Below are 54,002 nucleotides of genomic sequence, written 5' to 3' on the forward strand. Positions count from 1 at the left end.
GGTCACGGAGTCGTTCGTGGGGGCGATGCTGCGGTGCATGGCTTATTTCTAGAGCAGAAGTAATAGGGGTGTCAAGAGCGGCAGGAGTGGCCGGATCCGTTCCTGGTTCGGCGCAGTGCCGGTAGCTTTCTACCAGGCCGGAAAGAAGGAGCCCCGTGACCGACACCATCGTCGCCGAGGACGCCTCCGGGAGCTCCTCCGAGCTCCTGGCGCGCGAGGTCCTGATCCACGGTCCCGTCTCGCGGGCCGAGCTCGGCCGCCGCCTCGGCCTCTCGCCCGCCAGCCTGACCCGGCTCGCGCGCCCGTTCCTCGACGGCGGCCTGGTCGTCGAGGGCCCCGAGCAGAGCACCGGAGTCGGCCGCCCCGCCCGACCGCTCGACATCCGCGCCGACGCGCTGAGCTTCGCGGGCGTGAAGATCACCGGCACCGAGGTCCTCGCCGTCCGCACCGACCTGCGCGCGCGGACCGAGCGGGAGCTGGTCCGCCCGCTGCCGGGCACGGAGCCCGCCGACGTGATCGCCGCGATCGTCTCGGTCGTCGACGAGCTCGGCGGCCCCTCCGCCTTCGCCGGCCTGGGCGTGACGCTCGGCGGGAGCATCGCCGCCGACGGCCGGGTGAGCCGCGCGCCGTTCCTCGGCTGGCGCGACGTCGACCTCGCCGCTCCGCTCTCCGCCGCCCTCGGGCTGCCGGTCGCCCTCGAGAACGACGTGGTCGCGCTCACGGGAGCCGAGCACTGGTTCGGACGCGGCCGCGGCATCCCGCACTTCGCGGTGCTCACCGTCGGCGCGGGCGTGGGCTACGGACTGGTGGTGCACGACCGGGTGGTCGCGCCCCCGGAGGCGGGGCTCGGCCTGGGCGGCCACTACCCGCTGGATCCCACCGGCCCCGTCTGCGAGGCTGGCCACCGCGGCTGCTCGACCGCGATGCTCAGCCTGCCCTCGCTCCTCCGCCAGCTCTTCGTCGCCACCGGCCGCGAGCTGACCCTGGCCGAGGGCTTCGCCGCCGCTCGCGCGGGCGACCCCGGTGCCGAGCGCATCCTCGCCGACTCCGGCAACGCGCTCGGGACGATGATCGCCGCGATCGGCAACCTCTCGATGTCCGGCACGGTGATCCTGGCCGGGGAGGGCGTCGCCCTCTACACGGAGCAGGCCGCGGTGGTGGACGCCGCGATCGCGGCCACGCGCGACCCGGACGCTCCGCCCCTGGCGCTGCTCGTCGACGACGGCGGGCTCGTGGAGTGGGCGCGCGGCGCGGCGGCCGTCGCGATCCAGCGGCTGCTGCCGCGGATCGCGCTCGGGACGCTGGGGTAGCGGGGCTCCGCGGCGCGCGGGTGCTCGGGGTGCCGGGTCTCCGCGCCCAGTGGGCCGTCGGCACGCTCGCCCGGCGGATCTCAGCGCCGCGCGGAGGCTCGGGATGTCGGCCCGGCGGGTGTCCGCTCCGGGCGGGTACCGGGACGCCGGCCTCGCGGGCTAGACGCCGAGCGCCGAGCCGGGCAGGTCGCTCTGCAGGCCGTCGACGATCCGGCCGAACGCCGCGATCGCCTGGTCGTCGCCGAGACGACCGGAGTCGACTCCTCCGGCGATGCGCAGGACCTCGGCCCGGCGCTCCGCCCTCTCCACCGCGTCGAGCCCGGAGGCCCCGATCGCTGCGGATGCGCGCACTCGCGCGACGATCGTGCCGACGTGCCATCTGCCGCGTGCCATCTGTCTCCTCCTGAACTCCCCGACCTTCTTCGGAGGGGACGCACACCCGGATGGGTGCGCGTCCCCCGTCCTCACCCCCTGTCGCTCCGGCGATGCGTCACGAACGGTCGTCATCCGGCCGCCGTGGCGACCGTTCGTGACGCATCGATCGAGCTGGGGAGGCGGAGCGCCCGCTCGCGGAGAGGGGGCCGGGGCGCCAGACTGACGGCGAGCGGAGGGAGGCACGATGCGACGCCTCCGCGCCCTCGCCGCCGCGCTGCTCCTCCTGCCCGCCCTCGCGGCCTGCGCGCCGGGAGGCGCGACGGGCGCCCCGAGCGGCACCGCGGCGGCCACCGTGGCTCCGACCACCGCCACCCCGGCTCAGGCCACCCCCGACCCGGCCCGCTCCTCCGCCCCGTCCGCCCCGGCTCCCGGGGTCACCGTCTCTGTCCAGCAGAACCGCTCCGACATCGCCGGCGGCACCATGGTCTTCGAGGTCCACAACGGCAGCGGCGCCCCGATCGAGGTCACCGCGGCCCGCCTCGTGGACCCGCGCCTCGCCGTCCCGCTCACCTGGACCGGCGGCACGGGCGTCCCCGACGGGACCTCGCGCGACCTCCGCGTCGACGTGCCCGAGCCCGCCTGCCCGGCCGCGGAGGCGCCCGCTGCGCTCGAGGTCGTCCTCGCCATCGACGGCCACGGCGAGCACGCGTACCCCGCCGACGACCCGTTCTCGTTCGTCGACGCTCTCGCCCGGTCCGGCTGCTTCGCCCGCACCGTCGACGCCGACCTCGCCCTGCGGATCGACACGTCCGGAGGCGCCGCCCACGAGCCGGCGCGCCTCACCATCACCGCTGACGTCCGGGGCACCCCCGTCGTGCTCCGCAGCGTCGACGCCACGATCCTCCTGCAGCCGCCCGACGCCGCCGACGCCTGGACCCTCGACCGCTCCGTGCCCGCCGGGACCCTCGGCTCCGTGGTCCTGGACGCCGTCCCCACCCGCTGCGACACCCACGCGCTCGCCGAGGACAAGGTCGGCACGCGCCTGCCGGTCACCGTCGAGACCGCGGGCCGGCAGGGCACCGTCGTCGTCGCCGCGACCCCCGAGCAGAAGGGCGAGCTCTACGCGTTCATCACCGCGTACTGCGCGTCCTGAGCGGGGAGGCGGGGGTCCGGGGGCGCGGACGCCGGCGCCGCGGACGCGTCTCGCCGTCCACCTCGGCCGTCACTCGCCACCGCTCGCCCGCGTCGGCAGGTTGCGCCGTCGGCCGCGCCGAGTCCTGCCCGCCGTGGGACGAGCCCGGCCTGCCCCGCCCCGCTCGGCTCGGCTCAGCCCGCTCGACTCAGCTCAGCCCGGTTCAGCCAGCGCCCCGCCCCGCTGTGCGCGCCCCAGCCGCGCCCGTCCGCTTCACGCCGGCGCCGTGCTCAGCGCCTGCAGCCCCGTCACCCGCAGCAGGTCGAGCCGCGCCTCGTCCTCGCTGCCCGGCGCCACCGTGTAGACGACGATCCGCAGGTCGGTGCCCGGAGCCGTGAGCACGTCGCAGTCGATCATGATCGGTCCGACGGGCGTCCGCGTCACCGTCTTCCGGCTCGCGCGGTGCTCGGCGATGCGCGCCTCCGCCCAGCGCCGCTCGAACTCGGGCGACTCCTCGCGCAGCCGGGCGACGAGGGCGGCGAGCGCCGGATCGCGCGGGTAGCGCCCGGTCGCCGCGCGCAGGTCGGCCGCGAGGTCGCTCGCGAAGTCCTCCTCGTGCTGCGCGTCGAACTCGGTGCCCGCGTGTCCGGAGGTGAAGTGCCGCCAGACGAGGTTCCGCTCCAGCCCGGTGAACACCGAGGGGTCGCCGTTGAGGGCGGCCCAGAGCGGGTTCCACAGCAGGATGTCGTGGGCCGCCGTGAACACCGCGAGCGGCACGTCGCCCAGGCGGTCGACGATCCGCTGCACGCCCGGGCTCACGTGCTGCGGCACGACGCCCGGCGAGGGGACGGCGACGCCGGCGACCCGGTAGAGGTGGTCGCGCTCGCTGTCCGTGAGCCGGAGCGCCACCGCGAGAGAGCGGAGCATCGACGGCGACGGGTTCCGTGCGCGTCCCTGCTCGAGCCGCACCAGGTAGTCGACGCTCACTCCCGAGAGCGCCGCCAGCTCCTCGCGCCGCAGGCCCGTGGCGCGGCGGCCCGAGCCCGCGGGCAGGCCGACGTCGGCGGGACGGATGCGGTCGCGCCACGAGCGCAGCACCGTGGCGAACTCCTCCATGCCGCCCATCCTCCTCCGCCCGCCGTCGCCGAGCCAGGTACTGCCGGTCCCCCCGTCGAGCGCGGCCTGGTCGAGGCCCGACCACCCGCGCAGGATGGGCGCATGACCACGACACTCATCACCGGAGCGAACCGCTCCCTCGGCCTCGAGACCGCCCGCCGACTCCTCGAGGCGGGCCACACCGTCTACGCCGGCATGCGCGACACCGCCGACGGCGACGCCGCCCGCGCGCTCGGCGCCCACCCCGTCCGCCTCGACGTCACCGATCAGGCGAGCGTCGACTCCGCGATCGCCTCCCTGCCTGGGCTCGACGTGCTCGTCAACAACGCCGGCGTGCTCGGCACCTCGTTCGGCGTCGACGACCTCACCCCGGAGGCGATGGCGGGCGTCCTCGAGACGAACGTCGTAGGCATCGTCCGCGTCACACAGGCCGCGCTCCCGCTGCTGCAGGCCTCCGCGGCCCCGGTCGTCGTGAACGTGGCGTCCGGAGTCGGCTGGCCGCGCTGGCTGAGCACCGAGGGCCACGACGAGTTCCCCGTCACCGCGATCCCCTACGCGGCGTCGAAGGCGGCGGTCGTCGCGCTCACCGTGCAGTACGCGAAGAACCTGCCGGCGATGCGGATCAACGCGAGCGACCCCGGATACACCGCGACCGACTTCAACGGACACGGCGGGCACCAGACCGTCACCGAGGGCACGGACGCGACCGTCGCGCTCGCCCTGCTCGGCTCCGACGGGCCGACGGGCGAGTTCCACGACCGGCGCGGGCGCATCGAGTACTGAGCGGCGGGGAGGGCGGGCGCGGCCGGGCGGGGGCGGCCGGACACCGGCCCGGACCCGGCAGGCGTCCACGTGCCCGTTCGAGGAGCCGCTGCCCCGAGCCCGGCGTGCGTCAACGCGCCCGTTCGAGAAGATCCCGGCCCGACCCGACGTGCGTCCGCGTGCGCCCGAGACGCGGTGAGGTCCCCGAACCCGCCCTCGGCGCACCGGCCAGCACATGGTGATGAGGTGTCCTGTCTGCGCGGTCACCGGTCCTCGGTGCTGGGCTGTGAGTGACGGCCGGAGCCGGGACGCTGCCCACCGCGTGACAGAGGGCCGGATGAACCGCCGGCCCGACGGTGCGTGCTCGCTCCGGTGCGCCTACCGACTCACCGCGTCTCGTGTCAGCTCTGCAGCTCGACCCCCCAGTTCGTCCTCTGGACGTCGGCGTCGAGCCCGCGCAGCTCGCGCGCCACGGCGTCCGCCTGCTCGCGCAGCTCCCGCACCGGCAGCGCGGGCAGGCGGCGCAGCTCGCTCCGGAGCTGGCGGTAGCCGCGCTCGCCGGCGGCCGCGTCGGCCGCGCGGGTCAGGAGGCTGTGCCGGGCGCGCAGGGCCTCGCGCCGGGCGAGCGCCGCGGTCAGCACCTCTCCGGTGGTAGTGGTCGCCGTCGCGTTGGTGAGGTTGATCGCCGTGACCAGCCGCTCGAGCTCGCCCAGTGCGCGCGTGCAGTCGGCGAGCAGCTCGGCCGGGTCCTCGGTCGGCTCCTCCCCCTCCTGGTAGGAGGCGTTCGCGACGATCCGCGACTGGAGGGCCTCGATCCGCTTCTGCAGGTCGGCCCGCTCGAGGAGTGCTTCGGCGAGAGTCATGCGACCAGGCAAGCACACATCGACGGGACCCGCCCCCCTAGGCTGCGACCGTGCCGCTGCAGAACCATCCCGGAGACGTCGAGTTCCCCGTCCGACCCCGGCTGCGCTACGCGCGGGCGGCCGATGCGCACCGCCGCGGTCAGGGCGCCGGACGCCGCGCCCTCCTGGTGACCGCTTTCGCGGCTCCGGTGGGCCTGGTCGGCTTCGCGTGGGGGCTCGCGCTCGGCGGCGGCGAGAGCGTCGTCGCGTTCACGGCGTTCGCGTTCGCTCTGGCCTTCGGGCTGCTCGCCGCCACGGTCGGCTTCCAGCAGTGGGATGCGCGCGCGCCGCGCCGCGAGCAGCTCGCGTACCTCGGCGCGGCCGGCTCGCCGACCCCGTCCCTCCGCCAGCAGCAGCTGCTCGCGCTCGACGCGGTCAGCGACTTCTCGTTCGCCGGCTGGAACTCCTCCCTCGCGTTCCAGCCCTCCTGGGCCGAGCTCCCGGAGGAGCTGCGGCGCCGCTACGCCGACGGAGCGAAGGGAGCGCCGTGGCAGCAGCTGCCGCTGCATCCGCTCGTCGAGCACCGGGTCGCGCTCGACCGCGACTTCCGCATCGCCTCGGCCGACGACGTCGAGCTGCTGGTCGCCGACGTGCTCACCCGCGGGCCGCTCTCGACCCGCTTCGCCGAGGTCTCGGCCTCCGCCGACGCCGAGCGGATGCGCTCCCGGGTCGCCGCGCTCACGGGCGGCAGCGAGTTCCACCTCCTCGAGCTCGCCCAGGCGGTCGACGGGCGTCCGCCGCTCCTCCTGCTCGCGGGCGACGCCGAGCGCACGATCGGCGCGATCCGCTACGCCTACGTCGCCGGCTACCTCCCGGCGGCACGGGCCTGGGAGCTGCTGGCCGCCGTCGGCGACCGCGTCTTCGAGCGCTACTCCGGCTGGGACGCCTACTGGGCCGACGCGGCCCTCGCGATAGCCTTCCGCACCGACTCGCTCGGCGCCGTGCAGCACCACCATCGTCTGCGCGCGGAGCTCGCGGCCTCGGGGTGGCCGGCGGCGTCGGTGCCGTACCCGGGCTGAGCGCGGGGCGGCTGCGGAGACGGTGCCTCCGAGCCGGAGCGTCCGGACCGGAGGCGTGCGCCCGCGCATTTGTCGCCGGCCGCCGACAGGGCTGTCGACCCGGAGAGCTTCGCCCTCGGCGTCAGCCCAGCTTCGAGGCGGGCACCGTCTCGAGGTGGAGCAGGTCGCGGCGCAGGCGCTGCGAGCGGACGTAGCTGCTCAGCACGTGCTCGGGCGAGGGCGGGGAGTCGCTCCCGCCGAGGAGGGCGCGCGCGGTCGTGAGGCGTGCGCGGCGGATCTCGTCGAACACGGTGGTGCCGTTCCGCGCGAAGGTGCGCTGCAGCGTCCGCTTCGGGACGCCGAGGCGCTCGCAGATCTCCTGGACCGAGAGGCGGGGGTCGGTGGACATCGCGGCGATCAGGGCGAGGGCGCGCGTGTAGACGTCCTCGCTGCTCTCGCGCGGCAGCGAGGTCGCCAGCACAGCGCCCGCCAGCTGCTCGACGGCGGCCCGCACCAGGGGGAAGGCGGGGGAGTCGGCGTCGAGGGTGGAGCCGAAGGTCGCGTTGACGGTCGAGAGCAGGATGCCGCGGCTGGCCGCGTCGGCCTCGGTGACGACGGCTCCGCGGTCGGCCGAGTCGACCAGGCCCAGCAGCGGGCGGTCGAGGGCGATCTCGGTGCGGGCGCTCGGGGTGTCGGTCACGATCGTGAACGGGGAGTCGCAGTGGAGGAAGGCGATGTCGCCCGGCGCGACGCGGACCTCGAGTGCCGCCGGATCGTCCGGCTGGATCACGATCGCGCCCTCGAGCGGGATGATCAGGCGGACGCCCGGGCCGATGGCGGAGGTGCGGTGCAGGCGGGCCGGCGAGTGCCAGATCCGGAGCACGTCGACGCCGTCGCTGCAGAGGGTGTCGGCCACGATGCGGAACGCGCCGTTCGCGCGGACGTCGACGCCGCTCTGGGCCAGCCACGCGGCCGCCGCGGTGTCCCGGCGGGACACCCCGCGATCGACGATCGGTCGGCTGCCTTCTGCGATTCCCCTCACGGCGGAGTCCTTTCCTCTGGCGCGTCCTCCGTACGACGCGATCCCTCTACCCTGGCCGATCCGGGCCGGTGGTGAGAAGTCTTCATGCGATCGCATCGTCGCTCACCTCCACCGCAAGGTGTCGGATCCCGCCATCGGGGGGCGGAACCGCACCTCCGGGGTGCGCCTCGGATCGACGTGGACCTCGAGCGCGGCGACGTCGGTGAAGGGCCGGTCGTCGCTCGTGCGGCCCCGCAGCACGATGGAGTGGCGGAGCGTCCGCGGTGCCCGCAGGGGCGCGATCGTGTAGTGCGCGACGGCCACGAATCCCGCTCCCGGGGCGACCCGCTCGGGCCGGCCGACAACGGTGACCGGGGCCTCGTCGTAGTCGAGCTCGACGCCCGAGCCGTCGGTGAAGGAGCCGCAGAACAGGGCGAGGTCGTGCAGGGCGGCGGTGCCGGAGTTGTGGAACTGCATCCAGAAGGTGATCACGGCGACGGAGCCGCGGGCGGGCGCGAGCCGCACCGCGCTGCCGTCGAGGACGAGGTGCGGGGGCGCATCGAGCGTCGGAGCTCCGAGCATCAGCCGCGCCGCCTGACGCCCGCCGCCGGTGCGGCCACCGGTTGCGCTGCGCGTCCCGCCAGCTGCAGGAGGCCGCACGCGGCGACCACTCCGACGAGGGCGGCCGCCCAGCTCAGGTCCTGCTGGTCGAACTCCCGGAGGTGCGCCGGGACGCCCGTGTATCCGAGGATCCCCTGGGCCGCGACGACGGTGGCGAAGGCGAGCATCGCGGCCGTGGCGGCGACCGCGGCCGGGGTGGGCGGGTCGCCCTCCGAGTCCTGGGCGAAGCGGCGGACGGCGTGCGCGAGGGCGAGTGCGCAGAGGGCTGCGGCGACGAGGGCGGCCGCGGTGTAGGCCGGGCCGGCGGCCAGCAGGAGGAGGGCGCCGACGACGACCCGCAGGCAGGCCGGGAGGACGCCGGGAGCGCTGCATCCGCGCGCGCCCGGGCCTCCGCCGAGGGCCGCGGCGCGGGCGCGGGACTCCTCGAGGCGCCTCCGGACGCCATGAGGACCAGCGGCGCGGAGCAGGGCGGTCGCGCCCGAGGCGAGCAGCGCGACGCCGACGAGCAGGGGGAAGACGAGGGCGGCGGCGGGCAGGGCGGGGGCGGCGTCGGCAGGGGTCATCGGGTCTCCTTCGGGGCGGGGACGGGGCGCGGCACCTCGATGATCCGTCCTCGCGGAGCGCCTCGGGAGGCCGGGCGCGAACGCTCACGAGGCAGGCGCGCCAGAACGTCAGAACGCGCCAGTGGACCGTGCCGCCGAGCTGTGCCAACGGCACCGCGGAACGTGCCACGCGCCTCCGAGTGCCCGCTGCGCCCCGTTTGGTGACGGCCTACGCTCACCGGATGGACGAGGTGCGGGACGCGTACGGCGCGCGGGCGGAGGAGTACGCGGCGCTGCTCGGATCGGTCGACGCGGGGCCCGCGGCCGACCGCGAGCTGATCGGGTCGTGGGCCGACGGGCTGGAGGGCACGGTCGCCGACGTGGGCTGCGGGCCCGGGCACTGGACGGAGTTCCTCCAGCGCCGCGGAGCCGCCGCGATCGGCGTCGATCCGGTGCCTGAGTTCGTCGCTCTGGCGCGGGCGCGGTTCCCGGACGTCCCGTTCCGGCTCGGCTCGGCGCTCGAGCTCGACGTCGACGGCCTCGGGGGCGTTCTCGCGTGGTACTCGCTCATCCACCTGCCACCGGCGGAGCTGCCCGGCGCGGTCGCGGCGCTCGCCGCGCACCTCCGACCGGGCGGAAGCCTGCTGATCGGCTTCTTCGAAGGGCCGCGCTCGGAGGCGTTCGCGCACGCCGTCGCACCGGCGTGGTTCCATCCGCTCGCCGAGATGCGCGCGCTCGCCGAGCAGGCCGGCCTCGAGGTGACCCACTCCCTCCGCCGCAGCGCCCCCGGCGTCCGCGACCACGGCGAGCTGATCGCTGTCCGCCCCCGCTGACGCCGAGCTGATCGCCGGCCTGTGATCCGGACGCCGCCGACGCCGCGCTGGTTCCGCGCTGACGGCACCCGCTCCTGCTGGTCACCGGCGGCCGACGTCCCGGCCGACCGCATCCCGCCGAGACACCACCGCCCCGCCGAGACGCCGCCGTCTCAGCGGTGCTGCGGCGGTCCCGGCGGTGTCCCGGCGGACGAGGGCCCCCGCGCCTAGAGGCGATCGGCGCGCCACTCCGTGGGGATCTCCTCGCCGCGGCGGAACGCCTCCTCCTCGCGCTCGCGCAGCTCGACGCGGCGGATCTTGCCCGAGATCGTCTTGGGCAGGGGGTGGAACTCGAGGCGCCGCACCCGCTCGAAGGAGGAGAGCAGCTCGCGGGTGTGGGCGAAGATCGCGCTCGCCGTCTCGGCGGTCGGCTCCCAGCCCTCGGCGAGGGTGACGTACGCCTTCACCACGCTGTGGCGCACCTCGTCCGGAGCCGGCACCACCGCGGACTCGGCGACGGCGGGGTGCTGCAGCAGCACGCTCTCGACCTCGAACGGCGAGATCTTGAAGTCGGAGGACTTGAAGATGTCGTCGGTGCGGCCCACGAAGGTGATCGTGCCGTCGACCGCGCGGACCGCCACGTCGCCGGTGTGGAAGTAGCCGTCGGCGCGGGCGCGCTCGGTGCGGTCCTCGTCGCCGAGGTAGCCGGACATCAGGTTGACGGGCTCGACGGAGAGGTCGAGGCAGATCTCACCGGTGGAGGCGGGCTCGCCGGTCAGCGGATCGACGAGGGCGATGGCGACGCCGGGCAGCGCGCGGCCCATCGCTCCGGGGACCACGGGGGCGCCGGGCGGGTTCGCGATGATCGCGGTGGTCTCGGTCTGGCCGTAGCCGTCGCGGATCGTGAGGCCCCACTCCCGCTCGACGGTCGCGATGACCTCGGGGTTGAGCGGCTCGCCCGCCGAGAGGATCTCTGTCAGCGCGCGCGGCTTCGCTCCCAGCGCCGACTGGATCAGCATCCGCCACACGGTCGGCGGCGCGCAGAACGTGGTGACCTCGGCCCGGTCGAGCTGCTGGTGCAGAGCGGTGGGGGAGAAGCGGCTGTAGTTGTAGACGAACACCGTCGCCTCGGCGTTCCACGGCGCGAAGAAGCAGCTCCACGCGTGCTTGCCCCAGCCCGGCGAGCTGATCGCCATGTGCACGTCGCCCGGCTGCACGCCGAGCCAGTACATCGTGCTGAGGTGCCCCACGGGGTACGACTCGTGCGTGTGCACGACCATCTTGGGCTTCGAGGTGGTGCCGGAGGTGAAGTAGATCAGGCACGGATCGGAGCTCTCGACGACCACCGTCGGGCTGATGCCGAAGGGCTCGAGCGAGTCGGCGTAGTCGAGCCAGCCCTCGACGGCGCCGCCGACCGCGATGCGGCCGAAGCCGCCCTCCATCTCGTCGAACTTGGCTGTCTCGGAGGCGTCCGCGATGACGTGCGCGACCTCGCCGCGCTCGAGACGATCGGCCAGGTCGGCGGGTGAGAGCAGGGTCGTCGTGGGGAGGATGACCGCGCCGAGCTTCATGATCGCGAGCATCGACTCCCACAGCTCGAGGCGGTTGCCGAGCATGAGCATCACGTGATCGCCCTGCTCGACGCCGACCGAGTGGAGCCAGGCGGCGACCTCGTCGGAGCGCCAGCGCATCCGGTCGAAGGAGTACTTCTCCTCGGAGCCGTCCTCCTCCACGATCCAGAGGGCGGGGCGCTCGTTGCCGATGGCGATCGCGTCGAACCAGTCCACCGCCCAGTTGAAGCGGGGCCCGACGTCCGGCCACTGGAAGGCCTCGTTCGCGGCGACCGCATCGGTGCGGTGCTGCAGGAGGGTGTCGCGGGCGGCGCGGAAGCTCCCGGTGGGGTTCATGCATGTCTCCGTAGCGGTCGAGGTCCGGCCGCTGGCGGGACCGACCCCCATTCTGCTCCCGCCGCGGTGCCGGGTGCTGCGCGACGGAGGCCCGGTGGGGACGCACGTCGGAGGGAGCACCTGTGGAGGAGCGGCCGAGTCCGTCCCGCGAACGGCACGGCGTCGGCGGGAGAGCGGAGGGCTCGCCCGCCGCAGCAGGCGCTCCCTCCGCTCCCTCCGCGGGACCTCAGTACTTGATGGACTGACCGCCGTCGATCGGGAGGACTGTCGCGTTCACGTAGGAGGCGTCGTCCGAGAGGAGGAAGGCGACGACCGAGGCGATCTCGTCGGCCTCGCCGTAGCGCTTGGTCGGGTTGACCTGGATGAACTCCTCGGCCGCCTTGCGCGGGTTCTGCGGGTCGAGCTGCTTCATCGAGTTCTCGACCATCGGGGTCCAGATGGCCCCGGGCGCGATCGCGTTGATGCGGATGCCGAACTCGCCGTACTCGATCGCGGAGTTGCGGGTGAGGCCGACGACGCCGTGCTTGGCGGCCGCGTAGCCCGACTGGTTGCCGATCGCGGTGATGCCGCCGACGCTCGCGGTGTTGACGACCATGCCCGAGCCCTGCTCGCGCATCACCTTCAGCACCTTCTCGAGGCCGAGGAACACGCCGCGGAGGTTGATCGCGACGACCTTGTCGAACTCGTCGGCCGTGAAGTCCTCGGTGAGGTTCTGGCGGCCCTCGATGCCGGCGTTGTTGAAGAAGCCGTCGATGCGGCCGAACGCTTCGAGGGTGCGCGCGACGTAGGCGTCGACGTCCGCCTCCTTCGACACGTCGGCGAGGACGGTGATCGACTCGGTGCCCTCGGGCAGGACGTCGACCGTGGCGGCGAGGCCCTGCTCCGAGATGTCGACGAGGGCGAGCTTCGCGCCCTCCTGGGCGAGGCGGACGGCGGCAGCGCGACCCAGGCCGGATCCACCTCCGGTGATGAGGACGACGCGGTCGGTGAATCGGGTGCTGGTGGTGGTCATGACGACTCCTGCTCGAAGAGGGATGGGCTCGGAGGCCGTGCGGTCGGCGAGTCCGCATCCATGCGTCTGCATGCAATTGACTCCACGATACGCCACAGGTGTCGGTTGAGTCTGAGTGCGCGGTCAGGGATGGAGTGATCCGGGCTGCGGGCGCCCGCAGTCGAGCCCGGTGGACCCTCGCGAGCGGGGCCGCAGGATCCGACGCGAGCACTCGGGTTCTGGGCAGAGCCCCCGCCCCCCCCCCGACCCCGATCCGCCGCACGCCCGCCTACAGGTGCGGCTGCCCCGTCGAGGCGCTCGTTCCGCCGTCCACGGCGAGGATCGCGCCGGTGATGTACGCCGCGTCCGCGCTGGCGAGGAACAGCACCGGCGGGGCGATGTCGTCCGGCTGCCCGGGGCGTCCGAGGGCGATGCGGTCGATGAAGGGCGCGAGCTCCTCGGGGGTCGAGGCCATCGACTCGGTCAGCGGCGTCTGCGTGAAGGCGGGCGCGACGGCGTTGACCCGCACCCCGTGCGCGCCGAAGTCGAGGGCCAGCGACTGCACGAAGGTCGTGATCGCGCCCTTGGTCGCGTTGTAGGCGGCCTGGCCCCAGTCGCCGCGGATGCCCGACACGGAGGAGACGACGACGATGTTGCCGTGGCTCGCCTTGAGGTGCGGGAGCGCCGCCTTCACCGCGTAGAAGAGGGCGTCGACGTTCGTGGCGAAGAGCGAGCGCCAGGCGTCGTCCTCGACCTCCTCGATCGGGCCGCCGAGGTGGCCGGCCGCGTTGTTCACGAGGACGTCGATCCCGCCGAACCTCGCGACAGTGCCCTCGACGAGCGCGTCGACCTCGGCTCGGACCGAGACGTCGGTGGGGACGACCAGGACGCGCTCGGCCGGGAAGCCGGCGACGGTCTCCTCGAGCGTGGCGGGGGTGCGCCCGGCGACCGCGACGCTCGCGCCCTGCTCGAGGAAGGCGCGTGCGATGGAGCGGCCGATGCCGGAGCCGGCTCCGGTGATCAGGACGGTGCGTCCGGCGAAGGGGTAGGTGTTCGAGGCGATCAAGGCGGTGCCTTCCGGGTGCAGAGGGGCGGCTCGGCGGGGTGCGCCGGGTGCAGAGGGGCGGCTCGGCGGGGTGCGCCGGGTGCGGCGGGCGTCGGATCCGCCCGGTGCCGATCATCCGCGGCACCCGAGCGGATCGACGAGCCGCCGCGCCGGTACGGAGGAGCTCCCCATCGATCCGCAGCACGGCTCCCGACCCTGGCAACCGCCGCAGAGTGCGGTCCGCGGCCGCGCGGGCTCGGGTAGACCGGAGGGACGCCAGTGGACAGGGGGAACCACCATGGACGCCACGAGAACGACCGCTCCGCGCCGGGCGACGGGGCTCCGGGCCGGACGGCACGCGACCGTGCTGGGCGCCTCGGCACTGCTCGCGGCGCTCGCTCTGAGCGGCTGCACGAGCGGCGCCGACCAGGCGGAGGAGGCGACACCCGCCGTTCCCGGCACCGCTCCTCCGACGACCGCCGCTCCGACCGCGACGCCCACCGAGGCTCCGCTCGGGCCCGTGACGCTGCCCGAGGGCGCGACCGCCGCCGTGCGGTGGACCGACCAGGTCGGCCCCGTCGATCCGCAGACCGTGTACCTCAGCGGCGATCCGCTGCACATCACCGTCTCGGTCGCCTGCGACACCGCGGACGCCGAGGTGACGATCGAGGTCGTCGGCCTGATGACGAGCGGATCGTCGTGCGTCTACAGCCCGAGCACGACCCGCACCGGCACGGGAGGCGGCAACACGGGCACCATGCAGATCGCCGTCGAGCAGGACGCCGAGATCAGGGTGACGACGGTGCCGGATGACGCGCACTGGTCGGCCGCCGTCTCGACCGGGGCGCGGACGGTCCCCGGGCCCTGACGCCGGCCTGCGCGCTCACGAGAACAGAGAAGTCGCGGTGGTCGAGAGCGGCCACCGCGACGTCCGGGTTCTCGAGTCGCCCGAGGGCGTCAGCCGATCGGGACGCCGAGCTCGGCCATGAACGGCACGGCGTCGACCGCCTCGCCGTCGACCCGCGTCTCGAAGTGCAGGTGGCAGCCGGTCGAGGCGCCGGTCGAGCCGCGCAGCGCGATGACCTGGCCGACGGTGACGGTCTCGCCGACCGACACCATCAGCTCGCTGTTGTGGGCGTAGCCGGTCTCGATGCCGCCGCCGTTGTCGAGCAGGATCCAGTTGCCGTAGCTGCCCTGGTACGACGCCTCCTCGACGGTGCCGCTGGAGGCCGCGAGGACGGGCGTGCCGCAGGCGCCGGCGAGATCGGTGCCCTTGTGGAACAGGTTCACGCCGGCGACCGGCGCGTCGGGGCGGGGGCCGTAGCTGCTGCTGATGTGACCGGAGATCGGGACGACCCACGCTCCGGACGCTCCGGCGGCGGCCGCGGTCGACTCGCCGGAGGTGGCGGTGATCGCGTCGAGGGACGCGGTGGGGACGAGGACCTCGGGCTTGGCCTCGGCGGCGAAGGCGTCGCGGGTGACGCTCTGCTGCACGACTCCGGCCGCCACGAAGCTCTGCGGGCGGGCCGCGGCGACGGCGGTGGCCGTGTCGCGGGTCAGCTCGGAGTCGGCGGTGCCGCCCACGGCGAACGCGGGCATCGTCGACGTGATCGCGATGCCGGCCACGAGGGTCATCGCGGCGACGGCGGAGACGCGGGGTCGCGACGGGCCGCGGGAGGTGCGGCGGCTGCGGGACTCCTGCTCACGGAGCGAGCGACGGGTCGGGAGGGCGGACGGACTGCCGGTCTCGGCTCCTGCGGGGGTGGGAGTCGAGGCGCGTGACGAACGGTGCATGCAGAGGAGGTTCCAGGTCTGCCGACGCTCGAGGGGGGGAGGCGAGCGCCGGGTGGGGCAGTGGGGCTGATCGCACGGCTGAGCCGATGCGACCCTCCAAACTACCCGCGTTCCGCCGGATCCGACCTGAGAGAAACCTCCGGAGTCAAGCGGTTGAGCGCATCGATCGGCTCTCGATCCGGAGTGGCGGGGGTGCGCCGGGTCGCCGACGGGCGGGCTCAGCGGTCGGCGGTGAAGACGAGCAGGGCGATCACACCGGCGACCGTCGCCGCGACTCCGGAGCCCAGGCGCCACCACATCCACTTGTCGCGCCTGGGCCCGCGCACGGGACGCCGGAGGCCGGCGCGGCCCTGGTAGCCGCCGGGATCGTGCTGGAAGACCATGCCCCCAGCCTGCCGAACCCGCGCCCGTCGCGGGGTCGACTCGCCCGCGACTCCCAGCCGCGAACGGCATCGCAGGGCTGAAGCGAGAGTCGGAGAGGAAGGAGGAGAGGCGGCGACCAGGGGGAGGAGGAGCAAGGACGGCACGGGCGCAGTACGGCCGCCGCCCGCGCGCCTAGCGCGGCCCGGGCGCGCTCGCCAGCGGGTTCGCGGGGCGGGTGCCGCTCGGTAGCGTGGGGGAGTCGGCCGGAGCGGTCGACGAGCGGAGGAGCGGACATGGCCGGGACCGGCAAGGACAAGGACGCACGCGACAAGGCGGCGCAGAAGCGCGCGAAGAAGGCGCTGAAGAAGGCCGAGAAGTCGGTGCGCGCGGCGCACGAGGCGGTCCGCGACTCCAGCAAGAAGCTGCGCAAGAAGGCCCGCAAGCTGGCCGAGCAGACCGAGAAGCTCAAGCGCACCCAGGAGAAGGCGGCGAAGAAGGCGGCCGCGGCCGAGAACCGCCCGACCACGCCGAAGCACGCCGCCGAGCCGGCGGTCGGCGCCCTCGACCTCACCCCGCCGCTGCCCGGCTCACAGGAGCCCGCCGAGGATCAGGAGTCGACCGAGGACGCCGGCGCCGCGGCCGAGCCCGCCGCCCAGCAGGAGCCGGCCCCCGACTCCGACCCCGCGCACACCCCGGACCTCACCCCGCCGCTGCCGCGCTCGGGCTCCTGACCGCGCCCGTCTGAGCGCCGCACGCCGGTGCGGGCTCGGGTGGATCACACCCTCAGAAGCGCCGCCCGCCTGAGAATCCGCACAGACTACTCGGGCGGGCGTGCCCCGCGAGGTGAACAGCAGGTGAAGCCTCGCGGCCACGCCGGAACGCCTCCCGCTGCGGGAGCATCATGTCTGCGTGGATCCCTTCATCCTGCTCGCGCTCGTCGTCGTCACGGCCCTCGCCTTCGACTTCACCAACGGCTTCCATGACACGGCGAACGCGATGGCCACGTCCATCGCGACCGGTGCCCTGAAGCCCCGCACCGCCGTCGCCCTCTCGGCGTCGCTGAACCTCGTCGGTGCGTTCCTCAGCATCGAGGTGGCGCTGACCGTCACCAACGCGGTCGTGAAGATCCAGGACTCCTCGGGCGCACCCGATCCGGCGCTGCTCGAGGACGGTGGATCCGCTCTGCTGATGATCGTGCTGGCCGGCCTCATCGGCGGCATCGTCTGGAACCTGCTGACCTGGCTGCTCGGCCTGCCCTCGAGCTCGTCGCACGCCCTCTTCGGCGGCCTGATCGGCTCCGCTCTCGCGGGCCTCGGCCTCAACGGCGTGAACTGGGCCGGCGACGGCACGAAGCTCGACGGCGTCGTCGGCAAGGTGATCCTCCCGGCGCTGATGTCGCCCGTGCTCGCCGGAGCGGTCGCGGCGATCGGCACCTGGCTCGTCTTCCGGGTGATCGGCAACCTCGCCGAGAAGAGCCTCCACCGCGGCTTCCGCTTCGGTCAGATCGGCAGCGCCTCCCTCGTCTCGCTCGCGCACGGCACCAACGACGCGCAGAAGACCATGGGAGTGATCACGCTCGCGCTGATCGCGGCCGGCGGCTGGAGCGACACCGAGTCGGTCCCCTTCTGGGTCAAGCTCAGCTGCGCGCTGGCCATCTCGCTCGGCACCTACATCGGCGGCTGGCGGATCATCCGCACCGTCGGCAAGGGCCTCGTCGAGATCGACACCCCGCAGGGCATGGCCGCCGAGAGCGCCTCCGCCGCGGTCATCCTCGCCTCCAGCCACCTCGGCTTCGCCCTCTCGACCACCCACGTCGCGACCGGCTCGATCCTCGGCTCCGGAGTCGGCCGCCCCGGCGCGCAGGTGCGCTGGCGCGTGGCGCTGCGCATGGTGATCGCCTGGGTCATGACGCTCCCGGCCGCCGCCCTCGTCGGCGCCGTGATGTGGTGGATCGGCCACCTCGTCGGAGGCGCGGCCGGCGGCCTCCTGATGGCCGCGATCCTCGTCGCCGTCGCCTCCCTCATCTACATCCGCTCGCGCCGCGACAGCATCGGCGCGCACAACGTCAACGACGAGTGGCAGGACGCGGCGGCACGCCCCGCGCCCGAGACCGCCGGCGTCTGAGCGAAAGGATCCGCACCGTGCTCTCCCTCTTCCTCTCCGCCGCCGGCCAGGTGGCCCTCGTCGCCGTGCTCCTCGGAGCAGGCCTGCCCGTGCTCTTCGCCGTCGGCGTCCGCTCCTTCGCCGTCGCCGCCGGTGCTCCCGCCTCGGGCGGGTCGGACGCCCCCGCGGTCCGGAGCGGTCTGCCCGCCCCGGTGCTGCGCGGGATCGGCGTGCTCTGCTTCGCCCTCGTCGTCGGCTCCGTGGTGATCGGCCTGAGCGTCATCATCGCGACGGGCCTCGGCCAGTCGGTGAGCTTCGAGCACGTCATCCCGACCTTCGTGCCCAAGGGCTGAGCATGGCCTCGACCGATCCGATCGCGGCGCGGGAGGGGATCGTCGCCCGCGTGGTCGGCTGGCTGCGCGCGGGCTACCCGTCCGGCGTGCCGGAGCAGGACTACCTGCCGCTGCTGGGCCTGCTGCGCCGCAGCCTCACGACGGACGAGGTCGAGCAGGTCGTCGCGCGGCTCCTGTCGGAGTCGGAGCGGGCCGAGACGGTCGTCTCGCGAGCCGTCGTGCGCGAGCGGATCGAGCAGCTGCTGCTCGGACCGGCGATGCCCGAGGACGTCGCCCGCGTCTCCTCGCGGCTCGCGAGCGCGGGCTGGCCGCTGGCGGGCCCGGAGTCGCTGGCCGAGCCGGACACTCGCGAGGGCCTGGTCGCGCGCATCGTCCGCTGGCTGCGCGCCGGCTATCCGGCCGGGCTGCCCGAGCAGGACTTCGTGCCGTTGCTGGCGCTCCTCCGCCGCCGTCTGAGCGACGAGGAGGTGGCCGAGGTGGCCGCCGGTCTCGCCGCTGACGCGCCCGCCTCCCGCGCGGACGTCGGCACCGCGATCGCCGGAGTGACCTCGGAGCTGCCCTCGGAGGAGGACATCGAGCGCGTGCGCCGGTCGCTGGCCGCGCTGGGCTGGCCGGAGGAGTTCGCGAGCTGACGCGCCGCGGCCCGGATCTCGAGCCGCAGGAGTCCGCGAGCCGATCCGCCGCTGTCGCCGGCGATCCGGCCGGAGAGGCCGCTGGCCGACCTCGCCGCGATCCCGGGCGGTCCAGCCGTCGAAGGGTGACCCCGCCGGGACCAGGACGCGGACGCTGCAGCGGTCGGGGCCCGCCGTGAGCGGGCGGGACGAGCGCTGGAGCGTGTCCTCGGGCGGGCGACAGGCGGCCGCCCGGTCGGCAGGGGAGTCGCGGGGTCACGACGCGCGCCGTCCGCCGTCCTAGGTTCGGCCCGGGTCCGGATCGGCTGCGCAGCCGGCTGCCGGACCGCCGCCCGACCGGAAGGACAGCCCCATGACCGCACCCACCATCGTCCTCGTCCACGGAGCGTTCGCCGACGCCGCGAGCTTCGCCCCGGTCACGCGGATCCTGCTCGACGCCGGCCACGCCGTGCGCGTCCCGGCCGTGCCGAACCGCAGCCTGCTGGGCGACGCGGAGTACCTCCGCTCCTTCGTGGAGCAGCTCGACGGGCCGGTCCTGCTGGCGGGCCACTCCTACGGCGGCGCCGTGATCACGGTGGCGGGCGCCGCCGAGAACGTGGTCGGCCTCGTCTACCTCGCGGCCTACGCGCTCGAGGAGGGGGAGAGCCTCGGGCAGCTGCAGGGCGCCTTCCCCGACTCCGACCTCCCGGCGAACCTCGTCTACACCCCGTTCCCGATCGACGGGGCGGAGCCGGGCACGGACGTGTCGGTCGCGGTGTCGGCGTTCCCGGAGGTGTTCGCGGCCGGGATCGACCCGGCCGAGGCGACCGTGCTCGCGGTCGGCCAGCGCCCGCTCGCCGCTCTGGCCTTCGGTGAGGCCGCTCCCGTCGCCGCCTGGCGGACCCGGCCGAGCTGGGGCGTCGTCGCGGCCGCGGACCGGACGATCAACCCGGACGTCGAGCGGTTCGGCTACCGGCGGGCGGGCGTGCGCTCGGTCGTCGAGCTCGACGCGCCGCACCTGGTGATGCGCTCGCACCCGGAGGAGGTCGCGCGGGTCATCACCGACGCCGCGGCGGAGCTGAGCTGACCGCGGAGCCGGCCTGACCGCGGAGGGGTGCGCCGAGTGCCGGTGCGCTCCTCCGCATCCCGCGGCGCACCTCCGCACCCCGCCGCGCACCGCCCCCACCCTGAAGCACGCCCCGCCGATCTAGGTACTCCCTCCGCGGATCTAGGTCGGCGTCGCGTGGAGTCGGGCCCGCCTCCTCCCTAGCCTCGAAGGGAGAGAAGGGCGGGATCGTGGACACGGACACCGCACGGCTCGGCGCCTACCTCCGGGGGCACCGCGACCGGCTGCGCCCCGACGAGGTCGGCCTGGGCGCCGACGGCAGGCGCCGCGTCAGCGGGCTGCGCCGCCAGGAGGTCGCCGTGCTCGCGGGGATCAGCCCGGACTACTACCTGCGGCTCGAGCAGGGCAAGGACCGCCGCCCCTCGGCGCAGGTCCTGGACGCTCTGGCCCGCGCGTTCCGTCTCGACGCGGACGGGCGGGACTACCTCTTCCGGCTCGGCGGGCACGCCGCGCCGCGCCGCTCACCGATCTGGGCGCAGGCCGGGCCGACCCCGGCGCAGGTCGGCAGCCTGACGAGCATGGTCTCGTCCTGGACCACGACGCCCGCCTACGTGGTCGACCGCTACCTGGACCTCGTCGCCGTGAACGAGCTCGGCCGCCTGTTCCTCCCCCTGGCCTGCGAGCAGGGGACCAACATGATCGAGGCCGTCATCGACGCCGCGGCGCTCGAGACCGACGCCGAGCGGCACGAGGACTGGGACCGCACGATCGCCGTGATGACCGCCGCCCTCCGCTTCCACTCCGACCCGGCGGACCCGCGTCTGCGGGTCCTGGTCGCCTCGCTCGGGGGCCGCTCGCGGGTCTTCCGCCGCGTCTGGGCGAGCCAGGAGGCGTATCCGCTCCGCGAGGGCTCGTCGCCGGTGCGCGTCGACCCCTTCGGCTTCATCGCCTTCCGCTGGCAGACCCTGGAGGTGCACGGAGGCGACCACTTCCTGACCTCCTTCTTCGGCGCCCCCGGCAGCGCCGCGGCCGCCGCGATCGATTTCATCCGGGCCCGCCACCGGGTCGAGGAGTGTCTGCGCGAGGGTGCGATACTCGACGCGTGAAGCGGGACGCGCTCGTCGTCGGTCGGGGATCGGAGCTCGCGCGGCTCCGCCTGATGGTCGACGGCATCGCCGCCCACGGGTCGGCGCTCGTCATCGACGGGGACGCCGGGGTCGGCAAGACCACCCTGGTCGAGGAGGTCGTCGCCTACGCCCGCGCACTCGACGTGCGGGTGCTGCGGACCGCGGGCTCCGCAGCGGAGTCGGGCGACCAGTACGCGGCGCTGCAGCTCCTCCTGCACCCGCTCCGCCCGGGCCTCGACGGCCTGCCCCTGCCGCAGCAGGACGCGCTCCGCGTGGCCTTCCACCTGGCGGACGGAGTGCAGCCGACGCCGCTCCTGGCCGGCCTCTCGGCCCTGACCCTCCTGAGCGACGCCGCCGCCGATCGGCCCCTGCTGGTCGTCGTGGAGGACCTGCACCGGATCGACCCGGAGTCGGCGTGGGCGCTGCGGATGCTCGCCCGGCGCATCGGCGAGGACCGCGTCGTCGTCGTGATGACGACGCGGGACCGGCCCGAGGAGGACTCCGGCCTCGAGCACCTGCATCTCGGGCCGCTGTCGCCCGCCGACTCGGCCGCCCTACTGGACACGCTCCCGCATCCTCCTCGCGGCGCCGCCCGGCGCGCTCTGCTCGACCTCGCCCGCGGGAATCCGCTCGCCCTGGTGGAGCTGACCGGGCGCGACCCGTCGGCCGACGAGGCGGAGGACCGCGCGGTGACCGGACGCCTCGAGTCGGCCTTCGCCGAGCGCTTCGCGGAGCTCGACCAGCCCTCGCGGCTCGCCGTGCTGGCCGTGGCGCTGGGCGACGTCGCGACGGCGGAGGAGGCGAGCCGGCTGGCGAACCTGGCGATCGGCCGCCACCCCGACCCCTCCTGGATCGACCGGGCCGTCGCCGCGTCGCTGCTCAGCTGGACGCCGGGGAGCGGACTCCGCTTCCGGCACCCTCTCGTGCAGTCCGCGGTGACGAGCGTGAGCCGCCCCTCCGAGCGCGCGGCCGTGCTCCGCACGCTCGTCCAGGAGCACCGCGACGACCCGAGCCGGACGCTCTGGTGGCGGTCGGAGCTCGCGACCGGCTCTGACGGGCCGGTCGGCGAGGAGCTCGCCGGTCTCGCGGCGTCAGGCCTCGCGACGGGCGACGTCGTCCTGGCGGCTCAGGCGATGGAGCGGGCGGCGGAGCTGACCCCCGCGGGGCCGCTGCGCGTCTCGCGCCTGATCGACGCGGCCGAGTACTCCGGGCTCGCCGGCCGGACCGCGGAGGCGGCGCTGCTCGTGCACCGCGCGGCGGGCGAGACCGTCGATCCGGTGCTCACCGCCCGCGCCGCCTGGACGCGCGAGACGCTGCCGACCGGGCGCACGGCCCTCTCGCGGGGAGACCTCTCGCCCGCGCTCGCCGCAGTGACGGCGCTGCAGAGCCACGGAGCCGTCGACGCCGCGACCGCCGCGCTCCTGCACCTCGCCGCCATCGCCTGGGACCACAACCGCGAGGCGTCGCCGGGGGAGCCGATGATCCAGGCGGTGCGCGCGCTCGCCCTCGACGACTCCGACCCGCGCGCCGTCCTGCTCGCGGCGGTCACCGAGCCGATCGCCCGCGGCGACGAGGTCGTCCGCCGGGCGCTCGCGGCGGCCGGCGGGGCGAGCGGTCCGGAGGAGGCGTGGTGGCTCGGCTACGCGCTGAACACGGCGGGCGAGGTCGAGGTCGCCCGGGAGCTCCTGGAGGAGGCGATCACCGGGCTGCGCGCGCGCGGCGACATCCGGATCCTCCCGCAGGCGCTCCTCGCCGCCTCGATGACCACGTCGCTCGCCGGCCGCTTCTCGCGGGCCCGCTCCTTCGCCGAGGAGGCGCTCGTCCTCGGGAGCGACCTGGGGGACGTGGGCTTCGAGACCGCGTCCCGGGCCTGCCTGGCCTGGTTCGACGCGATGGAGGGCGTCGCGCCCGATCCCGAGGCGATCAGCGCGGGGAGCGCGATCGGCGCGGCCGTCCTCTGCTCGAGCGTGATGCGGGCGACTCTCCGTGGATCGCGAGCGGCGGTTGCGGTCCTCGAGTCTCGACCGGGCGACGCCGTGCCGGAGCTCCTGCCCCTCCTCGACACGGACGACGACTCCCTGAACCCCGGCTTCGCCATCCTCACCACGCCCGATCTCGTCGACGCGGCTCTCGCGACCGGAGATGACGGAGTCGTGCGCCTGCACGCCGCGAGGCTGGAATCGCTCTTCGAGCGCTGGCACCAGCCGATGATCGAGGCGGCCCTCCGGTACGCGCAGATCGCCGTGGCGCTCGCCGACGGAGCGCCGGACGCCGCGGCCGGGCTGCTCCGCCGGACTCCGCCTCCGCTCCCGTACGTGCGGGCGCGGGCGCTGCTGCTCGTGGGCGACGGGCTGCGCCGGGCCGGTCAGGCGGCGGAGGCGCGGCCCCTCCTCCGCGAGTCGCTGGCGATGCTCGAGGAGCTGCCGATCCACGCCTGGGCCGATCGGGCCCGTGACGCGCTCCGGGCCGCCGGAGGGAGGATCGCCGACGCGCCGTCGCCGGCCGCTGCCACGCTGACCCCGCAGGAGCTGCGCATCTGCGCTCTCGCGAGCACGGGGCTGTCGAACCGCGCGATCGCGCAGAACCTGTTCCTCTCGCCGCGCACGGTCGGCGCGCACCTGTACGCGGCGTACCGCAAGCTCGGGATCGGCGGGCGGGGCGAGCTCGCCGCGGTGCTCGGGAGGGACGCGGGCGCCGACGTCTGAGGCGGGACTCCGCTCGCAGGGGCGCCCGGCCCCCGTTCGAGCGCAGACGCGCAGGCGCGCCCCGGAACGGCCGGGACGCGCCTGCGAGCGTGCCGCGCTACTCCTGGATGAAGGCCAGCAGGTCGGGGTTGATGACGTCGGCGTGGACGGTCAGCATGCCGTGCGGGTAGCCCTCGTAGATCTTGAGCGTCGAGTTCTGCAGCAGCTCGTGCTGCTTCAGCGCGGCGTCCTTGTAGGGGACGACCTGGTCGTCGTCGCCCTGGGTGACGAGGACGGGGACGGTGATCGCCTTCAGGTCCTCGGTCTGGTCCGTCTCCGAGAAGGCCTTGATGCCCTCGTAGTGCGCGAGCGCGGATCCGGTCATGCCCTGGCGCCACCAGTTGTCGACCACGGGCTGCGAGAGCTCGACGCCCTCGCGGTTGAAGCCGTAGAAGGGCCCGGAGGCCACGGCCTGGTAGAACTCGGCGCGGTTCGCCGCGAGAGCGTCGCGGAAGCCGTCGAACACCGAGATCGGCGTGCCCTCGGGGTTCGCCTCGGTCTGCACCATCAGCGGCGGGACCGACGAGACGAGGACGGCCTTGGCCACTCGGCCCTGGGGCTCGCCGTACTTCGCGACGTAGCGCGCGACCTGACCGCCTCCGGTGGAGTGGCCGATGTGGATCGCGTTCCGCAGGTCGAGGTGCTCGACGACCGCGTTCACGTCGCTGGCGTAGTGGTCCATGTCGTGTCCGGTGCCGACCTGGGTCGAGCGTCCGTGCCCGCGGCGGTCGGTCGCGATGACGCGGTAGCCGTGCGCGTGGAAGAACAGCATCTGCGCGTCCCAGTCGTCGGACGACAGCGGCCAGCCGTGGTGGAAGACGATGGGCTGCGCGTCGGTGCTGCCCCAGTCCTTGTAGTAGATCTCGACGTCGTCGTCCGTGGTCACAAACGGCATCTTCGAACCTCCGTGCTCGTGTCGATCCCGAGCCCGGCCCGGGTCGTGTCCAAGGTGGTGCCTCCCCGGATGAGGGTGGGGAGCGGCTCCACGATAGGGGCGTGGGAGCGCTCCCTGAAGAGCGCGGGGAGATGTTCCGACGATCGTCCAGACCTGGTCGCCCGGGCGGTGCCGGGGCCGCCGGCCGCGCTCGCCGAGTGGGGTCGGATGACTCGTGACCGGCACCGCGGACGCTGACAGGATCGCGGCGGACGCGCCCTCCCGCGGCGCGCGGATCGGAGGTCGCGATGCCCACGACGACGCCCACGACGACGGCCCTGCCGACGCGCAGGACGACGACGCCCCGGCCGGCGGTGCTCCGGTGACCGTCGAGGACCGCGTCCCGATCGAGCCGCAGGCGGTCGTCGCTCCGCTCAGCCGGTCCGCCGTCTTCCTCTCGCTCGACATCGTCGGCGGGCAGGACGCCGCGGACCGCGTGCGGGACGTCGTCGCCGACGTGGGCGGGATCCTCCGCGCGGTCGGCTTCCGCGACCTGGGCCTGCGCCTCTCCTGCCTGGTCGGGATCGGGAGCGACGCGTGGGACCGCTTCGGCGGGGAGGGGCGCCCCGCGCAGCTGCACCCGTTCCGGGAGGTGGTCGGCGCGGCGCACACGGCCGTCTCGACGCAGACCGACCTCCTGTTCCACATCCGGGCGGAGCGCGACGACGCCTGCTTCGAGTTCGAGCGCCTCCTGCTCGACGCGCTCGGCGAGGACGTCGTCGTCCGCGACGAGGTGGTCGGCTTCCGCTACTTCGACAACCGCGACCTGCTGGGCTTCGTCGACGGCACCGAGAACCCGACCGGGGAGGCGCTGCCCCGCGTCGCGCTGATCGGCGCGGAGGACGCGGCGTTCGCGGGCGGCAGCTACCTGGTCGTGCAGAAGTACCTGCACGACCTGACGGCCTGGCACGCGCTCACCACCGAGCAGCAGGAGCGGGTCATCGGCCGGAGCAAGGCCGACAACGTCGAGCGCGAGGACGATCCGGCGCAGCTCTCGCACAAGGGGCTCGCGACCGTGGTCGACGCCGGCGGGACCGAGCACGACATCCTCCGCGACAACATGCCCTTCGGCCGGCCCGGCAGGGGCGAGTTCGGCACGTACTTCCTCGGCCTGGCCGCCGACCTGTCGGTGATCGAGACGATGCTGACGCGGATGTTCGTCGGCGTGCCCGCGGGCCGGCACGACCGCCTCCTCGACTTCTCGACCGCGACGACCGGCGGGGTCTACTTCGTGCCCTCGCGGGACGTGCTCGAGGGCCTGGGCGGCTGACCCGGGCCGGTCGTCGGGGCGCGGATCGAGTCGGATGACCGTGGTGCGGCCCGGGCCGGAGCGGTGGGATCGGAGCAGCGCAGGCGCGCAGGACGATCAGCAGGGAGAACGCCGTGGAACCCGACGACAGCACCGCTCCGCACCACGAGACCCCCGGTTTCGGAGACCCGGACCTCCCCCAGGAGGGGATCGTGAACACCGAGGGCGATCCCTCGGCGAACACGATGACCGGCCCGCAGAACCGCGTCCTGGAGGGACTGTTCCCGAACCAGATCGCCGCGCCCGCGACGGACATCAGCACGCAGCCGTTCTTCTGGTCCTCCTTCAACATCTCGCCGCGGCGGGTGCAGCGGGGAGGCTGGGCGCGCGAGCTCACGCAGGCCGATTTCGCGATCTCGAACGAGATCGCCGGCGTGAACATGTACCTCGAGGCCGGCGGGATCCGCGAGCTGCACTGGCACCAGAGCGCCGAGTGGGCGCTGATGACCAAGGGGAACTGCCGCATCACCACGCTCAGCCGCACCGGCCGGCCCAGCGTCGACGACGTGCAGGAGGGGGACCTCTGGTACTTCCCGCCCGGCCTGCCGCACTCCCTGCAGGGCCTCGGCCCGGACGGGGCGGAGTTCGTGCTCGCGTTCGACGACGGCGAGCAGTCCGAGAGCAACACGCTCCTGCTCACCGACTGGTTCGCGCACACGCCGCCGGACGTGCTGGCGAAGAACTTCGGCGTCGCGCAGGAGGTCTTCCGCGACATCCCGCTGCACGACCTCTGGATCTTCCCGGGCGACGTGCCCGGCGACCTCCAGGCCGACCGGGCCGCGGCCGGGGTGCAGGACGGCGACGAGGCGGTGATCTTCCGGCTCTCCCGCTCGGAGCCCGTGCACCAGAACAGCGGCGGCCGGATCCAGATCGCCGACAGCACGAACTTCCCGGCCTCGCGCACGGTCTCGGCCGCGCTGACGACCGTCGAGCCCGGCTCGATGCGCGAGCTGCACTGGCACCCCAACGCCGACGAGTGGCAGTACTACCTCCGCGGATCCGCTCGGATGACCGTCTTCAACACCGGCCCGCACGCCAACACGACCGACTTCCACGCCGGAGACGTGGGCGTCGTGCGCCGCAACTTCGGCCACTACGTGGAGAACACCGGCGACGACACGCTCGTCTACATCGAGACCTTCAAGAGCTCCCGCTACGAGGAGGTGTCGCTCGCCCAGTGGCTGAGCCACCTGCCGCCGTCGCTGGTCGCGCAGCACCTCAACATCCCGGAGGAGGTGCTGGCGACCTTCCCGCCCGGGACGCAGGGGATCACTCCGCTGCGCTGAGGGAGGGACGCGCGGAGGGGACGGGGACATGGCGGAGGATCACGAGGCGGCGCTCCTGCCGTGGGCGGGGAGGGCGGCGGTGCTGCTGGACCGGCACCTGCGGGTGCTGGCCGCGACTCCGCTCGCGCGGGCGCTCTCGCCCGCCTTCGCCCCAGGAGCGAGCATCGCCCGCTTCACCTTCCTGGACTCGTCCGAGGTCGAGGACCTGCCCTGCTGGGGGTCCGCCGCCGACCAGGTCGCGGCGATGCTCCGCGACTCGCTCGAGCGGCACCGGGGGGACCGGGAGTTCCTGACGGTCGTCGGGGAGCTCTCGGCGAGGAGCCCCCGGTTCGCGGACTCGTGGGCGGCCGGGGCGGAGGCCGACGCACGCGGGTCGGTCGTGTTCCTCGACACCGCGGTCGGCTCCGTTCCGATGGACTACCGGCTGGTCCGGGACGGCGCGCGCCTCCTGCTCCTGTTCGAGGCGGGTGACGCGGCGGGTCGCGAGGCCCTCGCCCGGCTCACCGCCGCTGATCAGGCGCCGGCCGGGGCCGCCAGCGCGGTGCCCGACTCCGGAGCGGGTCGCAGCGAGGCGAGGACGTCGACGGCCGCGGCCGCCGGAGTCCCCGCTGCCGCGAGGTAGGTCACGACGTACCGGCCCGGAGCGCCGGCGAGCTCCAGGGTCTGCATCTCGAGGTCGAGCCAGCCGAACGGCTCGACGTGGACGCGGATCCACCGGTGGGTGAAGGGGCGGACCTGGTACTCGGCCCAGATCGACCGGAACAGCGGATTCTCGACCGAGCACTCGCCGACGATCTCGTGCAGCCGCGGATCGTCGGGGACGCTGTAGAACCGCAGCGCGGCGATCAGCTCGCAGAAGACCTGGCCCCACGCCTGCAGCTGGTCCGGCGGGTCGCCGTTCGCCACGGCGCGCGCGTAGCCGCGGGAGGTGGAGAGCAGCATGTTGGCGCCGGGCACGCCCTTGTCGGGGGCGAGACGGCTCATCAGGTCGTTCGCGCCGAGGACGTCGAGGTTGCGGTCGAACGCGTACGCCGGGGTCCTCGGCCAGTGGGCGAGCAGCGACTCCACGCCCTGGCCCGGCGGAGGGGAGTCGGGATCGCGCGGGCCGGGGCGCAGCCGGGCCAGCCGGAAGAGGTAGGCGCGCTCGAACTCGTCGAAGGCGAGCGCCTCGGCGAGGGCGTTCAGCACCTGGTCGGACGGGGCGACCGCGTGCCCCTGCTCGACGCGGAGGTAGTAGTCGCGGCTGATCCGGGCGCGGTCGGCGACCTCCTCGCGGCGCAGGCCCGGCACCCGCCGCCGGGTGCCCGCGGTCGGCACGCCGACCTGCTCCGGCCGCAGCGCCGCCCGGCGAGCGCGGAGGAACTCCGCGAGGGGGCTGCGAGAGCTCATCGTGCGACTCCATCGGATCACCCGCCGCGTCGAGCGGCGGTCGTGCGGGGGTGGGGCCGTACCGGTCGTCCGGTGGGACACAGAGTACCGTCGGGCGCTCGCGGGGCCCACTGCCCTGCTGCGCCTCCTGCCCGGCGCCGACCGGGAGACGGGCGCTCGGGACGGTTCGACAGAGGGTGCGCTCCGGAGGGTTCCGACAGAGGGAGGAGAGCGCGGCCGCGCCCGGCGGTCAGCATGGGGTCCTCGGAACCCGTCCCTCAGGAGTCGCGATGACGATCAGTGCACTCTCCTCGCCGCCCGCGCACCCGAGCGCACCCGAGGACGTGGTGGTCCGGATGCTGAGCTCGGCGTCGCCCGCGCGGGAGCGGCTCCTGGTGGTCGAGGGCGGGATCGGCTCGGGCCGGACGCACATGCTGCGCTCCGCCGCGGCCACCGCTCGCGCCGCCGGCTGCGAGGTCGTGGAGGTGCGGCCGGACCGGGGCGACGCCGTGATCGGCGCGTCCTCGCTCGCGCTGTTCGCCACGCTGATCGGCCGTCTGCAGCGGGTGCGCGACTCCTCCGCCTCGCCCTGCGACCCCGGCTTCCTGATCGTCGTCGACGACTGGGAGCGGTTCGACGTCGCCGCCCGCGAGACCCTCCAGGCCCTGGTGACCCGGCTGGTCGACGAGGTCGGCGCCGCCTGCCTCCTCGCCACCGGCGACCGCCGCGTCCTCGCCGGCTGGGAGGGCCTCCGGCACCGTCGCACGGAGCCCCTCGACGCGGAGGCGGCCCGCGGCTTCCTGCGCGCCCACGGCGGCCGGCGGCCGCTCGCCGTCGAGGCGCGCCTGCTGCGGGTCGCGGAGGGGAATCCGCTGCTCCTCGACGTCCTCGGGCGGGCCTGGGCCGACGAGGACGCTCCCTCGCCCTTCCCGGTCTACCCGCGGCTCGAGCAGGTCGAGACCAGGGTGTTCGACCTGCTGGCTCCGCTGTCGGAGGAGTGCCGGGAGGCGCTCCTGGTCGCCGCGGTGGCGGGCGCCGAGTTCCCGGAGAGCATCGGGTCGGCCCCCGGAGACGGGGACCGCGCCCTGGTGCAGGCGGGGATCCTGACGACGGGCGGCCATGCGTTCCGCGACCCGGTGGTCCGCGCGGTGGTGCTCTCGACGGCGTCGCCCCGAGCGCTGCGGGCGGCACGGAGGCGGCTCGCCGAGCGCCCGGAGTCGGCCCCGCACCTCCGCCTGCTGCTCGCGGCGGACGACGCGGCCGGGCCGGAGGAGCGGGCGCGGCTGCTGAGGGACGCGGCGGAGGAGCGACTCCGCGCGGGTCGGCCGCAGGAGGCGCTGCTCCTCCTCGCCGAGGCGCGGTCGAGTGCGCGCGGTGGTGCTCTGCGGGAGGAGCTCGAGACGCGCGCGGCCGCCGTCGCGGCCTTCACCGGCGACGCGGCGGCCCTCGAGCGGGTGGTCGAGCGCTCGCGGGAGGACGGCGGGGTTCCCGGGGCCGGCGTCGAGGCGGCGCGGCTGGCCGATGCGCTGCTCCGCACGGGGGACGTGGGCGGGGTCCGCCGCGCGGCCCTCCGGGGGCTCGGCGCTCGGGTGGGGCGTGGGGGCTCGGGAGTCGGTGGTGCCTCGCTTGCCGGCGGTGACTCTCCTGTCGGCGGTGACTCTCCCGCCGAGATCGGCGCCTCCCGCGACGACGCCGGCAGCCTCTCCGCCGACCGCGTCGCCCCTCACGACGCCGCCGCCGACCTGGTGGCGACCGTCCTCCATCTCACCTGCATGCTCCGCGGCGATCCCGCGTGGTGGCAGGAGGCGCTCGCCGTCGGCGAGGAGCACCCCCTCGATCCCGTCCTGCGCCTCGTGGAGGCCTGCGTGCAGCCGGTCCCGGACGAGGAGTGGGAGCGCCGCCTGCTGCTCGCCGAGGACTCCGCGGTCACGGGCGACCCGTGGAAGACGGTCGCGCTGCACCTCGCCTGGTCGCTGCTCGAGGTCTCGGACGAGCGCCGCGACCGCCTCGCCGCGCTCCTCGACGGCGGGGAGGAGGCGGACGGCCTGCCCGGCGCCCTCGCCCTCCTCCGCCGCGGCACCAGCGCCCTCGACCGCGGTCGCCTCGACGACGCCTCGGCCGACCTCGACCGCGCCGCCGCCCGCGCCGACGACCTGCCCGCCGTGCGCGCGCTGATCGACGCGACTCGCGCCCGGGTCCACGCCGTGCAGGGCGACCGTGCACGCACCCTCGAGTGCGCCGAGCGCGCGACGGCCTGGGCGCTGCGGCACGGAGCGGCGTCGGTCGCGCGCGCCGCCGATCACGCCCTGTGCTCGGTCGACCTCGGCGGCGGCCGTTTCGAGGAGGCGCACGCCCGCTCCTCCTCCCGCGCCGGCGGCGACCCGCTGGAGCTCCTCGACGCAGCCGAAGCCGCCTCGCGCCTCCGCCTGCCCGAGCACTGCGCCGAGCTGGCGGCGGCCGCGGCGGACCTCGCCGCGCGGCCCCTCGCTCCCCGCGGGCGGATGCTCGCCCTCGCGGCGACCGCGGTCCTCGATCCGACCGGCGGCGCGGGCGCCCTCTTCGAGCGCTCCCTCGACCCGGCCTCCGAGGAGTGGCCGTTCGAGCGGGCGCGCGTCCAGCTCTGCCACGGCGAGTGGCTGCGCCGCCGGATGCGCCCGCTGGAGGCGCGCACCCGGTTCCGCCAGGCCGCCGCGGGGTTCGCCGCGGTGGGGGCCGAGCTCTGGCTCGCCCGCGCCCAGCACGAGCTGCGGGCGGCGGGCGGAGCGGGGGAGGCGCCGGTCGCCGCCGACCTCAGCGAGCAGGAGCGGCGCGTGGTCTCCCTGGCCGCTGCCGGCCTGTCGAACAAGCAGATCGCCCAGCAGCTCTTCGTCTCGCCCCGCACCGTCAGCGGGCACCTGTACCGGATCTTCCCCAAGCTCGGGGTGACCTCGCGGGCCGGGCTCCGCGACGCGCTCCTCAGCCTCGAGGACGCCCGGAGCGCGTGACGGAGCCGCAGGATCGAGTCATCCGACCTGGTGCCTGCCGCCGCGGGAGGCGCATGCTGAGCGCATGACGTCGCAGCAGATGATCGACCCCTCCGTCCCGCCGACCGGCCCCGGCTGCGTCGAGTGCGAGCAGTCCGGCTCGTGGTGGCTGCACCTGCGGCGCTGCGCGCTCTGCGGGCACATCGGCTGCTGCGACGACTCGCTGAACCGCCACGCGACGGCCCACTACCACTCGACCGGCCACGCGGTCATCCGCAGCTTCGAGCCCGGCGAGGACTGGTTCTGGGACTACCGGACCGACGACTATGCCGACGGCCCCGCCCTGGCCGACCCGCAGAGCCACCCGGCGAGCCAGACCACCCCGGGGCCGAAGGACCGCGTGCCGCGCGACTGGCAGTACCTCCTCGCCGAGCGGGCCGAGCGCGGCTGAGCGGCGCGCCTCCGCGAGAGCGCAGAACTTTCGCGAGAGTCCAGGAGTTGTCGCACTCGGCATCGACTGCGACAACTCCTGGACAGTCGCCGGCCGCCGGCTCCCTGCGCACGTCCGCAGGCGGCGTGCAGACAGAAGTCGCCGTGCTCGCGACCGACCACGGCGACTTCTGAATGGTCGCGGCGGCCCGCCGACGAGCGATCGCCACGAGAGTCCAGGAGTCGTCGCACTGGGCGTCGAGTGCGACAACTCTTGATCAGTCACGGGAGCAGTCGCGGGAGCAGGTCGGAGCCAGCTGACCAGCCGGCGGCCGACGCCGCGCCTGATCGGCGTTCGTCAGCTCCGGACCCCGCCGGCCGAGCCCCGCCCCGTCACCCCCTCTCGACCCCGTCCAGCGCCTCCGCCTCGGCGATCCGCAGCCGCATCTGCCGGTAGCGGTGGAACTGGTACACCCCGTGCAGCACGGCGAGGACGACCGCGGCCGCCATCCCGCACGCGATCGCGGGGACCTCGTCCGCGCCGCTCTGCGTCAGCGCGAGCGCGACTCCGGCGCCCGCCACGATCGAGTTGACCACCGCGATCGCCGAGGACATCGTGAAGAAGATGCCCCGCCAGCTCTGCCGGCGGCCGATCTCGAGCAGCTCGTTCGGCGCGTGGCGGCCGCGCGGCACCGCGAAGTAGGCGCCCGCGCCCGGCAGCAGCGTCCCGTAGTAGCGACGGATGCGCTGGATGGCCGTCAGCGCGGCGATGTCCTCCATCGAGGTCTGCACCAGCCGCTCGTAGGTGAACACCCCCAGCAGCACGACGACCGGGATGATCACCGCGAGGAACCCCATCGCGTACCGGGTCGGGGCGAGGAAGCCGAAGGCCACGAGCGAGCTGGAGAGCATCGTCAGGTAGAGCGAGGCGCGGCTGCTCGACTCCGTCACGGTGATGCCGCGCGCCGACTCCAGGACGAAGTGCTCGGTCAGGAGGGCGTTGAGGAACGCGGCCGGACGGTCGGGGAGCGACGCGGCGGAGACGGCGGCCTCGGGCAGCGCGGGCGTGCGGGGATGCTCCTCCTCGTCGAGGCGGTCGCCCGGCTCCGGATTCACGGCCGCACCTCTCGCGGGGACCGCACCTCTCGCGGGGCCGCCCCGCGGCGTCCGCTCTTCGAGTCATCCGACTCGCGCACCGGCTCCACCCGCGCGCCTACCGTCGGACGCGACGCCGAGCACCGCCACCGGGGCGCGTGCGCAGACACCGAAGGGCCGTTCATGACCGACACCCGCCACCTCCACTCGAACCAGCGAGACACCCTCGAGCGGCTGCTCGAGGACTCGCCGAGCCACAACGTCCTCTGGGCGGACGTGCTGACGCTGCTCGAGGCCGTCGGCACCGTCCACGAGAAGCACGACGGCGCCTTCTCGGTGACGGTCGGCTCGACGACCGAGACCCTCCACCGGCCGCACCGCAAGGACGTGGACGAGCAGCAGCTCGTCGACCTGCGCCGCCTGCTCCGCGGAGCGGGGTACGGCGCATGAGCGCGGGGACGCCCGCCGACCTCACCGGGTCGGCAGCCGAGCGCCTCCGCCGGCTGGACGCGCTCGACGCGGATGCGCTGACCGAGGAGTGGCTGCTGCGCCAGCTGCGCCTCGCGCTCGGGGATCTCGCCGCGCTCGAGCCGGCCGCCGAGGCCGAGCAGGAGCGGCGCGAGGACTTCTGACGCGGCGGGCGGCCGTCCGGGGTGCACGCGGCCGGCACCCGGACGGCCGCCGGCCCGCACGCCGCAGCGCCGCCCCGCTCCGCCGCTCATCGCCCGGCCGCCGCGCTGCGGGCGCGCAGCAGCACGCCGGCCGTCGCGGTCGCCGCCAGCACGAGCGCCGCGAACACCGTCAGCACGATCGTCGCGGCGACGAGATCGAGCGCCGCTCCCGCCGCCAGTGCGGGCACCGCGAGCCCCGTGTACGCGACCAGGAACACCACCGCCAGGGTCTCGCCCCGGCGGGCGGGATCCGCGAGGGCGACCGCCGTGCCGATCGACCCCTTGAAGAGCAGCCCCACCCCGAAGCCCGAGACGACGGCCCCGGCGAGGAACACTCCCAGCTGCGGAGCGATCGCTCCGGCCGCGACCGCCGCCAGCCCGACCGCGCAGCCCGCCACCGCGATCGAGAGCTGCAGGCGCGTCCCCACCTTCACGAGCAGCAGCTGGCCGAGGGCCGCGGAGGCGAACACGGCGAAGGACGTCGCGCCGGCCAGCAGGTGGTCGCGCACCTGGAAGGTCTGCACCAGGAACGTCGGGGCGAGCGAGGTGAAGAGGCCGAGGACGGAGAAGGCCGAGAACGCTCCGAACGCCGCGAGCAGGAACGCCCGGCGCGTATCCGCCGGCACCGAGAGCCGCTGCGGCCGGTAGGCGGGCGCCGTCTCCGGCACGTCGACCGTCTCGGGCACGAGGAGCAGCGCCAGGCCCGCCACGAGCAGCGCGACCAGGAACACCTGGTGCGGCAGGAGGAGCGGATCGGGCAGGAACTCGGCGAAGACCCCTCCGAGCAGCGGGCCCAGCGAGAGTCCGCCGAGGTTCACCGCGCCCGAGATCGACGCGGCGACGATCGTGTTCTCGTCGGGCCGGGCGCGGGCGCGCAGCTCGCCGAGGTGGGCGGTCGCCGTGGCGGTGAGCATCCCGATGCTGACGCCGTTGACGAAGCGGGCGACGATCAGCCCCGGCACCTCCGTCGTCAGCGAGAAGAGCACGGCCGAGATCGCCGAGACGAGCACCGCGATCAGCAGCACCCGGCGGCGGCCGAGCCAGTCGCTGACGTGACCGGCGAGGTACAGGCTCACGATCACTCCGACCGCGTAGGCGGCGAAGACGACGGTGATCACGAACGGCGGGAAGCCGTCGAGCTGCTGGTAGAGCGGGTAGAGGGGTGTCGGCACCGTCGAGTAGGCCATCACGAGCAGGAAGGTCGCGGCGACGATCCAGAAGCCGACGCCGTGGCGCACCGTCGGCAGTCGGCGGCTCACGAGGTCTCCTGCAGGTGGCGGTGGGCGAAGGTGACGGCCATCGCGCCCTCGCCGACGGCGGAGGCGACGCGCTTGACCGAGCTGCGGCGCACGTCCCCCGCGGCGAAGGAGCCGGGGACGCTGGTCTCGAGGTAGAACGGCGCCCGCTCGAGCGGCCAGTCGCGAGCCGCGTGCTCGCCGGCGAGGTCAGGTCCGGTCACGAGGTAGCCGCCGGAGTCGCGGACGATCGCGGTCTCCGCCGCCCACGTCGTGTCCGGCTCGCCCCCGATGCAGACGAAGAGGTGGGAGGTGGCCAGCGCCCCGTGCGCGCCGGTCGCCGAGTTCTCGACCTCGATCGACTCGAGGGCGTCGGCGCCGTGCAGGCGGGTGACGCGCGAGTCGAGCAGGATCGTCACGTTCGGCTGCCGGACGACGCGCTCCGCGAGGTAGGAGGAGAGGCTGTAGGCCAGATCCGGGCCGCGGACCAGCATGGTCACGTGCCGCGCGTGCGCCGAGAGGTTCATCACGGCCTGCCCGGCCGAGTTGCCGCCTCCGACGACCACGACGTCCTCGCCCTCGCAGAGCGGCGCCTCGCTCGTGCCGGCACCGTAGTAGAGGCCGACGCCGAGCAGCTCGTCCTCGCGCTCGAGGCCGAGCCGGCGCCACTGGATGCCCGTGGCGCAGATGTTGGTGCGGGCGACGACGGTCGTCCCGTCGGCGAGCAGCGCGTGGATCCGGTCGTCGGCGAAGCGCCCGCGGATCCCCTCGCGCATCCGCAGCAGCTCGGCGCCGAACGAGACGGCCTGCTGCCGCGCGCGCTCGGCCAGATCGGCTCCCGCGATCCCGTGCGGGAAGCCGAGGTAGTTCTCGATCAGGCTGCTCGAGCCGGCCTGCCCGCCGATGGCCGAGCGCTCGAGGACCACGACCTTCAGCCCCTCCGAGGCGGCGTACACGGCGGCCGAGAGCCCGGCCGGGCCGGCTCCGTAGATGGAGAGGTCGTACTCCGCGAGCCGCGGCGAGCCCACCCAGCCGAGCCGGGCCGCGACCTCGGCGAGCGTCGGATCGGAGGCGCGGCTGCCGTCCGGGAACACCACGAGGGGGAGCGACGCGGTGGCGAGCGGATGCCCCGCGACGGCGAGGCACTGCTCGTCCGTGTCGATCGGCGTCCACGAGAACGAGACGACGCTGCGCGAGAGGAGGTCGCGGATCTCCCACGCGTCGCGGCTCTCGCGCCGCCCGTAGAGGCGGACCTGCGGGAGGTCCCCGGGCACAATCACGAGGCACGCCGCCGCTCGAGCCCGTCGCGGAACTTCATCAGCTTGAGGCAGAGGTGCAGCGTGCTGCGGGCGAGGCCGTCGTCGAGCGCGTCCCGGACCGCCTCGGGCAGGTTGTCGAGACGGTAGTAGAGCGTGGTGCGGTGGATGTGGAGGAGCCCGCACGCCTCCCGCACGCTGCCGCGCACGTCGAGGTAGGCCTCCACGGTCCGCCGCTGCACCTCGTCGCCCCGCTCGAGCAGCGTCGCCGCGGCCGGCGAGAGCATGGCGAGCTGCGAGCTGTCCGCCCCGATCGAGGCGAGGAGCACCCAGGCCCCGAGCTCGGCGATGTCGGCCCGGCTACGGCCGTCGGGCAGGGAGCCGACGATGGTCGCCGCGAGAGCGGCCCGCTCGGCGGTCGGCAGGAGGTCGTCGTCGCGGACGTCGAAGTGCGCCGAGCCGATCGCGTCGACGGCCGTGCCGCGGCCGCGCGCCTCCGCCCGCAGGACGTCGTCCGCCTCCGCGGCGGCCTCGGGCGCCTCCACGCTCACGAAGAACAGCACACCCTCCTGGTCGCCGAGGAACGTCAGGCCGGAGGCGGCGCTCGCGTCGATCCGCCGCGCCAGCGCCGTCCGCTGCAGGGAGCCGGTCGGGCCGGTCAGCCGCACCGCGCGGACCACGGTCTGGGCGTCCCGGCGCAGCCAGCGGCGCTCGACCGCCTCGGCGAAGGAGGCGCGCCGGGTGCCGCCGTCGCCCGACAGGAGCGCCGCGAGGACGTCTGCGCGCCGGGAGCTGCCGCCCGCCCGCGTCGAGGGGCCGAGGAGGCGGCGGATCGCTCCGACGGCCGCATCGATGAGCGAGTACTCGGCCGGAGTGAGCGGCGCGGGCCGCTCCCGGGGGAGGAGGAGGGTCGCGAGCCGGCCCCGCGGATCCTGGACGGGGAACACGCCGTCGTGAGGCGCCTCCTCGCGCGCGCGCGTCGCGGCCAGCACCCGGCTCGAGGCGTCCTCGATCGTCACCGGGCGGTCGAGAGCCTGGGCGAGCTCGTCGGCGAGGTCCTGCAGAGTCATCGGCGGGGATCCGTGTGGGGGGCCATGCCGTGATCCTCGCGGAGGGAGCCCTCCCGAAGCGTGGCCCTTCCAGGCCCACCTTCCGCGTCGGATCCGCTGCCGGCCGCGATGAGACGCTCAGCCTCCGCTGCCGGAGCGGTCCCCGGGGAACCCGTCCGCGAGGAGGCGGTCGAGGACGTCCGGCCAGTCGAGCAGGACGCCGATGTGGCCTCGACCGGGCCGGATCGTGAGCTCCGCGGCCGGGTGGAGGCGGCGGATCCGCTCCGCGTGCGCGACCGGGACCACCCTGTCCGCGGCGCCGTGGAGGAGGAGGACCGGCGCCGCCAGGCGCGAGAGGTCGACTCCCCAGGGCATGACGAGGGCGAGGTCGTCGTCGACGCTCCCGCCCTTTTCGAGCTCCGAGGCGCGTCCGGCCTCTGCGCCGAGCGCCGTCAGCGGGCCGTCGAGGGCCGAGTAGTCGTCACCGGTGAACTGCTCCGGATCGAAGCGGGCCGTCTCCTCCCACTCCTCGCGCGCAGCCCGGCCGTTGCGCGCGCTGCGGAGAGCGCCCGGATCCTGCATGCCCTCGAACCACGCTCCGTCGTCGCTGAATGGCGCAGGGCTGCCGAACGTCGCGACGCCCAGGACGCGATCACCTCCGAGAGCCCCGACGGCCAGCGCGTGCGGGCCGCCGCCGGAGTAGCCCGTCACCACGAAGCGCTCGATCCCGAGCAGGTCGGCGACGCGGAGCACATCGGCGGCCGCGTCCGCGATGCTCCGTCCGGGAGTGCGCATCGAGCCGCCGAAGCCGGGACGGGCGACGGAGACGAGCCGGATGCCGCGCGCCGCAGCGGCGTCGACGTGGGGAGCGAGGAGTGCGCCGGTGTGCGGTGTCCCTCCGCACCAGACGACGACAGCGCGGGGGGCTCGAGTGCCGAGGAAGTCGTGGGCGACGAGCGTGCGCGAGTCGACGCGGAACTCGTGCCGGGACGTAGCGGCGCGTCCGGTCATGGAGGAACGGTAGCCGCAAGTCGCGGGCAGTGCTCGTCGCCCGCCCCGACCGGGATGCGACGTCTCGTCGTAGGGTCGACGGGAGGGTCGGTGGACCCTCGGACGGGAGGGGTCCGCATGTCGATCGACGAGGTGTCCGACGGGATCGAGGCCGCCGCCGCGCTGCCGCACGTGCGCTCCGGCTTCTCCGGCGCGACACCGTACGGGATCGCGCAGCGCTTCGCCGCGGGGGAGCTGACGCGGGAGCAGGCCGTCGACGAGCTCGGCCGCTGGCGCTACCGGTCCGGATCGCCGAGCGACGGCTTCGACTGGACGACCCTCGACCCGGGGGAGTTCGAGGAGGTCTGCCGGGCCCTGTCCGATGGTCTGCTCGACGCCGCGATGTACGACGAGATCCTCGACCGGTACAGCGGGCAGGGCTCCTCCGGCGAGAGCGCGGCGTCCGCGGAGGAGAGCGCATGAGCGCCGGCCCCCTGGACCTCGCCTTCACCGCTCCGATCGGCGTCACCGTCAAGGGCGACCTCTGGTCGTGCGTCGAGGTGCCCGGCTCCGTCGAGCTGCTCGGCGCAGGGAGGTCGGTGAAGGTGGTCGCCACCGTCGACGGCGAGCCGGTGACCGCGGGCCTGCTGCCGACCGGCGCCGGCGGTCACATGCTGTCGATCAGCGCGAAACTGCGGAAGACGATCGGCAAGGACCTCGGCGACATCGTCACCGTCCACCTGACCGAGCGCCTGAGCTGAGCACTGGCGGTTGGCCAGGGCCCGCGTGCGGATGGTCGACTCGACGGATGCGGAATCGAGTCCTGTTCGTCGTCGGGGTCACAGCGATGTTCGTCGCGCTGGTGCTGAGGCTGGTGTGGCCGGCCGGTGAATTCGCCTCCGGCTTCTCGCTCGCCCTGCAGCTGAGCGGCATCCTGCTCCTCCTGGTCTACGGGGTGAAGCACTTCACGGGGCGGCCGCGCCGGAGCTGAGCGGCTCATCCCAATCGGGGGTGTAGGAGTTGGGGTCTGAATCCGCCGGTCTCGAGCAGGCTTCGGGCGATGTAGTTGGTCAGGTTGCGGAACCCGAGTGCGGAGCCGCGCAGGTGTTCGAGCCGTCCGTTGAGCGCCTCGGTCGGCCCGTTGCTGGTGCCGGGTCGTTCGAAGTAGGCGAGCACGTCAGCGGCTCGCTTCTTCAGGGTCCGGCCCAGGGTGGTGAGCTCGGTGAGGACCTTGGGGACGCCGGCGCTGAGGTCGGTGATCAGCTTCTCCATGAGCTCGCGGCCACGTTGCCGGTCCTCGTGGCGATAGGCGGCGATCATGCGCTGGTAGACACCCCAGGTCGCCTCGACCTCGACGTGAGCGTCATCAACGAACAGCGCGCGTAGCCTGTCGCTCTGCTTGTCGGTGAGCAGGTCCGCGCCGGTGTGCAGACCGAGGCCGTCGAGTCGAGCGAAGGCGGTCAGGTCAGGGCGGCTGAAGCCGGCCGGCGGGGTAGCGTCGGTCACGTCGAGGTCTTTCGGACGGATGGCGTAGGAACCTCCGTCGTCGGGAGACCTCGACGTCTATCTGCGGACCGACGCGCCCGGCCGACCTACACCGTCATCTGAGAAGACCCCTGAAACGTCTTCGCCGACGACGGGGCCGGCGAGGAGGAGGGCGCGGTGAGCTGAGAGAATGGAGCTTGCTCGGCTTCGACGCCGCCGCAAGCTCCGGTGAAACGGTCGGTACTGGTCGGTCGTCGTCGGTCACCACCGGATGGCGGCGTCCTCCACGCTCGGCGTTTGCGCAGGTCAGCGGCTCGTTCGCCCAGTGGGCGCATCAAACGATAGACGCAAAGCCGACGTGATGAGGTCGTCCGTTCGATTCCGACAGGCGGCTCCGGCGAACCGTTCTGGTGGTCGCGCGACGCGCTGGCCTCACGGCTCTGCCCGACACCGACGTCGCTCTCCTCTGCGACGGACCCCTCGCCGGCTGAGCGCTCGCGGCCGGCATCCTGTCCGTGTGCCGATAGGCCTCGCACCGCTCGGTAACGCAGCGTGGCGTTGCGTCGCGACCTGGCGACGGCTCGGCGGGGCGCGATCGTCTCGTGCGTTGGCGGACTACGGGAGCTTCGACGCGAGGACGTCGGCCGCCAGGATCTCGGGTGCTGCGCCGAGGAGGTGCTGGTTGGCCATCAGGGCTGCGACGATGGCGCCGTTGGCGTGGGCGTCGCGAGCGGCTTCGTCGGGGAATGCATCGAAGATCCAGAAGGTGTCGGCGTGGGTCCTGACCGCGAACCAGACAATCGTTCCTACTTCTTCGTTGGCGAGTGCGACAGCGCCGGCGAGCAGATCGGCGACCGCGTCGTGCTGTCCATCGGCCGCGACGATCTTGGCGACGAAGGCATACGGAAGTGATGCGGGTGTGGACATGAGGGACTCTCCTTGACGTCGGGGTTCTTCGTGGGACGAGTTCAGCGTATGACGAGCGAGGGCCGGTGGGGAGTGGCGTATACGGCAGTATTGCTATTGTTTACGTCATGCGTATCGGGCTGATCGCGATCGACGGCTGCTTCGGTTCGGCTATCGCGTCGATCATCGACATCGTGCGGGTGGCCGACGGAGCCCGCGGCGATGTCGACCCGCGGATCGACCCGATCGAACTCGCCATCCTCGGACCGAAACGGCGAGTGACCACGACGGCATCGATGACCCTGTCGGTGGACCACCCGCTGTCGGAGTCCGGAGAGTTCGACGTGGTCGTCGTCCCTGCGCTTGGAACCCTTACGGCCGCCGCTACCAACGACGTCCTCCAGAGCCGAGATGCTCGTTCGGTCATCGCCTCGCTCGGGCGCCTCGACGAGGCGACCACCCGGATCGCCGCGGCGTGCACCGGCGTGTTCGCTGTCGCCGAGACCGGACGGATGCATCATCGGAGGGCGACGACCAGCTGGTTCCTGGGGCCGGAGTTCCTGAAGCGCTATCCGACCGTCGCCCTCGATCTCGACACCATGGTCGTGGTCGACGGGAACCTCGTCACCGCCGGCGCCGCGTTCGCCCACATCGACCTCGCGCTCTCACTCGTGCGATCGATCAGCCCCGACCTTGCCCAACATGTCGCCAAGCTCCTCATCATCGACGAGCGTCCGTCTCAGGCGGCCTTCGTCGCCTACGAACATCTCCGGCACGAGGACCCGATCGTCGTCGAGTTCGAACGCTTCGTGCGCGCCCGCCTGGACGAACCGTTCAATGTCGCCTTCGTCGCGCAGTCGCTCGGCACCAGCCGGCGCACCCTCGAACGACGAGTCCGTGCGGCGCTCAACCTCACTCCGCTCGGCTTCGTCCAACGGCTTCGCATCGAACGAGCTCGGCACCTCTCAGCAACCACGGACTTCACCTCCGCCGAGATCGCGCTACGGGTCGGCTACGCGAATGCCGAGACTCTGCGCTCCCTCCTGCGCAGGGAGCGACGCCGTTCCTGACCTATCGCCATGCCTGTAGCCGGTGTCCTAGCGCTCGACTGGAACCACCTCTCAGCACGTCGCGTCGACGCTCCTGCGTCGCCCCTGGACGACCCACTCGACACGCCCGCAGCACAGGTCATGTGACGTGTCCCGGCTTCCCGGACGGCCGGGGTTGGGTGGCTGTGATGTCGCTGCGTTCTCGTCGAGGGGGTCAGCAGACTCGATCAGGGTCGACTGGGATGAGACGCGAAGGCGGTCAGGTCAGGGCGGCCGAAGCCGGCCGGCGGGGTAGCGTCGGTCACGTCGAGGTCTTTCGGACGGATGGTGTAGGAACCTCCGTCGTCGGGAGACCTCGACGTCTATCTGCGGACCGACGCTCCCGGCCGACCTACACCCTCATCTGGGAAGAGCCAGCTGAGCTCCGGAATCGGAGGAAGACCCGTGAGCGGAGCGGAGGAGCCGGCCTGGGCGGATCCGGAGCCGTAGGTCCACCGGGCGCTCGCGCGGTGGGCGGCGGAGTGCGCGGAGCGCGCCCTCCCCGCGTTCGAGGAGCGGGACCCGGACAATGCCCGGCCCCGGCGCGCGCTCGACGTCCTCCTCGCCTGGGGGCGGGGCGAGGCTCCGATGACCGAGTGCCGCGCGGCGGCCTTCACGGCGCACGCCGCAGCCCGCGCCGCGACGCAGGCGGGCGAGCGGGCCGCCACCGCTGCCGCGCGGGCGGCCGGGCAGGCCGCAGCCGTCGCGCACATGGTCGATCACTGCTCGCACGCCGCCGTGGAGAGCAGCGCGCAGCCTCGGGCCTTCACGCGAAGGAGCGCGCAACGGATCGTCGCTCTCACTGAATCCGCCCGCCGCGCGGATGCTCTCCCAGCGATCTTCTCGCGTCGGTGAACGTCCGCGACTGCTGTGTCGTGTCCTCGGTGGGACCACCTCGGCCCCCGCACTACAGGAGGCATCATGCTCAAGCGAATCGCGACCACTATGACGACTGCGGCGTTCGCCGCCGTCCTTCTCGCCGGATGCTCGACGGCCGCCGGCTCGGCCGCCTCGTCGGAAGCGCCGGCCGACAGCCCCTCCGCCACCGCGATGGCCTCCGCCACCGCGACCGCCTCCGCTGGGACGGCGGCTCTCACGACGGCGTCCTCGCCGCTGGGCGAGATCATCACGGACGAGGCCGGCTACACCGTCTACACGTTCGCCAAGGACACGCAGAACTCGGGCAGCAGCAGCTGCTACGACGAGTGCGCCACGACCTGGCCGGCCGTGTCGGCGTCCAGCACGACCGCCGCGGACGGGATCACCGGAGAGGTCGGCTCGATCACCCGCACCGACGGGACGACCCAGCTGACCGTCGACGGATGGCCGGTCTACCGGTTCGCGAAGGACACCGCGCCGGGCCAGGTCAACGGGCAGGGTGTGAAGGACGCCTGGTACGTCCTCCTCCCTGACGGCACGATGAACAAGGAAGCCGCGGCCATGAGCACCGCCACCCCGGCGTCCTGATGCGACGGCGACCCGTCCCCGCGCAGCGAAGCGCATCGTCGGGCCGGGTCGCCGGTTCTCGACAGGCATGGACGGAAGGGATGACCGGCAGTGATCGCAGCAACCGTGATGAGGGAGCGCACCGTGGCGCTTCGAGGCGGTGAGCGTTGTGCCCCGCCCCGTCGATGAGCTCCTGGCGGCGCTGTACGAGAGTCACGGCCCGGCCTTGCGGCGCTTCGTGCAGAACCTCACTCGGAACGCGGCGCTGACGGAGGACGTCGTGCAGGAGACGATGGTCCGGGCCTGGCAGCGCCCGCAGGTCCTCGAACGCGACGCCGACGCCGCTCGCGCGTGGCTGTTCACCGTCGCCCGCAACCTCGTCATCGACGACGCCCGATCCGCTCGGAGCCGACGCGAGGTGCCGGCGAAGGACGAGGACGGCGGCGGCGCCGTCCCCGATCGCACCGACGCGGTCCTGGACAGCATCCTGGTCGCCGACGCTCTCGCATCGCTGTCGGTGGAGCATCGTCAGATCGTGGTGGACGCGTACTTCCTCGGACACACCGTCCCCGAGATCGCCCGCCGGCACTCCATCCCCGAGGGAACAGCGAAATCTCGATTGCACTACGGACTGCGCGGACTGCGACTGGCTCTGCAGGAAAGGGGCGTCACCCGATGAACGACCACCACGGAAGCTCTGCGACGGAGGACGAGTACCGCGACTGGGACGCGTCCTACGTCCTCGGCGCTCTCCCCGCAGATCAGCGACTCGAGTACGAGCAGCACCTCAGCGGCTGCGCGGCCTGCCGCGCGGCCGTGGCAGAGCTGGCAGGACTGCCCGGCATCGTCGGTCGGCTCTCCGTCGAGGACGCTCTCGCCATCAGCGCATCGGACGACGGCGAGGACGCGCCGCCCTCCCCGGTGACGCTGCCCGCCATCGCCCACCGTGTCCGGACGCGCCGACGTCGGCGCCGGCTGGTGACGTCCCTCGCCGTCGCGGCCGCCGTCACCGCCTCCGTCTTCGGAGGCGTCGCTCTCGGCACGGGCATCGCGGGCGCTCCCGTGGCGAGCGAGGCGACCCTCGAACCGATGGACCCGATCGCGGACGATCCCGCTCTCGCTGCGGACATCCAGGTCGAGGGGAAGCCGTGGGGCACCCGGCTGGAGTGGAGCTGCACCTACAGTGGTGATGCGCCCGCCGACGCGGAGTACGAACTCGTGATCACCCGCACAGACGGCAGCACGATCACCGTCGCCACCTGGACGGCGGCCGGGCAGCGCGCCGTCGACCTGGCGGCGTCCACGGGCATCGCCCGGTCGGAGATCACCGGCGTCGACATCAGGGTCCGCGGCACGAACTCCCCCCTCGTCCGCACCGACACCTGAGACACCGCCCACCCGCAGGAGACACCGGCACTGCCCGCGGTGCCGCGGACACAGGACAGGAGCAGACCATGAGCACCGAGACCACACCGCTGCACATCACCCGCGAGGGCCCGAGAAGCTTCATCGGCCGCAACGCGCGAGGAGCCGAGGTCCGCATCGGCGGGTCGGACGCCGACGGCGTGTTCTCGCCCGGCGAGCTGCTGCACCTCGCCCTCGCCGCCTGCGGCATGCTCTCCTCGGACCACCTCCTCGCCAGCCGACTCGGAGCCGACTTCGAAGCGACCACCGACATCACCGCGACCAAGCCCGAGGGCGAGGACCGCTACGACTCCATCACCGCCGTGATCCGCGCCGACCTGTCGGCGCTCGATCCCGAGCGGATCGCCTCACTGTCCGAACGCACCCACCGGGCGGTCGACCGCCAGTGCACCGTCGGCCACACGCTCGAGCACGGCGCGGCGTACACCGTCGACGTCGTGGACGACCCGGCCGCTCCCGTCAGCGGTCCGAGGACGGGGACCGTCTGAGATCAACACCTCATCGGTCACGACGACCGGTGCCGACCGAGCCGCGGACGTCTCCCTTCAGTGCCGTCAGTCTGCGACTCGCCGACCGGATCCGAGACGATTCGCGAGGCGGAGCGCGTTCACGGAGCGGAGGTGCTGGTCGGCGCGGTGACGTCCGTTGGCCGGTGAGGGGTGCGGTGCCGCGAGTACGGGGACGACACGGGGATCATCGTGCAGGGTCAGATAGCGCATGACCCCGTCGAGCGCCACGGTCCCGTAGGTGACGACGGCGCCGAGCGCGGGCAGCAGCTCCAGCAGCTCACCGAGCGCGAGCCGACCCTCCTCGATGTCCGCGGGGCGGACGCGGCCAGGGATCTCCCACGGGATGAGGTTCCACCGGACGTAGTGGTCGCGGGAGAGTCCGGACTCGATTCGGGCCGCCCGGAACGCGGCGGCGGTGGGCCCGAGGTTGTCCTCGCTGCAGACGGCAGCGGATCCCGCGGCGATCGTCCGAGGGCCGGGTGACTGCATCAGCACCAGGACGCGACTGGCGGTGCCGCCGGAGCAGGGATCGAAGCCCGGAACGAAGCGTCCGGTCGCGTCCGCGGTACTCCGCCAGGTCTCGGCGAGGGCGTTCAGGCTTCGGACATCCACGATGCTCCTCGATCCCGGTCAGGCCGGCCGCGGTGGTGCGAGCAGGGTTCCGCGGATCACGGAACCGTGGAACGTGCGGGCGGCGACGATGATCCACGCGGCGACCAGGCCGACGTAGTAGAGCACCGCGAGGCCGGCGACAACCGTGAGACCGGAGTGCAGGGCGAGGCCGTTCAGTCCGGTGACGCAGGTGCCGACGGGGAACGTGAACGACCACCACGTCAGACTGAACGGCAGGTGCTCCTTCGCGGTGCGGAGGGTGATCGCGAGGGCGATGACGGTCCAGAGCAGCGCGAAGCCGAGCATCGCGAAGCCGTACACCAGAGCCACGACCAGCAGCGCACGCGCCATGCCGGCGTCCGCGACGGTGGGCGCGTTCGAGGCGAGCAGATTCACAGCGGTGATCGACTGTCCGACCGGACCGAGGACGATCCACAGCGTCGGCACCATCCCCGCCGCTCCGACCTTGTGCTGCGCGAGCCGGTTCCAGATCAGGGTGATCACCACCAGCGACGCGACCAGGCTGAGGCCGAAGAAGCCGTAACAGGACCACAGGAGCGTCTCCCGCGCTTGCCCGGCGGGCGCGTACGGCAGCAGCAATGCGCCGGTGGAAGCGGACACCATCGGCGGAACGATCGGCATCAGCCAGCCGCCGAACGCCGAATCGGGCTTGTTCTCATGCCGGGTGAACGCGAGGTAGGGCACCAGGACCGCCGTCACCAGCCCGCCGAGAGTCCCCGCACCCCAGAGCACCCAGTCGATGGTGACAGCGGCCGGCAGGCCGATCCAGTCCTTGCCGAGGAGGAGGGTTCCCGCGCCGACAGTGAGGAACGCCATGGGCGGCGCGCCGTAGAAGTGCGAGAGGACCGGATTCAGGTGGTGCCTCACCGCTGTACCGCGGTAGCGGACCCAGTGCAGCCCGGTCGCGACCGTCAGCGCGACGAGCAGCAGCGCGGCGATCGCCCAGACGACGGTGGCCCCGGTACGGAGTCCGGGGAACTGGAGTGGCAGGGACGCGGCGGCGACCGCGACGATGCCGGTGCCCATGATCGACGCGAACCAGTTCGGCGTCAGGTTCGACACGATCAGTCCCGGATGCTCCAACTCCCGGAACAAGCGCCTCGACCGCGGAGGATGCCCGATCGAGGAAGATGCGCGGGCGGGGGAGAAAGTTGTCATGCCTCCAGCCTGAGCATCGCCGGCACCAGCCGATACAGCGATCGTCTTGGCGGGGCACAATGAGTGCTTGTGGCGACGCGGCGATTGACGGACCGGATCCTGGATCTCGACACGCTGGAGGTGCTCGAACGCATCGCCGAGGCGGGCTCGCTCTCCCGCGCTGCCGAAGACCTCGGCGTCACCCAGCAGGCCGTCTCGGCGCGTCTGCGGGTCGCGGAGCGCGCCATCGGGCAGCCGCTCGTGCGCCGCTCTCCGACCGGGTCCCTGATGACCGACGCGGGCCGGCTCGTGCTCGAGCTGGCCGGCCCGGTCCTCGAGGCGTCCCGCCGCCTCGAGGCGGGCGCGGCAGCACTGCGACAGCCGACCGGCTCACTGGTTCTCGCGGCGTCGCAGACCATCGCCGAACTGCTGCTCCCACGCTGGCTCCTCGAATTCCGACAGCGCACACCCGAGGTGAGTGTGCAGCTGATCGCCGGCAATTCAGCCACGGTCACAGAGCTCGTGAGATCCGGTGCCGCGCAACTCGGATTCGTCGAGACACCAGCGTCCACGGCCACGCTCTCCTCTGACGTGGTCACGGAGGACGAACTCGCTGTCGTCGTGGCACCCGACCACCCCTGGGCACGCGCGGCGAGTATCAGCGCCGAGGAGTTGGCCGGGACCGCACTGCTGACGCGAGAGGAAGGCTCCGGCACCCGGACGACCCTCGAAGCATGGCTCCACGACGCCGGGCTCGCACTCACGACTCCCGCCGCGATCCTGGAGACGACGGCGATCATCCGAGCGAACGCCCGCGCCGGCATCGCGCCCGCCGTCATGAGCATCCTCACCGTCGAAACAGATCTCGCCGCGCGCTCACTGATACGAGTGCCCCTCCGCGGACCAGCACTCGTGCGACCCCTCCGCGCCATCTGGTCCGATCGCATCGGGTCGTCCGCGGCGGCGTTCCTGGAGATCGCGCACGAGATGCGCTGACCGGTGCACGGCTCGTCGCAACGCCGATCACGCCAGCGGCCGTGTCTGCTCAACTGCAGCGATCTGGTCGATCTGCCCACGGCGGCACGGACGTCATGTCGCGGTGATGGCGAAGAGTCCCGCGATGCCGACGGTGTAGAGCGCGAGCACGATCAACGAGTCGATTCCCATGCCGGCGATGCGGCGGGTGGGTCGGAAGATCAGTCCGACGATGTAGACGAGGGTGAGCAGGGCGGCGAGAGCGGTGAGGTAGATATCGGACGAGTTCGCCTGCGGGAGGACTGCGGTGCCGGAGAGGACGGTGGCGACGAGGAACAGGACGGGGAGGAAGGCGTTGCCGCCGAAGATGTCGCTGATGGCGAGGTCGTCGTCGCCCTGCTTGATGGCTTGCAGCCCGGTCGAGATCTCGGGGAGGGAGGTGGCGAGAGCGAGCACGGTGGCTCCGAACAGCACCCCGGAGAGACCGAGCTGCGAGGATGCTGCGTCACCGGCGCGCTCGAGCACGACACCGGCGAGGAGGGTCGCCGCGGCGGAGATCGTGAACACGATGGTCGCCTTGCGTGTGCTCATCGGGTGCGTCTTCTTCTTCGAGGGGGATGCTGTCGCGTCGGGGGCCCGCCCGTCCTCGTGCCAGGGGAGGTGCTTGCCGGAGCGTTGCACGAGCAGCAGCCCGACGACCCAGAGGCCGGCGATGAGGACGACGTCCGGGGTCAGGCGCAGCACTTCCAGTCCGGAGGGCAGCTGGCTGCCGGCGATGACGACGGCGAGCACCGCGACGACCACGAGCCCCTCGAGCACGAGTGTGAGGGACGCGGCACGGTAGGTGAGCGGCTTCGCACCTCTTCCGCGCTTGCCGAACAGGTCGAGGACGACGAGGACCACGGTCTGCAGTGCGATGCCGCCGAGGATGTTGCCGACCGCGACGTCCAGGTTCCCGGAGAGCGCGGCGGACACGGTGATCGCGATCTCCGGCAGGTTCGTCGCGACGGCGAGAACGATCAGACCGCCCAGCGCACTCCCCAGGTGCAGACGCGCATCCAGAACGTCCGTGGCCTTCGACAACTGGATGCCGACGATCCACACCACTGCGGCGGCGGCGAGAAAGATGGCGACGAGAACAACGAAGGGCAGACCATCCATGCAGTGAGTGAACCGCGACAACGACGATCCGAGACCCCCTTGCGCCTGAGCTGCTTCTCACCGTCTCGCGCGCGGTGGTCTCCATGGTGATCGGTTCGACCGCGTGCCATCCTCGACGACACCCCGATCGTCGGGTCGAGCGTGATCCCACCGTTCGTTCCCGAGGCGCGCTTCGTCAGTAGCAGCCGATTCGGGTACGCCGCAGCGTCCGCACGTGTACGCGCGGGCAGCTGGCGGGGACCGGACCCTGGGGAAGGGGCCGGTGTCGCCCGCAGTGCATCTGCGACACTCCACTGGCTCCAGATCCTGCGATCCTCGAGCGGCTTGACCGGATCGTCGGTGACCGTGTCCCGTGGCAGACGCATCAGATGGCCGGTGACGTTGCACACGCTCTGGCGAAGCTCGCGGACCGTGTCGATGCGGTCATGATCATTGTCGGCACGAAGGAGCCGTCTCTGCGTCGCACCGTGCAGGAGGTCTTCTCCGGCGCCGTCGGCGCCCGTCTCGCTCACCGTCAGCACCGGCCGGCCCTCATGATCCCCCTCGCCCCGGTCGATGATTCGGAGCCGCTGCCCTGGTCCTGACCGAGGTGCGGGCGTAGGCTGACGGCAGTGGTGATGGATCCCGCCCGAGCGTGAGCTCGAACTGCCGCCGAGGCTGATGGTTCCTACCTTCTCGATCAGAGACCAGGTAGGTGACCCATGCCCGCGCATCCCCCGCTCGTCCTCGTGCGCCACGGTGAGAGCACCGGCAACGCCGACGGTCTCTTCTGCGGCGTCCTCGACGTCCCCCTCACCGACCTCGGACGTGACGAAGCGCGACAGGCCGCGACGGTACTGAGGGACGCATCGATCGACCCCGATCTGATCCTCACGTCGACCCTGCAACGCTCCACCGAATCGGCCCGGATCATCGCCGGCGCCCTTCCCGGGCGGCCGCGGATCGTCGCGGCCCAGTGGCGGCTGAACGAGCGCAACTACGGAGCGCTCACCGGCCTGTCCACAAGCGCCGTCGGAGCCCGGTACGGGGCCGACGCCTTCCTGGAGTGGCGCCGGTCGATGGACGTCCGCCCGCCTGCTCTGTCCGCCGCCGCCTTCGTGCAGCTGCACAGGTCCGCGGCGTTCCGTGGGCAGCCGGCCGAGGCGATGACGGAGATGGAGTCGTTGCGCGACGTCGTCCACCGACTGCAGCCGCTCCTCGAGGAGCGCATCATGCCCGCCCTCCAGGAGGGCGAGACGGTGCTCATCGTCGGGCACGGCAACTCCCTGCGCGCGCTGCGCGCCCTTCTCGAGGACCTCGGCGATGCCGCGGTCCGCGATCTGAACATCCCGACGGGTCAGCCGTACCTGTACGACACCGGGCCGTCCGGGACACCGATCTCGAGGAGCGGACGCTACCTCGACCCCGCAAGAGCCGACCGGGCGGCGATCACGCTCGCCCACGAAGGAGGAACCTGATGAACGCCTACATCAGCCACACCCGCACCAGCATCCACGGGACGGGCGAGTACGTCACCCACCCCGCCGGACACCCGCTGGTCATCACCGACGTCGCCGCACGGCAGATCCTCGACTCCCGCGGCTTCCCGACCGTCGCTGTCACCCTGCGTCTGGACGACGACACCGTCCTGGACGCCTCCGCCCCCGCGGGCGCCTCGACGGGCGCGTTCGAAGCGGTCGAGCTGCGCGACGGCGGCCCCGCGTTCGGCGGACGCGGAGTCCGCTCCGCTGTCGCGGCCGTCGACGGCGAGATCCGCGCCCTCCTGCTCGATCACTCCTGGACTTCGCTTCGCGAGATCGACGAAGCGCTGCGAGCGCTGGATGGAACCGCGAACCTCGCCCGCCTCGGAGCGAACTCCGTCGTCGCCGTCTCCATCGCGGCCGCCCGCGCCTTCGCCGCGCGCACCGGCCTGCCCCTGCACCGGTGGATCGCCGATCACACCGGGGCGACCGCCTCCCTGCCCGTCCCGCACTTCAACGTCATCAACGGCGGCGCGCACGCCGCGAACGGCCTCGACTTCCAAGAGTTCATGATCGCCCCCGTCTCCGCCGGCACCGAGGAGGAGGCAGTGCAGGTCGGCGCCGAGATCTATCACGCCCTCGCCGCCCGCGTCCGCACCGCCTACGGCACCTCCGGGCTCGGCGACGAGGGCGGCTTCGCGCCCCCCATCGACCGGCCCGAAGACGCCCTGGACCTCCTCGTCGCAGCGATCACCGACGCCGGATACCAGCCCGGCACCGGTGACATCGCGATCGCGATGGATCCCGCCGCGAACGGCTTCTTCCACGGCGACGGCCACTACACCGTCGCCGGCACCGATCTCGACCGCGACGCACTCGCCCGCTACTACGAGAAGCTGATCGCCGACTACCCGATCCGCAGCATCGAGGACGGCTTCGCCGAGGACGACCACGAGGGCTGGGCCCTCCTCGCCCACGCCATCAGCGACCGGGTGCAGCTCGTGGGAGACGACCTCTACGTCACCGACGCCGACCGCATCCGCGACGGAGCCCGCGACGGCTACTCCAACGCCGCACTCATCAAGCCCAATCAGATCGGCACCATCACCGGCACCCTCGACGCGATCGCGGCCGCGCACGACGCCGGCATGCGCTGCATGGTCTCCCACCGCTCCGGCGAGACCCTCGACACCTTCATCGCCGACCTCTCGGTGGGAACCGGAGTCGGGCAGATCAAATCCGGCGCCCCCGCGCGCGGCGAGAGGGTCGCGAAGTACAACCGCCTCGTCGACATCGAACACCTCGACCCCACGCTGCACTACGGTCTCACCCACTGACCCGCCCCCTCCCGAAAGGTCCCACTCCCCGTGACTGATGACCGCCACCGTCACCGCCCCCCGGACCCCGACCCCGAGCTGCCGGTCGACAGCGACCTCGACGACGCCCCCGACGGGACGCCACGACCCGTGCACCTGCGTCCGCGATACCTCCTCCTCGTCGCCGCCGGCGGCACGGTCGGGACCGGGGCGCGGGAAGGCCTGACCCTCGCGTTCCCCGCCGATCCCGCCTTCGACACCGTCGTCTTCGCCATCAACATCGTCGGCGCGCTCCTGCTCGGCGTACTCCTGGAGAGCCTCGCCAGAGCCGGCAGCGACGAGGGCCGACGCCGCACCGCACGGCTGCTGCTCGGTACCGGAGCGCTCGGAGGCTTCACCACCTACAGCACCCTCGCCACCGACACCGCCCACCTGCTCACCACAGGACACCCCGCACCCGCCGCCCTCTACGCGCTCGGCACCGTCCTGCTCGGTGCCCTCGCGTCCTGGACCGGAGTCGCCCTCGCCGCAGCACTCCACCGGCGACGCACGCAGAGGAAGGTGCCGGCATGACACCCGCACTGTTCCTCGCGCTCTCCCTCGCCGGTGGAATCGGAGCCGCAACACGGCTCCTCCTCGATGGGCTCATCAAGGCCCGCACCGGCGGCGCCTACCCCTGGGGCACCACCGTCATCAACGTCACCGGATCACTCCTCCTCGGCCTGATCACCGGCCTCGCCCTCGCAGGCATCGCCCCCGAGCCGTGGCGACTCGTCCTCGGCACCGGCTTCCTCGGCGGCTACACCACCTTCTCCACCGCCAGCCTCGAAACCGTCCGTCTCCTCGCCGAAGGACGCCAACTCGCCTCCGCCATCAACGCCCTCGGCACGCTCCTCCTCAGCGTCATCGCCGCAGCAACAGGACTCTGGCTCGGAGGCGCGCGATGAGCATCATCGATGCACCCTCACCGGCAGTGGTGGTCGGTCTTGCCGGCGTCGATTCCGGCCCGGAGTCGGGGCACGCAGGGTCCTTCCGTTCAGCGGGTGCGGTGCGCCGTGAACGACCTCGCCGGCATGTCATCACGGGGCGATCTGGTCGCGTCTCTCCATGAGCGGTCCTGCCGTTGCGGGGTCCCGGGCGGCTCATCACGGCATGCCATCAGGCGGCTGAAGGCGGTCAGCCGTACCCGGGACCCCTGGCGCGTTCCGGAGCCGACAACTGCCCCGAATCCACGGAGACAACGGTGAGGAAGGCGGTCGGACTCCGGGGGAGCGACGCCGACCGGGACGCGGAGCGGCGTCAGCAGTGGGAGGGCCTCGACCCCGTGCTGCGCTCCCTCGGCTTCCCGAAGGGGCTGTGACGCCGGCCCGGTGGACCTCACCGGGCCGGCGCCCGCGCTCAGCGGTGCGCGGGTCGGAGCCCCAGCAGCATGTCGACGATCACGAAGGCCGCGAGGCTCGCACCCAGGAGTGGGAGGAACAGCCCGACCGCGGCGGCGACGACCAGGACGGACGCGACTCCCCACCACGGCGCGCGCCGGAGCGCTCCCCGGGCCGGCGGGGTGCCGCCGAGCCGTCGGGGACCGCGGGTGGGGCGGCGCTTCCACCACATCAGGTACCCGAGCACGACCATCGTGGCGATGCCGGCCGCGGTGACGAACAGCAGCAGCTGGTTGGGCAGCCCGAACATCGAGCCCATGTGCGTGTCGATGCCCCAGCGGGAGAGCTTGGCGACGAGGCCGAAGTCGGCGAAGTCGACCCGGTCGACGACCTGCATCGTGCTCCCGTCGATCGCGACGCCGTCGACCTCGGTCGGGAAGCTGCGCTGGATCTCCTGCACGACCCAGGCCGAGCCCTCCGCCACGGGCGGCCGGATCTCGACCAGTCCCGTGTTCACGTTGACCTCGCGGGCGACCGAGAGCACCGAGTCGTAGGCGGCCGGCGAGTAGCCCGCCGTCGACTCGACGGCGTCGCCGGTGGCCGCGCCGTGTCCGGCGTGCCCGGCGTGCTCGTCGGCCACCTCGCCGGTCCGGTCGCCGAGCGTCGTCCCCAGCGAGGGCGTGGTCCAGCCGACTGCGGAGCGGAGGGTCTCGAAGTTCCCGCCTCCGTAGAGCGACCAGGTGATGCCTGTGGTCGAGAGGAACAGGGCGCCGACGAGCAGCCAGACGCCGGTGGAGGCGTG

General features: G+C 73.3%; 58 protein-coding genes, 3 pseudogenes and 1 riboswitch (2 of these 62 running past the window's edge). Of the genes and pseudogenes, 36 read left to right on the forward strand and 25 right to left on the reverse strand.

Annotation, left to right across the window (positions count from 1 at the left end; all coding sequences use genetic code 11):
* On the reverse strand, positions 1-39 hold the beginning of the coding sequence (locus tag C5B95_RS04740; RefSeq protein ID WP_104348598.1) for an alpha-galactosidase. The gene continues 2,127 nt to the left of window position 1, outside the view; the window shows 39 of its 2,166 coding nt (coding positions 1-39); the start codon lies at positions 37-39; its stop codon lies beyond the left edge, outside the window.
* A gap of 116 nt (positions 40-155) precedes the next feature.
* On the opposite strand from C5B95_RS04740, the gene C5B95_RS04745 reads away from it, so the two are divergent.
* Complete coding sequence (locus C5B95_RS04745; protein ID WP_104348599.1) at positions 156-1,310, forward strand: ROK family transcriptional regulator; 1,155 nt, start codon at positions 156-158, stop codon at positions 1,308-1,310.
* 159 nt (positions 1,311-1,469) lie between these two features.
* Here the strand turns inward: C5B95_RS04745 and C5B95_RS04750 are convergent, their stop codons facing one another.
* Positions 1,470-1,703, reverse strand: coding sequence for a hypothetical protein (locus C5B95_RS04750; RefSeq protein ID WP_104232900.1), 234 nt, complete (start codon positions 1,701-1,703; stop codon positions 1,470-1,472).
* Between the two features lie 226 nt (positions 1,704-1,929).
* On the opposite strand from C5B95_RS04750, the gene C5B95_RS04755 reads away from it, so the two are divergent.
* A complete protein-coding gene (locus C5B95_RS04755) occupies positions 1,930-2,838 on the forward strand; it encodes a hypothetical protein (protein WP_104348600.1) in 909 nt (302 codons plus the stop codon).
* A 252-nt stretch (positions 2,839-3,090) separates the two neighbouring features.
* On the opposite strand, the gene C5B95_RS04760 is transcribed toward C5B95_RS04755, so the two are convergent.
* Positions 3,091-3,933 (reverse strand): helix-turn-helix transcriptional regulator, encoded by an 843-nt coding sequence (locus tag C5B95_RS04760; protein WP_104348601.1) that lies wholly within the window; start codon positions 3,931-3,933, stop codon positions 3,091-3,093.
* A gap of 102 nt (positions 3,934-4,035) precedes the next feature.
* Between C5B95_RS04760 and C5B95_RS04765 the strand changes: the two genes are divergently transcribed.
* Positions 4,036-4,716: an SDR family NAD(P)-dependent oxidoreductase gene (locus C5B95_RS04765; protein ID WP_104232897.1), complete on the forward strand. Its 681-nt coding sequence runs from the start codon at positions 4,036-4,038 to the stop codon at positions 4,714-4,716.
* Positions 4,717-5,096: 380 nt separating this feature from the next.
* Here the strand turns inward: C5B95_RS04765 and C5B95_RS04770 are convergent, their stop codons facing one another.
* Positions 5,097-5,558 carry a DIP1984 family protein gene (locus C5B95_RS04770; RefSeq protein ID WP_104325639.1) on the reverse strand — a complete coding sequence of 154 codons (462 nt, stop codon included), beginning with the start codon at positions 5,556-5,558 and terminating at the stop codon, positions 5,097-5,099.
* A gap of 50 nt (positions 5,559-5,608) precedes the next feature.
* Here C5B95_RS04770 and C5B95_RS04775 point away from each other — a divergent pair, with 50 nt between their 5' ends.
* On the forward strand, positions 5,609-6,616 hold the full coding sequence (locus tag C5B95_RS04775) for a DUF1266 domain-containing protein (RefSeq protein ID WP_104314648.1): 1,008 nt from the start codon (positions 5,609-5,611) through the stop codon (positions 6,614-6,616).
* Positions 6,617-6,737: 121 nt separating this feature from the next.
* Here C5B95_RS04775 and C5B95_RS04780 read toward each other — a convergent pair whose 3' ends face one another.
* The 3 genes from C5B95_RS04780 to C5B95_RS04790 all read right to left on the reverse strand — a co-directional run bounded on the left by C5B95_RS04780 (position 6,738) and on the right by C5B95_RS04790 (position 8,800).
* Entirely contained in the window at positions 6,738-7,592 is an 855-nt protein-coding gene (locus C5B95_RS04780) for a helix-turn-helix domain-containing protein (protein ID WP_146085188.1), read from the reverse strand.
* Between the two features lie 147 nt (positions 7,593-7,739).
* A complete protein-coding gene (locus C5B95_RS04785) occupies positions 7,740-8,198 on the reverse strand; it encodes a hypothetical protein (RefSeq protein WP_104282897.1) in 459 nt (152 codons plus the stop codon).
* On the reverse strand, positions 8,198-8,800 hold the full coding sequence (locus C5B95_RS04790) for a hypothetical protein (RefSeq protein WP_104348602.1): 603 nt from the start codon (positions 8,798-8,800) through the stop codon (positions 8,198-8,200). Before C5B95_RS04790 ends, C5B95_RS04785 begins: the two co-directional genes overlap by 1 nt.
* Positions 8,801-9,021: 221 nt before the next feature.
* Here C5B95_RS04790 and C5B95_RS04795 point away from each other — a divergent pair, with 221 nt between their 5' ends.
* Positions 9,022-9,612: a trans-aconitate 2-methyltransferase gene (locus C5B95_RS04795; protein WP_104348635.1), complete on the forward strand. Its 591-nt coding sequence runs from the start codon at positions 9,022-9,024 to the stop codon at positions 9,610-9,612.
* Positions 9,613-9,818: 206 nt separating this feature from the next.
* Here the strand turns inward: C5B95_RS04795 and C5B95_RS04800 are convergent, their stop codons facing one another.
* The 3 genes from C5B95_RS04800 to C5B95_RS04810 form a co-directional block, all read right to left on the reverse strand.
* Positions 9,819-11,498: an AMP-binding protein gene (locus tag C5B95_RS04800; RefSeq protein WP_104348603.1), complete on the reverse strand. Its 1,680-nt coding sequence runs from the start codon at positions 11,496-11,498 to the stop codon at positions 9,819-9,821.
* Positions 11,499-11,724: 226 nt separating this feature from the next.
* Positions 11,725-12,510 (reverse strand): glucose 1-dehydrogenase, encoded by a 786-nt coding sequence (locus C5B95_RS04805; protein ID WP_167299040.1) that lies wholly within the window; start codon positions 12,508-12,510, stop codon positions 11,725-11,727.
* 268 nt (positions 12,511-12,778) lie between these two features.
* Positions 12,779-13,555, reverse strand: coding sequence for an SDR family NAD(P)-dependent oxidoreductase (locus tag C5B95_RS04810; protein WP_258059807.1), 777 nt, complete (start codon positions 13,553-13,555; stop codon positions 12,779-12,781).
* A gap of 277 nt (positions 13,556-13,832) precedes the next feature.
* Here C5B95_RS04810 and C5B95_RS04815 point away from each other — a divergent pair, with 277 nt between their 5' ends.
* Positions 13,833-14,402, forward strand: coding sequence for a hypothetical protein (locus C5B95_RS04815; protein WP_104348605.1), 570 nt, complete (start codon positions 13,833-13,835; stop codon positions 14,400-14,402).
* An 89-nt stretch (positions 14,403-14,491) separates the two neighbouring features.
* Here C5B95_RS04815 and C5B95_RS04820 read toward each other — a convergent pair whose 3' ends face one another.
* On the reverse strand, positions 14,492-15,328 hold the full coding sequence (locus C5B95_RS04820; protein ID WP_104257449.1) for a M23 family metallopeptidase: 837 nt from the start codon (positions 15,326-15,328) through the stop codon (positions 14,492-14,494).
* Between the two features lie 218 nt (positions 15,329-15,546).
* Positions 15,547-15,711, reverse strand: coding sequence for a hypothetical protein (locus tag C5B95_RS17400; protein WP_159940529.1), 165 nt, complete (start codon positions 15,709-15,711; stop codon positions 15,547-15,549).
* A gap of 273 nt (positions 15,712-15,984) precedes the next feature.
* On the opposite strand from C5B95_RS17400, the gene C5B95_RS04825 reads away from it, so the two are divergent.
* The 7 genes from C5B95_RS04825 (at position 15,985) to C5B95_RS04855 (ending at position 23,656) form a co-directional block, all read left to right on the forward strand.
* Entirely contained in the window at positions 15,985-16,422 is a 438-nt protein-coding gene (locus C5B95_RS04825; protein WP_104348606.1) for a hypothetical protein, read from the forward strand.
* A 178-nt stretch (positions 16,423-16,600) separates the two neighbouring features.
* Positions 16,601-17,815 carry an inorganic phosphate transporter gene (locus C5B95_RS04830; protein ID WP_104348607.1) on the forward strand — a complete coding sequence of 405 codons (1,215 nt, stop codon included), beginning with the start codon at positions 16,601-16,603 and terminating at the stop codon, positions 17,813-17,815.
* A gap of 17 nt (positions 17,816-17,832) precedes the next feature.
* A complete protein-coding gene (locus tag C5B95_RS04835) occupies positions 17,833-18,147 on the forward strand; it encodes a hypothetical protein (protein ID WP_104227380.1) in 315 nt (104 codons plus the stop codon).
* 2 nt (positions 18,148-18,149) lie between these two features.
* The gene (locus C5B95_RS04840) at positions 18,150-18,779 is read left to right on the forward strand and encodes a DUF3349 domain-containing protein (RefSeq protein ID WP_104224010.1); all 630 of its coding nucleotides are present in this window, start codon (positions 18,150-18,152) and stop codon (positions 18,777-18,779) included.
* 352 nt (positions 18,780-19,131) lie between these two features.
* On the forward strand, positions 19,132-19,845 hold the full coding sequence (locus C5B95_RS04845; protein ID WP_104348608.1) for an alpha/beta fold hydrolase: 714 nt from the start codon (positions 19,132-19,134) through the stop codon (positions 19,843-19,845).
* Between the two features lie 209 nt (positions 19,846-20,054).
* A complete protein-coding gene (locus tag C5B95_RS04850; RefSeq protein WP_104269832.1) occupies positions 20,055-20,930 on the forward strand; it encodes a helix-turn-helix domain-containing protein in 876 nt (291 codons plus the stop codon).
* A complete protein-coding gene (locus C5B95_RS04855) occupies positions 20,927-23,656 on the forward strand; it encodes an AAA family ATPase (protein WP_104348610.1) in 2,730 nt (909 codons plus the stop codon). The genes C5B95_RS04850 and C5B95_RS04855 overlap by 4 nt, the downstream gene beginning before the upstream one ends.
* A 97-nt stretch (positions 23,657-23,753) precedes the next feature.
* Here the strand turns inward: C5B95_RS04855 and C5B95_RS04860 are convergent, their stop codons facing one another.
* The gene (locus C5B95_RS04860; RefSeq protein WP_104224006.1) at positions 23,754-24,590 is read right to left on the reverse strand and encodes an alpha/beta fold hydrolase; all 837 of its coding nucleotides are present in this window, start codon (positions 24,588-24,590) and stop codon (positions 23,754-23,756) included.
* A 214-nt stretch (positions 24,591-24,804) separates the two neighbouring features.
* Here C5B95_RS04860 and C5B95_RS04865 point away from each other — a divergent pair, with 214 nt between their 5' ends.
* From C5B95_RS04865 to C5B95_RS04875, 3 genes are all read left to right on the forward strand, one after another.
* The gene (locus tag C5B95_RS04865) at positions 24,805-25,899 is read left to right on the forward strand and encodes a Dyp-type peroxidase (protein WP_308471026.1); all 1,095 of its coding nucleotides are present in this window, start codon (positions 24,805-24,807) and stop codon (positions 25,897-25,899) included.
* Positions 25,900-26,012: 113 nt separating this feature from the next.
* A complete protein-coding gene (locus C5B95_RS04870; protein ID WP_258059808.1) occupies positions 26,013-27,224 on the forward strand; it encodes a cupin domain-containing protein in 1,212 nt (403 codons plus the stop codon).
* A 28-nt stretch (positions 27,225-27,252) separates the two neighbouring features.
* A complete protein-coding gene (locus C5B95_RS04875; protein ID WP_104348611.1) occupies positions 27,253-27,846 on the forward strand; it encodes a hypothetical protein in 594 nt (197 codons plus the stop codon).
* Here C5B95_RS04875 and C5B95_RS04880 read toward each other — a convergent pair.
* On the reverse strand, positions 27,738-28,613 hold the full coding sequence (locus C5B95_RS04880; protein ID WP_104328047.1) for a helix-turn-helix transcriptional regulator: 876 nt from the start codon (positions 28,611-28,613) through the stop codon (positions 27,738-27,740). The genes C5B95_RS04875 and C5B95_RS04880 overlap by 109 nt on opposite strands.
* 269 nt (positions 28,614-28,882) lie before the next feature.
* On the opposite strand from C5B95_RS04880, the gene C5B95_RS04885 reads away from it, so the two are divergent.
* On the forward strand, positions 28,883-31,576 hold the full coding sequence (locus tag C5B95_RS04885) for a LuxR C-terminal-related transcriptional regulator (protein WP_104348612.1): 2,694 nt from the start codon (positions 28,883-28,885) through the stop codon (positions 31,574-31,576).
* Between the two features lie 64 nt (positions 31,577-31,640).
* A complete protein-coding gene (locus C5B95_RS04890; protein ID WP_104348613.1) occupies positions 31,641-32,006 on the forward strand; it encodes a UBP-type zinc finger domain-containing protein in 366 nt (121 codons plus the stop codon).
* Between the two features lie 371 nt (positions 32,007-32,377).
* Here the strand turns inward: C5B95_RS04890 and C5B95_RS04895 are convergent, their stop codons facing one another.
* Complete coding sequence (locus C5B95_RS04895) at positions 32,378-33,100, reverse strand: hypothetical protein (protein ID WP_104227440.1); 723 nt, start codon at positions 33,098-33,100, stop codon at positions 32,378-32,380.
* Between the two features lie 162 nt (positions 33,101-33,262).
* Between C5B95_RS04895 and C5B95_RS04900 the strand changes: the two genes are divergently transcribed.
* A complete protein-coding gene (locus C5B95_RS04900; protein WP_104234134.1) occupies positions 33,263-33,529 on the forward strand; it encodes a hypothetical protein in 267 nt (88 codons plus the stop codon).
* Positions 33,526-33,711 (forward strand): hypothetical protein, encoded by a 186-nt coding sequence (locus C5B95_RS04905; protein ID WP_104295413.1) that lies wholly within the window; start codon positions 33,526-33,528, stop codon positions 33,709-33,711. The genes C5B95_RS04900 and C5B95_RS04905 overlap by 4 nt, the downstream gene beginning before the upstream one ends.
* 86 nt (positions 33,712-33,797) lie before the next feature.
* Here the strand turns inward: C5B95_RS04905 and C5B95_RS04910 are convergent, their stop codons facing one another.
* From C5B95_RS04910 to C5B95_RS04925, 4 genes are all read right to left on the reverse strand, one after another.
* Entirely contained in the window at positions 33,798-35,009 is a 1,212-nt protein-coding gene (locus C5B95_RS04910; RefSeq protein ID WP_258059809.1) for an MFS transporter, read from the reverse strand.
* Positions 35,006-36,259, reverse strand: coding sequence for an NAD(P)/FAD-dependent oxidoreductase (locus tag C5B95_RS04915; protein WP_104348614.1), 1,254 nt, complete (start codon positions 36,257-36,259; stop codon positions 35,006-35,008). Before C5B95_RS04915 ends, C5B95_RS04910 begins: the two co-directional genes overlap by 4 nt.
* 2 nt (positions 36,260-36,261) lie before the next feature.
* Entirely contained in the window at positions 36,262-37,311 is a 1,050-nt protein-coding gene (locus tag C5B95_RS04920; RefSeq protein ID WP_104348615.1) for a helix-turn-helix domain-containing protein, read from the reverse strand.
* A gap of 117 nt (positions 37,312-37,428) precedes the next feature.
* Positions 37,429-38,301 carry an alpha/beta fold hydrolase gene (locus C5B95_RS04925; RefSeq protein WP_104348616.1) on the reverse strand — a complete coding sequence of 291 codons (873 nt, stop codon included), beginning with the start codon at positions 38,299-38,301 and terminating at the stop codon, positions 37,429-37,431.
* A 117-nt stretch (positions 38,302-38,418) separates the two neighbouring features.
* Between C5B95_RS04925 and C5B95_RS04930 the strand changes: the two genes are divergently transcribed.
* The 3 genes from C5B95_RS04930 to C5B95_RS04940 are packed head-to-tail and all read left to right on the forward strand — an operon-like array spanning position 38,419 to position 39,271.
* Positions 38,419-38,763, forward strand: a complete 345-nt coding sequence (locus tag C5B95_RS04930) for a hypothetical protein (RefSeq protein ID WP_104348617.1) — start codon at positions 38,419-38,421, stop codon at positions 38,761-38,763.
* Positions 38,760-39,041 (forward strand): DUF1905 domain-containing protein, encoded by a 282-nt coding sequence (locus tag C5B95_RS04935; protein ID WP_104348618.1) that lies wholly within the window; start codon positions 38,760-38,762, stop codon positions 39,039-39,041. The genes C5B95_RS04930 and C5B95_RS04935 overlap by 4 nt, the downstream gene beginning before the upstream one ends.
* 47 nt (positions 39,042-39,088) lie before the next feature.
* Complete coding sequence (locus C5B95_RS04940; RefSeq protein WP_104224784.1) at positions 39,089-39,271, forward strand: hypothetical protein; 183 nt, start codon at positions 39,089-39,091, stop codon at positions 39,269-39,271.
* Between the two features lie 5 nt (positions 39,272-39,276).
* Here the strand turns inward: C5B95_RS04940 and C5B95_RS04945 are convergent.
* Both C5B95_RS04945 and C5B95_RS04955 read right to left on the reverse strand, forming a co-directional pair.
* Positions 39,277-39,711, reverse strand: a pseudogene (locus C5B95_RS04945) (transposase); the annotation flags it as partial.
* 669 nt (positions 39,712-40,380) lie between these two features.
* Positions 40,381-40,692 (reverse strand): putative quinol monooxygenase, encoded by a 312-nt coding sequence (locus C5B95_RS04955; protein ID WP_033107114.1) that lies wholly within the window; start codon positions 40,690-40,692, stop codon positions 40,381-40,383.
* 107 nt (positions 40,693-40,799) lie between these two features.
* Between C5B95_RS04955 and C5B95_RS04960 the strand changes: the two genes are divergently transcribed.
* The 6 genes and pseudogenes from C5B95_RS04960 (at position 40,800) to C5B95_RS04985 (ending at position 45,118) form a co-directional block, all read left to right on the forward strand.
* The gene (locus tag C5B95_RS04960) at positions 40,800-41,741 is read left to right on the forward strand and encodes a GlxA family transcriptional regulator (protein WP_053548963.1); all 942 of its coding nucleotides are present in this window, start codon (positions 40,800-40,802) and stop codon (positions 41,739-41,741) included.
* A 483-nt stretch (positions 41,742-42,224) separates the two neighbouring features.
* Positions 42,225-42,614 (forward strand): annotated as a pseudogene (locus tag C5B95_RS18040) (putative immunity protein); the annotation flags it as partial.
* A gap of 66 nt (positions 42,615-42,680) precedes the next feature.
* The gene (locus C5B95_RS04970) at positions 42,681-43,226 is read left to right on the forward strand and encodes a hypothetical protein (protein WP_146076490.1); all 546 of its coding nucleotides are present in this window, start codon (positions 42,681-42,683) and stop codon (positions 43,224-43,226) included.
* 148 nt (positions 43,227-43,374) lie between these two features.
* Positions 43,375-43,884 carry a sigma-70 family RNA polymerase sigma factor gene (locus C5B95_RS04975; RefSeq protein ID WP_056865923.1) on the forward strand — a complete coding sequence of 170 codons (510 nt, stop codon included), beginning with the start codon at positions 43,375-43,377 and terminating at the stop codon, positions 43,882-43,884.
* Positions 43,881-44,591, forward strand: a complete 711-nt coding sequence (locus tag C5B95_RS04980; protein ID WP_055794430.1) for an anti-sigma factor — start codon at positions 43,881-43,883, stop codon at positions 44,589-44,591. The genes C5B95_RS04975 and C5B95_RS04980 overlap by 4 nt, the downstream gene beginning before the upstream one ends.
* 68 nt (positions 44,592-44,659) lie before the next feature.
* Complete coding sequence (locus C5B95_RS04985) at positions 44,660-45,118, forward strand: OsmC family protein (RefSeq protein ID WP_055794432.1); 459 nt, start codon at positions 44,660-44,662, stop codon at positions 45,116-45,118.
* 66 nt (positions 45,119-45,184) lie between these two features.
* Here C5B95_RS04985 and C5B95_RS04990 read toward each other — a convergent pair whose 3' ends face one another.
* Together C5B95_RS04990 and C5B95_RS04995 are read right to left on the reverse strand one after the other, a co-directional pair.
* Positions 45,185-45,751, reverse strand: a complete 567-nt coding sequence (locus C5B95_RS04990) for a uracil-DNA glycosylase family protein (protein WP_258059812.1) — start codon at positions 45,749-45,751, stop codon at positions 45,185-45,187.
* An 18-nt stretch (positions 45,752-45,769) separates the two neighbouring features.
* Positions 45,770-46,834 (reverse strand): TDT family transporter, encoded by a 1,065-nt coding sequence (locus tag C5B95_RS04995; RefSeq protein ID WP_258059813.1) that lies wholly within the window; start codon positions 46,832-46,834, stop codon positions 45,770-45,772.
* 216 nt (positions 46,835-47,050) lie between these two features.
* On the opposite strand from C5B95_RS04995, the pseudogene C5B95_RS18045 reads away from it, so the two are divergent.
* Together C5B95_RS18045 and C5B95_RS05000 are read left to right on the forward strand one after the other, a co-directional pair.
* A pseudogene (locus C5B95_RS18045) lies at positions 47,051-47,155 on the forward strand (LysR family transcriptional regulator); the annotation flags it as partial.
* Positions 47,156-47,218: 63 nt separating this feature from the next.
* Complete coding sequence (locus C5B95_RS05000; RefSeq protein WP_258059817.1) at positions 47,219-47,905, forward strand: LysR substrate-binding domain-containing protein; 687 nt, start codon at positions 47,219-47,221, stop codon at positions 47,903-47,905.
* A gap of 93 nt (positions 47,906-47,998) precedes the next feature.
* Here C5B95_RS05000 and C5B95_RS05005 read toward each other — a convergent pair whose 3' ends face one another.
* Positions 47,999-49,045, reverse strand: a complete 1,047-nt coding sequence (locus C5B95_RS05005; RefSeq protein WP_104234124.1) for a sodium:calcium antiporter — start codon at positions 49,043-49,045, stop codon at positions 47,999-48,001.
* Between the two features lie 332 nt (positions 49,046-49,377).
* On the opposite strand from C5B95_RS05005, the gene C5B95_RS18050 reads away from it, so the two are divergent.
* The 5 genes from C5B95_RS18050 to crcB all read left to right on the forward strand — a co-directional run bounded on the left by C5B95_RS18050 (position 49,378) and on the right by crcB (position 52,768).
* Positions 49,378-49,629 (forward strand): universal stress protein, encoded by a 252-nt coding sequence (locus C5B95_RS18050; RefSeq protein WP_374954249.1) that lies wholly within the window; start codon positions 49,378-49,380, stop codon positions 49,627-49,629.
* A 20-nt stretch (positions 49,630-49,649) separates the two neighbouring features.
* A riboswitch (Fluoride riboswitch) is annotated at positions 49,650-49,722 on the forward strand.
* A gap of 24 nt (positions 49,723-49,746) precedes the next feature.
* Positions 49,747-50,502 carry a 2,3-diphosphoglycerate-dependent phosphoglycerate mutase gene (locus tag C5B95_RS05015; protein ID WP_104234122.1) on the forward strand — a complete coding sequence of 252 codons (756 nt, stop codon included), beginning with the start codon at positions 49,747-49,749 and terminating at the stop codon, positions 50,500-50,502.
* Positions 50,502-51,842: a phosphopyruvate hydratase gene (gene eno, locus C5B95_RS05020; protein WP_104234121.1), complete on the forward strand. Its 1,341-nt coding sequence runs from the start codon at positions 50,502-50,504 to the stop codon at positions 51,840-51,842. Before C5B95_RS05015 ends, eno begins: the two co-directional genes overlap by 1 nt.
* 30 nt (positions 51,843-51,872) lie before the next feature.
* A complete protein-coding gene (locus C5B95_RS05025; protein ID WP_374953769.1) occupies positions 51,873-52,394 on the forward strand; it encodes a fluoride efflux transporter FluC in 522 nt (173 codons plus the stop codon).
* Positions 52,391-52,768, forward strand: a complete 378-nt coding sequence (gene crcB / locus C5B95_RS05030) for a fluoride efflux transporter CrcB (protein ID WP_104224798.1) — start codon at positions 52,391-52,393, stop codon at positions 52,766-52,768. Before C5B95_RS05025 ends, crcB begins: the two co-directional genes overlap by 4 nt.
* A 451-nt stretch (positions 52,769-53,219) precedes the next feature.
* Here the strand turns inward: crcB and C5B95_RS05035 are convergent, their stop codons facing one another.
* Positions 53,220-54,002: the 3' portion of a PepSY domain-containing protein gene (locus C5B95_RS05035; protein ID WP_104348622.1), read on the reverse strand. 660 nt of this gene lie beyond the right edge of the window; only the last 783 of its 1,443 coding nucleotides appear in the window; the start codon falls outside the window, past its right edge — the gene reads right to left on this strand; it ends in the stop codon at positions 53,220-53,222.

This window comes from Rathayibacter sp. AY1A7 (genome assembly GCF_002930845.1).
Classification (GTDB): Bacteria; Actinomycetota; Actinomycetes; order Actinomycetales; family Microbacteriaceae; genus Rathayibacter.

Excerpts from the sequence above, each read along its gene's own strand:
- C5B95_RS04750 (WP_104232900.1), bottom strand. The coding sequence starts at position 1,703 with ATGGCACGCGGCAGATGGCACGTCGGCACGATCGTCGCGCGAGTGCGC.
- C5B95_RS04755 (WP_104348600.1), top strand. The coding sequence starts at position 1,930 with ATGCGACGCCTCCGCGCCCTCGCCGCCGCGCTGCTCCTCCTGCCCGCC.
- C5B95_RS04760 (WP_104348601.1), bottom strand. The coding sequence starts at position 3,933 with ATGGAGGAGTTCGCCACGGTGCTGCGCTCGTGGCGCGACCGCATCCGT.
- C5B95_RS04765 (WP_104232897.1), top strand. The coding sequence starts at position 4,036 with ATGACCACGACACTCATCACCGGAGCGAACCGCTCCCTCGGCCTCGAG.
- C5B95_RS04770 (WP_104325639.1), bottom strand. The coding sequence starts at position 5,558 with ATGACTCTCGCCGAAGCACTCCTCGAGCGGGCCGACCTGCAGAAGCGG.
- C5B95_RS04785 (WP_104282897.1), bottom strand. The coding sequence starts at position 8,198 with ATGCTCGGAGCTCCGACGCTCGATGCGCCCCCGCACCTCGTCCTCGAC.
- C5B95_RS04790 (WP_104348602.1), bottom strand. The coding sequence starts at position 8,800 with ATGACCCCTGCCGACGCCGCCCCCGCCCTGCCCGCCGCCGCCCTCGTC.
- C5B95_RS04795 (WP_104348635.1), top strand. The coding sequence starts at position 9,022 with ATGGACGAGGTGCGGGACGCGTACGGCGCGCGGGCGGAGGAGTACGCG.
- C5B95_RS04800 (WP_104348603.1), bottom strand. The coding sequence starts at position 11,498 with ATGAACCCCACCGGGAGCTTCCGCGCCGCCCGCGACACCCTCCTGCAG.
- C5B95_RS04805 (WP_167299040.1), bottom strand. The coding sequence starts at position 12,510 with ATGACCACCACCAGCACCCGATTCACCGACCGCGTCGTCCTCATCACC.
- C5B95_RS04815 (WP_104348605.1), top strand. The coding sequence starts at position 13,833 with ATGGACGCCACGAGAACGACCGCTCCGCGCCGGGCGACGGGGCTCCGG.
- C5B95_RS04820 (WP_104257449.1), bottom strand. The coding sequence starts at position 15,328 with ATGCACCGTTCGTCACGCGCCTCGACTCCCACCCCCGCAGGAGCCGAG.
- C5B95_RS17400 (WP_159940529.1), bottom strand. The coding sequence starts at position 15,711 with ATGGTCTTCCAGCACGATCCCGGCGGCTACCAGGGCCGCGCCGGCCTC.
- C5B95_RS04825 (WP_104348606.1), top strand. The coding sequence starts at position 15,985 with ATGGCCGGGACCGGCAAGGACAAGGACGCACGCGACAAGGCGGCGCAG.
- C5B95_RS04840 (WP_104224010.1), top strand. The coding sequence starts at position 18,150 with ATGGCCTCGACCGATCCGATCGCGGCGCGGGAGGGGATCGTCGCCCGC.
- C5B95_RS04845 (WP_104348608.1), top strand. The coding sequence starts at position 19,132 with ATGACCGCACCCACCATCGTCCTCGTCCACGGAGCGTTCGCCGACGCC.
- C5B95_RS04860 (WP_104224006.1), bottom strand. The coding sequence starts at position 24,590 with ATGCCGTTTGTGACCACGGACGACGACGTCGAGATCTACTACAAGGAC.
- C5B95_RS04875 (WP_104348611.1), top strand. The coding sequence starts at position 27,253 with ATGGCGGAGGATCACGAGGCGGCGCTCCTGCCGTGGGCGGGGAGGGCG.
- C5B95_RS04880 (WP_104328047.1), bottom strand. The coding sequence starts at position 28,613 with ATGAGCTCTCGCAGCCCCCTCGCGGAGTTCCTCCGCGCTCGCCGGGCG.
- C5B95_RS04885 (WP_104348612.1), top strand. The coding sequence starts at position 28,883 with ATGACGATCAGTGCACTCTCCTCGCCGCCCGCGCACCCGAGCGCACCC.
- C5B95_RS04890 (WP_104348613.1), top strand. The coding sequence starts at position 31,641 with ATGACGTCGCAGCAGATGATCGACCCCTCCGTCCCGCCGACCGGCCCC.
- C5B95_RS04900 (WP_104234134.1), top strand. The coding sequence starts at position 33,263 with ATGACCGACACCCGCCACCTCCACTCGAACCAGCGAGACACCCTCGAG.
- C5B95_RS04905 (WP_104295413.1), top strand. The coding sequence starts at position 33,526 with ATGAGCGCGGGGACGCCCGCCGACCTCACCGGGTCGGCAGCCGAGCGC.
- C5B95_RS04920 (WP_104348615.1), bottom strand. The coding sequence starts at position 37,311 with ATGACTCTGCAGGACCTCGCCGACGAGCTCGCCCAGGCTCTCGACCGC.
- C5B95_RS04925 (WP_104348616.1), bottom strand. The coding sequence starts at position 38,301 with ATGACCGGACGCGCCGCTACGTCCCGGCACGAGTTCCGCGTCGACTCG.
- C5B95_RS04930 (WP_104348617.1), top strand. The coding sequence starts at position 38,419 with ATGTCGATCGACGAGGTGTCCGACGGGATCGAGGCCGCCGCCGCGCTG.
- C5B95_RS04935 (WP_104348618.1), top strand. The coding sequence starts at position 38,760 with ATGAGCGCCGGCCCCCTGGACCTCGCCTTCACCGCTCCGATCGGCGTC.
- C5B95_RS04940 (WP_104224784.1), top strand. The coding sequence starts at position 39,089 with ATGCGGAATCGAGTCCTGTTCGTCGTCGGGGTCACAGCGATGTTCGTC.
- C5B95_RS04955 (WP_033107114.1), bottom strand. The coding sequence starts at position 40,692 with ATGTCCACACCCGCATCACTTCCGTATGCCTTCGTCGCCAAGATCGTC.
- C5B95_RS04960 (WP_053548963.1), top strand. The coding sequence starts at position 40,800 with ATGCGTATCGGGCTGATCGCGATCGACGGCTGCTTCGGTTCGGCTATC.
- C5B95_RS04970 (WP_146076490.1), top strand. The coding sequence starts at position 42,681 with ATGCTCAAGCGAATCGCGACCACTATGACGACTGCGGCGTTCGCCGCC.
- C5B95_RS04980 (WP_055794430.1), top strand. The coding sequence starts at position 43,881 with ATGAACGACCACCACGGAAGCTCTGCGACGGAGGACGAGTACCGCGAC.
- C5B95_RS04985 (WP_055794432.1), top strand. The coding sequence starts at position 44,660 with ATGAGCACCGAGACCACACCGCTGCACATCACCCGCGAGGGCCCGAGA.
- C5B95_RS05005 (WP_104234124.1), bottom strand. The coding sequence starts at position 49,045 with ATGGATGGTCTGCCCTTCGTTGTTCTCGTCGCCATCTTTCTCGCCGCC.
- C5B95_RS05015 (WP_104234122.1), top strand. The coding sequence starts at position 49,747 with ATGCCCGCGCATCCCCCGCTCGTCCTCGTGCGCCACGGTGAGAGCACC.
- eno (WP_104234121.1), top strand. The coding sequence starts at position 50,502 with ATGAACGCCTACATCAGCCACACCCGCACCAGCATCCACGGGACGGGC.
- crcB (WP_104224798.1), top strand. The coding sequence starts at position 52,391 with ATGACACCCGCACTGTTCCTCGCGCTCTCCCTCGCCGGTGGAATCGGA.